This is a genomic window from Mesorhizobium sp. WSM4849 (assembly GCF_055811385.1).
Genome location: NZ_JBVVPW010000048.1, coordinates 1 through 40,385, shown reverse-complemented (window position 1 = coordinate 40,385; position 40,385 = coordinate 1). Strand labels below are relative to the sequence as shown.

Below are 40,385 nucleotides of genomic sequence, written 5' to 3'. Positions count from 1 at the left end.
CCCGTCGCTCGCGCCGTCGTGTCAAGATCAACACATTGCGACAGTCTCGAGATCAGAGCCTGCCAGTCGCTTTCAATGGAATCATTCCTTTGCATCTGGCCTAGGAATCACATCTCGATTCCACCAGTCTACCCCTAAGTTAGCGCCTATGGGACAGCGCCCCCTCTGTCCTGCCGGACATCTCCCCCACTTGGGGGGAGATTGGCAGCTTCGCCGCTGAGCGCAGCCTTTTCCTCCGTGCCATCCAGCAAGGGTTCAAGCCCTGGCTTCAATGCTGTATCCAGCCCCGAGTTCAAGGAGCCTTCGATGACCTCACACCTCGACGACGCCAGCATGGATGCAGCCGGCATGGCGGCAGATGACGAGCGCGCCAGCGACGCCGACGCCACGTGGCAGGACGATGTTCGCGCCGGCGTGCGGCATGTGCGCGACCTGGATTCCCTGCCGCTGTCGCCAGCCGAGCGCGCCGCGGCTCAAGCCGCCGCCACGCGCCACAAGGTTCGCATCCCAAAAGCCTATCTCGACCTGATCGACTGGAGCGACCCCGCCGACCCGATCCGGCTTCAGGTCATCCCTTCGCCCGAAGAACTGGCTGAGCAGGAAGGCGAGCTCGACGATCCGATCGCCGACCACGCCTTCAGCCCGGTGCCGCGATTGACGCATCGCCACGCCGACCGGGTGCTGCTGTTCCCGACCTATCAATGCGCGGTCTACTGCCGGTTCTGCTTTCGCAAGGAATCCCTCACCTCGATCGGCCGGGGTTTTTCGCGCGAGGCGCTGGAGCCGGCCTTTGCCTATATCGAGGCACACCCCGAAATCCGCGAGGTGATCCTGACCGGCGGCGACCCGCTGTCGCTGCCGGACAAGGCGCTGGCGGAAATCCGCGCCCGCATCGAGGCGGTTGCGCATGTGCGGCTCTTACGCATCCACACGCGTGTGCCGGTCGCTCTGCCGTCGCGCATCACATCAGGGCTGGTTCAGGCCCTGCAGGGCCGGCTGATGGTCACGGTCGTCACCCATTTCAACCACGCGCGGGAGATCACGCCGGCCACCGAAGAGGCCTGCCGCACGTTGCGGCAAGGCGGCTTTGTGCTGTTGAACCAGAGCGTTCTGCTGAAAGGCGTCAACGACACGGTCGAGGTGCTGGAGGAGCTGTGCCGGGAGTTGATGTACCGCCTCGGCGTCAAACCCTATTACCTGCACCATGGCGACCTCGCCCGCGGCATGGCGCACCGGCGCACCACTATTCACCAGGGACAGGCGCTGGCCAGCGCGCTCCGCGCGCGCCTGTCGGGCATTTGCAACCCCGTCTATGTGCTGGACCTGCCGGACGGCGGCGGCAAAGTTCCGCTCGGCCCGTGCTATGTCGAGGCGCAGGACGGCGAGACGTGGCGGATTCGCGGGCAGGATGGGACGGTGAAGACCTATACGGAGCTTGTCGGCGACCTGTGAAAGCTTGGTTCCTCGCCCCGCGAAGCGGGGTAGGGCATCGCATATGAGAACTGCCCCCTCATCCGGCCGCGGAGCCTGTCATCGGGCTTGCCGGAGGCAAGACCCGTGGGCGGCCACCTTCTCCCCGGCGGGGAGAAGAGAGAAGCGTCAGCACTGGTTCCTCTCCCCTTGGGGAGAGGTCGGATTGTCCCGAATTGCCCTTCGCAATTCGGTTGGCAATCCGGGTGAGGGGGCCATTTGCGATAGCCCTGCCGTGAAGCGGCGGAGAGGTGGCTCGGCGAAGCGGCAGGAGAGGGGGCTTCCCTCGAGCGCGAAGCTCCAACTGCCGCGCTAGTTGGAACCGGATCCAATGCCTCGCATTTTAAAGATGACGGGGCAGAGGAGTGTAGGGTGAAAGCTTTATCGGCGGTACTTGGCGGGTTCGTGCTGACGCTGGCGGTTTTCGCCAGCGGATTGGCGTTTGCCGTCTGGATTCTTTCCGCCGAGCCGGTGCGGCAGGCCGCTCCGACCTCCAGCGTCGCCGAACTGTGGCCCAGGGAGCCGCGGAAGGTGGACCCTGCTTCGCAGCGTCTTGAGCGCCTTCCCGCCCGCGAGGTCCCAGAGGTCCCGGTTGACCGCACCTCGAAACCTGCCGATGCCGCAGCTTCGGCGCCCACCGTTACCGGCTCCATCAAGCCGGCAACGGACGAGCAGCAGGCGGTGTCCGCCGCCCATGTGGAATGGTGCGCAAGCCGCTACCGCTCCTACAGGCCAAGCGACGACCACTACACATCCTACAGCGGAGAGCAGCGTCCCTGCATCTCGCCCTATCTCGATGCCGGCCCGGTCGAGCCCGCCGCACAACCTCCCGACGATGGCGCCAGCTATGTCGAGGCGACCGACATGTGGCCAATGGATGGCGACGTCCCGTCGGATGAGGGCGCATCGTATTGGGACGCCGCCCAGCTTCCGCCCGACCACGTGGACTATTGCTTCAGCCGCTACCGCTCCTACCGACCGGAAGACAACAGCTACCAGCCCTATTCCGGCGGCCCGCGACGCCAGTGCGAGTAGGCGGACGGGGGCGGGTGGCGGGCTGGCGGCCGCAGTGCATGGCGCCTTGTGCGACCCCGATCACGCAGATTTCTTGGATCGTTCGGGTTGGCACGGCGTTCATCCGATACCAAAGGAGGAATCAACATGGCCGACGATCGGGAAGACAAGATTCGTGAGCGCGCATACCAGATCTGGGAACGCGAAGGTGGGATCCATGGCGATCCCGAGCGGCACTGGCACCGGGCCGAGGCCGAGATCGACAGGGAGGCAGCCCTGCCGCTGACGGCAGGCGATGCCCTGCCGGAAACCCGCGAGGTCGCGAGCTCCGACGTCTTGACGGTGGAGGCCCTGGCGGCGCGCACCGGCATATCGGGCGAACAGGCGCAGGAACTGATCGACAGGCTGGGCAACGACCGCGCGGCGATCGAACAAGCCGCGCGCAATCTCAAGGGGAAGCAGCGGCTCGGGGAGTGACAGATGATCAGAAAACTCAAAGACGGCAAATACCGCCTCTATTCGCGCAAGAAGGACGAAAAGACCGGCAAGCGCCGCAATCTCGGGACGTTTGACACCCGCGAGGCTGCGGAGAAGCACGAACGCGAGGTGCAGTATTTCAAGAGGCATTGAGTAGGCGTGCCGTCGCTTGCCAGGCAGCCGCGCCGGATGACTGGCGGAACCTGAGCCTGCGAAGACGGCGGCCACGCATCTCTGCGCCGACACTTTACGAGAACATGGTGCGTCCACCAAGCCTTAGTCCGGAAGCAGGTAGCGACGCCTATGGCGCTCGCCCGCGGATCTTAGCACGGTACGCAATTTGTTCAGAACCGTACCTGATGCACCTCGCGCAAGCGGCATCAACCTTTCAGTGACGAAGCGTTCGCTTGCGACGTGGCCAAGCGGACTATTGTACTCTCTAAATGCATCACCGCGCCGCTCCCGACCATGGCGCCAGCTATGTCGGGGCGAGCGACACGTGGCCAATGGGTGGCGACGTCCCGTCGGATGAAACCGGCGCCGCTTAGCTTCCGCCCGACCACGTGCAATATTGCTTCAGCCGCTACCGCTCCTATCGGCCGGAAGACAACAGCTACCAACCCTATTCCGGCGGCCCGCGCAGGCAGTGCGAGTAGGCAGGCGCCTCGCGCGCCTGTCGGGCATAGGCAAACTACGTGCTGGACTTGCCGGAAGGCGGAGGGAAGGCGCCGCTCGGGCCGTGCTATGTCGAGGCGCGGGACGGTGAGGCGTGGCGGATTCGCGAGATCGAGAAGAAATGCCTCGGTTAAGGACTGTCTTTATTCAAGCCACGGCATGCAGAGAAATCGGATATCCGTGAACGGCCTGTTTTGACCCTGATCGGACCTTTCGGGACCTATTTTCCCTCCAGAAACCCGACATTCGGTCCAGCCAGCGCTCATGACCGAAAGACGACTGACGTCTACCGCGAGGTGGACGGCAGCTTTGCGCCGCATGTCGGCCGTAGAAGTCGATCTTGACGTTGCCCGGAAGCAGACATCTCCTTTGACCGCGCTTTACTTGGCGTCGCGACGAGCCTCCGAGCACATCTCAGCAACGCGGTCAAAGGTTGTGGGTTGTTAAATGTTTACAGCTTTGCGCATCACCTCGCTTTCGTGGCTCTAGATCTCGTGCAGGCAATCCTGAGTCAGCCGAGCGTTGACTGCCACCGGCCCTGCCACCGAGACTATGTTGCCATCCGCCTCGTTTCGTGGCGGCCTTCTCGCAGCCGGATTCAGGCCGCGTGCTTGGAACTAATGACGGGCGAGACTGTTCAGCTGTGACTTTGGCATGACGCTGACGTGCCCTCCTGGCTGGGTAAGCCTCGATCTTGAGGAGACTCGCATCATGAAGATTTCGTTCAGATTTCGTTCAGTCGCGGCTGCGGTTGTCGCTGCAGCAGGAATCAGCTTTGCCGGCTCCGCGCATGCCGACAGCGGTACGATCCGCTTCTCAGTCTACAAGGCTGCCTTCTTTGTGGGTGGCTCTGGAGGCGAGGGCACGCTGACCTTCCATGGTCGCCGCTATCCCATCTCTGTCGGCGGCATCTCGGGCGGCCTCGCCTTCGGGGCTTCTAAGACCTATTTCCATGGTACCGTGCGCCACATTCGCCGCGTCCAAGATGTGACGGGGGTCTACGGTGCGGCGGGCGGTGGCGGCGCGTTCGGCAAAGGGGCCCAGGTGATCGTCATGACCAATGACAAGGGCGCCCAACTCGAACTCTCAGGCAAGCAGGTAGGCCTGCAAGTCAACGCCGATCTCAGCGGTATTGCCATCACGGTGAAGTAGGGGCCGTCGCTCCGTTCGTCGTCCCTGCAGTCGGCCCACTACGCTGAATACAAAGGGTCGGCTTTCAGCGCTACCATCTAGGAAGCGGCCATTCCACTGTCGGCCCCAATCGAGACGCTCGGGTAATACGCGCCAAGCGTCCGCTCGTGGCGCGACCGAGCCGGCCGGCGCATCGGCTCGGATTGTACCGCAACGGAGCGTTCTACGTCGCGATCGGGTGGAATGTCGACGTTCAGGTTGGATTACCCGCGGGCTCTACGCCGATAACATTCTGCTCCGCGTCCGTCGTGAACGTTCCCTTCGATTGATCCAATATTACAAGCACGTTGCCGAAAGGGTCACATACACGGGCGCATCGTCCGATCGCGATGTCGAACGGCGGTTCCACTGCCGTTCCGCCCGCTGCCAAAAATTCTCGAAATGCCGCGTCCACATCATCAACCAGAATATCAGTCTCTGGACCAATACGAAGATGAACTACTAGTTCTGCATCTGCTTCAGGCAACGCGAAGCCGGCAGCTTCCACGTCCCGCCAGATGAGGGCATGGCCGAGCCGATCCCGATAAAAGGATATGGCTTCGTCAAGATCGCTCACATGCAGTAGATAGTTGTCGAGTTTTCGGAACAACGGTCTTTTGGCGGCCTCGTAAGCCATTGCGGGACCTCGCGCAGTATCACGGGCTCACATCAGTGCCCAAGATATGGTTCCGCGACGAGTTCCGCAACGGCTCGGCTCAGCGTCGGCTCCAGCTGATGCCAGCTTGCAACAGCTCTTTGTATCGCGGGAACGGCAGCTATGGGGTCGATTCCGGGCCTAGCGCGAACGTCCGGTTCGTAGATTCGTCATGAACGACCGGAAGTGGCGCTAAGCCGACCTTCGAACGGCACGATTGAACACGCGACCTGCTGCCCTCATCTCTGGGCGCTTAGCGCGTCGCTCGGCGTGGTGACGACAGGGCATCAAGCCGTTCCTGCAAATGTCCATTCAGCACGATCATCTCCTTGAGCGCCTTCACCACATCGCCCTTGTGCTGAGCAATGAACCTGTCGGCGATGGTCTGAAGGGCAGCCTCCTGGCGGCTGTCCAGCGTCACGATGTGGTCCATGGCGATGCCTCCAACAGTTTCTGTTCAAATTGAACAAAACGGGAACAAAATTGTCAAGGGTGAATTGACTCCGCGAGGAATGCCTTCCTATTTGTCGGTAGGTGGGGCGGTTGCTCACAAACTGGGGAGAGCCGCGATGGGCAGACGAAAAAGCCGATTTGACAGGCTGTCGACGAGGCATGCCGAGGCGATCATCAGGGATGCTCTCAGCCTGCGCAGGACGGTGCTTTCGTCGCAACTGCATCTGAAAGCGCATGGCGAGCTGTTTTGGCAGCTTTGCGGGCTTGTCGAAAAATTGCATGAGGTGATGGCCAGCGTAGCGGAGAAGGAGCCCGATTTCCGGATGCCGGATCTTGGCCTGCTCCCGCTTCCCGACGACTATTTGACTCGGAAATGAGCCATGGCCGGGCCGATGGACAGCGTTGGACGTGCCGCGAAGGCCAACATGCTGCTGATCGTGGAGTGCGGCCACTGCTACCATGTCGGACGTTTCAGGGCGAACGACGTGGCCAAGGTGGTGGGCTGGAACAAGCCGCTGGAGACCATCCGGTTCAAGTGCAAGCGGTGCAGCCGAACGAACACGACGGTGAAGACCCAGTTCATCGACCAGGACCATCCGCCGAAGGGCTACATCTGGGTGCTGCAGAAGTTCAAGCTTTAGAACAGCGAACCCTGTACCGGCGCCTGTGGCGCCTGCGGCGGAAACTTTATCTGCGTCGCCGGCTTGTCGACGATCACCAGCGCGTCGTCGGGTGCCGTGCGCTGCAGGTGCCTGGCCTCCGACCACGGCGCGGTCAGCCAGGTCTCGGTTTCCTCCTGTGTGGTCAGGATGACGGGCATGGCCTTCTCATGGATCGGCGCGATCAGGGCGTTTGGCCTGGTGGTCAGAAAACCGTAGAGCTCGAAGTCGCCGGGGCCGTCCTTGACCTTGCGCACGCCCTGCCAGCGCGTCCACAGGCCGGCGAAGAAGAACAGTGGCCGCTCCTCGCTCAGCGCGAACCAGTAGTTTTTCTGGATACCGGTATCCGGATCCTTGTCGCCGGGCGTCGGGCTCGGCTCGGCAAAACTGGTGAGCGGCACCACGCAGCGGTTCTCGAGGCCGAGATATTGCAGCCAGTGGCCGTATTGCGGGTTACGGATGTTGGTGGTGCCGTAGTCGGCCTTGCCCTTCACCCGCTCAATCGGCGTCGGCATGCCCCACAGCAGATTGGCCAGCTCGCGCTCACCGTCCGGCGCGTTGCGCACCACCGGGCCGGGCTGGTTGGGGTAGATGTCGATGGAGGGCTCTAGATTGCCGAGACTATCGCGCAGGGCGCGGGTCCACTGGCGGATGGCCTCCTGCGACGTCGTGATGTTGTAGAGGTTGCACATGTCGAACCCTCGGGGATGTTCAGGCATCTTGTGGGAAAGGGCAGGGAATTTCCAGCGCTGTCGGCTCGGCTGCTGACACGCTACCCCAGCCACCACCACAGCGCACCGCCGCCACCCCGGCGGAAGGACACCTACCGTGCGCAGCGGCGAACAACAGGCTCCGCTTACGCAACGGACGCCGATTGTGCGCGTTCTACCCATTAGGAGGAGCATGGCGATGTGACGGCTGGGTCTCATGCGCTCACAATTGGAGGCAAAAGCACGATGTCTAAGTTCAAAGAAGCCCTTGAGCGCGGGAAGGAAGCCCGTGAGCAAGAAGGGAAGGTCCGCAATGAGAAGGCCGAGGGGGTGGAGTTCGGCGCGCAAGCCAGGGCCTGGCTAAACGACGTCGTGGTTGCCTCGTTGGAAGCGGCCAAGGCTGACGTGGCGGGCGAGGTGACTGTCGACTTGGACACCGCGCCAAGCGACCAAGCCAAAGCGTCAACACCATCTATTCGGTTCAAAGTCTACGGGAAGCGAGGCATGGAGAAGGAGGCAGTCGGAAGGACGTTCACGGTCAACGTTCAGCTGAGTGGGCAAGTGTCAGTCTCTTCGCCCGGGATGGTGGCGAGAGACGTGGGAAACATAGGGGATAGGACTGACGAGCGGTTCTCTGCCTTGCTAGCGGAACTGATCGAGGACGCAGCGAAGGGCACTTAGCCAGCAAGGTGTCGAGGAAAGGGCAGGAATTCCAGCGCTGTCCGCTCGGCTGCTGACACGGTCAAGCCTGTCAGAAAATGGCTTCCTGATGTCGCGAACACCCCCTCCGTTAACCTTTCGTTAACCATGGCTGGCTAGCGTTTACCTATCAGTAAGGAATCGCTGTCCGTGACCTTCGCCGCCCCCGTCGAGACCAAATCCATTCGCTTTCGCGCCCGCTCGTTTGTCGCCTTCACGCTCACGCCGGAGGCGCCGCTTTCGGAGTGGCTGGAGAGCCTCGATCGCTGGATCGGCAATTCGCCGGGTTATTTTGCCGGCCGGCCGGTGGTGCTCAACCTCAACACATTAAAGCTTGAGGTCGGACAGATCGAAGCGCTGGTCGCCGAGCTTGGCCTGCGCGGCATCCGCATCTACGCCATCGAGCTCGACGGCAGCACGGCGCTCGAGGCCAATCTGCCGCCGGTGCTGATCGGCGCGAAGGAGGCCACCGCCGGCCTGCTGATGCAGGCCGACAGCAAGGGCAGGCCGGAAGAGACGGGCAGGGCGGAACAGGGCAAGCAGCCGGAAGACAGGCCGCCGGAAGCGCCGGCCACGCTGATGGTGAAAACGCCGATCCGCTCGGGACAGTCGGTCTTTCATGCGCATGGCGACGTCATCGTGCTCGGTTCCGTCGCCTCCGGGTCCGAGATCGTCGCCGCCGGCTCCATCCACGTCTACGGCACGCTGCGCGGGCGGGCGTCGGCCGGCGTGCTCGGCCATTCGGCGGCGCGCATCTTCTGCCGCAGGAACGAGGCCGAGCTGCTGTCGGTCGACGGCTGGTATTGCACCGCCGAGGAGATGGAGCCGTCCTTGCGTGGAAAAGCCGTCCAGGCATTTCTCGAAAAAGACACACTGCGCATCGCGCCGTTCAGCTAATGCAGTCGCCCGAAAGTACGCAGCGGTTTTTGAATAAAAACAAAGACTTAAGCGCATCTCATAATTCAGACGCTTAACAATACCAACAACAATAATGGAGGCATAGATGGGCAAGGTAGTGGTGGTCACCTCAGGCAAGGGGGGCGTCGGCAAGACGACCTCGACGGCCGCCCTTGGTGCTGCAGTCGCGAGAACCGGCAAGAAGGTGGCCCTTGTCGACTTCGACGTCGGCTTAAGGAATCTCGATCTGATCATGGGCGCCGAGCGGCGGGTGGTGTTCGATCTGGTCAACGTCATCCAGGGAACGGCCAAGCTCTCGCAGGCGCTGATCCGCGACAAGCGGGTCGAGACGCTGTTCCTGCTGCCGGCCTCGCAGACGCGCGACAAGGATGCGCTGACCGAGGAGGGCGTCGGCGAGGTGATCGACAAGCTGCGCTCGGTGTTCGACTACGTCTTCTGCGACAGCCCGGCCGGCATCGAGCGCGGCGCGCAGCTTGCCATGCGCTTTGCCGACGAGGCGGTCATCGTCACCAACCCGGAAGTCAGCTCGGTGCGCGATTCCGATCGCATCATCGGCCTGCTCGACGCCAGGACCGTCAAGGCCGAGCGGGGCGAGCAGATCTCAAAGCACGTGCTGGTGACGCGCTATGATGCCGCCCGCGCTGCGCGCGGCGAAATGCTCTCGATCGACGACGTTCTGGAGATCCTGTCGACGCCGCTCCTGGGGATCATTCCCGAGAGCCAGGACGTGCTCAAGGCCTCCAACCTCGGTTCGCCGGTGACGCTCAGCGATCCCACGAATTCCGCCGCCCGCGCCTATATCGAGGCGGCCAAACGGCTCGAGGGCGAGGACCTGCCGGTCGTCGTGCCGTTCGAGCGCAAGGGCTTTCTCGACCGGCTTTTTGGAAGGAGGGCAGCATGAACCTGTTAGACCTCTTCAAGCGGCGCGGCAGCGCGCCGGTGGCGCGCGAGCGGCTGCAGGTGCTGCTCGCCTATGAGCGCCGCAACCGCAGCCAGCCCGATCTCGTCTCGGTGCTGCGCGAGGAGATCATGGCCGTCATCGCCAGACATGTGCAGATCGACCAGGACTATCTGCAGGTCTCGATGGATCGCGGCGAGACGATGTCGACGCTGGAGATCGACATCCAGATCCCCAACAAGAGCGCAAGGCCGCTGGCCATGTCGGCCTGAGCGGCAGTGTTGCGGCCAGAGAAGCGCCGGAAACTGGCTCCATGAGTTGAGCGCGGCTGTCCAGCGCTGGTGGGTTTTACCCAGGGCAATCCCTTCCGCTTTGCGCTGCCCCTCATCTGCCTGCCGGCATCTTCTCCCCGTATAGTGACGGGGAGAAGGGGCTGGCCGCAACCTCGGCACGTTTTCTGCAACGCTGGAGACTGGCGAAATCCTCGCCGAAGGTGTCTTTCTCCCCCTCACTATACGGGGAGAAATGCCCGGCAGGGCAATGAGGGGCGGCGCCGACATCGACAGTGGTCATCCCAACACCCGGTTTGTCTGAAGCGATTGCCTGGCGTGATCTCCTGGCCACTACCCCAGCCACCACAAAACCCCGCCCAGCACCGCCACCCCCCCGCGATCGACAGCCCGAGCATGATGTAGGATCCCTTGATGACGTCGCGGATCACCTTCTTGACGCTTGAGCGGTCATTGAGGTTCGGGAACGGCTCCTGCGGTTCCGCCACGCCGAGAAAGCGGTACAACGGCCCCCAGCCTTCGGTCACCGTGAACACCAGCAGGTTTTCCGGCGGCACGGCTGCCTTCACCTCCTCGGTGTAGGCGTTGTAGCGTGCGATCGCCCGCTCGCGGTCGTCCATCACGCCGGCCAGCACGCGGCCCCAGATCAGCTTGCGCGACATGTCGCCGAATTTTCGGCCGAACGGCGTCAGCCACTCCAAAATCTTGAACTGCCAGAGATTCTCGGTGAAGTAGATCGTGTCGATCGTGCTGTCGTATCAGCCTTCGGCACCGCGCGGGTGGAGCGTCAGCAGCACCTTGGCGTCAGGGTATTCGGCCAGCAGCTCCCGCCACACGCAGCAGCCGGGATTGTCGACCGTCGCCGCGTAGTTGGCAAACACCCGGTCCCAGTCGTGCGGCGTGTGCCGGACTTGCTGTTCGCCACCTTGCGCCAGAAGTCGAGGTGGCCCTTGTTGGCCTTGTTGAGGATCATTTCCTGCATGAGCCTGTTCAGCGCGGCAAAGGTCGACCATGTGCCCGTGCGTCCGAAGCCCGCGCCGATTACCTTGAGAGCCATGCATTCTCCCTGGACTGATCTTCTTGTTTTATCGCAGTCCGCAGCGCCTACGTTGCGCCCCGAGCGCCCGGCACGCAACAAATTTCCGTCGTGCCTTCCCTCACCAGATCAGCTCTTTTGAATGGACAGCATCAGCCACGAAGCGTATCAACCATAGGATGCATTAATCATGCACACACTTCTGATCCATTTGCCACTTGCGCAACCATTGAAAGGGTGAAAACGTTGGTGTGGGGTAAATGGGCAAGGGTGGTCGTCGCGGCTGTTAGAAGCTCCGGGACGGCCGTGAAAAACGATGAATTTTCCACAGTTCCTGGTGGGGATGGCCACCGCGTCACTCGTCGTGGCGCTCTCGACTTTTTTGGCAACGGGTTCGATCTGGAAGGCGCTGGGCTGGACGGTTCTTACCTTGATCGTTTCGCAGGTTGGATATTTTGTGTTGGTCATCCGGCTGATCTATGGAACCGGGCGAAAGACACACAGGTAATCCGCGACCCGCGAGTGCTGGACCATTGAGACGGTCTGCGGTTTCGAGATCCAGGTCAGGCCAGCACCAATATCAACATGCCTAGACCATAATGTTTATAAGATAGACAGCATGGTCTAAGCCGTTTGAAAGCGGACTTGTTCGGTTCTGGGAATGTGCATTGGACGTTCCGTTACTTTAGCCAACCAGTATATATTTGCGGATACATATGCCTGGATTGGGCAGCGCGGAAGCCTGCCTGCGGCTTGTGCAATCCTGAACTCCCAAGTGCTTCCTGCCTCTATCGATGCTGCTCGGTTGAGGCTAAGGTTTGTTGAGATTCAGGCTGACCGTAGGGGCCAGCACTGGATCGCTGCACTTCTCGGTCACCGTAACGGCATGGATCCTAGGTCTGCGCTCCGCTTCGCGTTCGCTTCGCCCCAGGATGACGAACGGGGAGTGTCGTTTCAGCCAATCTCGAAGGTTTGCGCTTGGCATCAACCGCCACCGCTACGCGGCGACGCAATTGCCAATTTTCACCATCAGCGATTGGCCTCAAGCCACCATGCCTTCGTCATCCTAGGGCGGAGCAGGAGCGAAGCGACGTGGCGGAGACCCTAGGATCCATGCCGTTACAGTGGTCGAGTTGAACAGCAGCGCAGCAAGTGACCGTCCCTCCGGACGCCGGAACCCTCCGGCGCCACGCGTCATCTGCTCAGCTCACTCCGCCGCCAGCTTGTCCTGCGTCTTGGTGTCGAAATCGCTGGCGTCGTGGCGCTCGTGCAGCTGCATCGCCGGCTCGCCGAAGGTGCGGTTGACCATGCGCCCGCGCTGCACCGCCGGCCGCGCGTCGATCGCGTCGGCCCAGCGCTGCACGTGTCTGTCGTGACCGACAGGAACTCGCCGGCGTCGTTGTACATGCGGCCCTTGGCCAGCCCGCCATACCAGGGCCACACGGCGATATCGGCAATCGTGTAGGCGTCGCCGCCGAGATATTCGCTTTCAGCGAGGCGCCGGTCGAGCACGTCCATCTGGCGCTTGGTCTCCATGGCGAAGCGGTCGATGGCATATTCGATCTTTTCCGGCGCATAGGTATAGAAATGGCCGAAGCCGCCGCCGAGATAGGGGGCCGAGCCCATCTGCCAGAACAGCCACGACAGGGTTTCTGCGCGCGCCGGCTGCTCGGTCGGCAGGAATTCGCCGAATTTTTCGGCCAGATGCACCAGGATCGAGCCGGATTCGAAGACGCGGATCGGCTTTGGCCCGCTGCGGTCCATCAGCGCCGGGATCTTGGAGTTGGGGTTGACCTCGACGAAGCCGCTGCCGAACTGGTCGCCGTCGTTGATCCTGATCAGCCAGGCGTCATATTCGGCGCCTTTGTGGCCGAGCGCCAAGAGCTCCTCCAGCATGATCGTCACCTTGACGCCGTTCGGTGTCGCCTGCGAGTAAAGCTGCAGCGGATGCTTGCCGGCCGGCAACTCCCTGTCATGCGTCGGGCCCGCGATCGGCCGGTTGATGCTGGCGAAGGCGCCGCCATTTTCCTTGTTCCAGGTCCATACTTTCGGCGGTGTGTATTGGTTCATCTCGGGAGGCCTTGTGATGTGAGCGGGGAGGGTCAGCTTGCGCATGGAAGCGGGAGATTCGTCGGGCAGGTTCATCTACACATAGATATAGGTAGTTCGGGCAGCAGGAAGTTCAACTTATATTGAACTATTGTCGAGGCCGCATGCCGATTCTCCCAGGGGAGAAGGGCTCACCGATGCCCTTGCGCCTCGTCACGTGCGCCATACCTATAGGCATATCGGGCCTTTGCCGGCCCACGCATCGCTTACCGGGATTGAGAGCATGACCATCGATACGATTTTGCGGTCCATCGTGGCGGTGCGCGCCTCGATCCCGGACGATGCCTTCACCGCCAATGCGCTGGGCACGAGCCGGGAAGGCAGCGGCGTGGTCATTCGCGATAACGGGCTGGTGCTCACCATCGGCTACCTCATCACCGAGGCGGAAGAAGTCTGGCTGACCGACCACAACGGGCGCGTGGTTCCCGCGCACGCGCTCGCCTACGACCAGGAATCGGGCTTCGGCCTGGTGCAGGCGCTGGCGCCGCTCGGCCTGCCTGCGGTGGCCTTTGGCGACGCGGCCAGGGCGATGGCCGGCGACCCCGTGGTGCTCGCCGACGGCATCGGCCAGGCGGTCAGCGCGCATATCGTCACCAAGCAGGAATTCGCCGGCTATTGGGAGTATCTCCTGGACGAAGCGATCTTCACCGCGCCCGCCCATCCGTCATGGGGAGGTGCGGCACTTATCGGGCAGGATGGCAGGCTGCTCGGCATCGGTTCGCTGCGCCTGCAGATGAGCCGCGCCGGCGAGATCGCCGATATCAACATGGTGGTGCCGATCGACCTTCTGCCGCCCATTCTCGACGATCTCCTGACACGCGGCCAGGTTGCCAAGCCACCGCGCCCATGGCTCGGAGCCTTCTCCGCCGAAAGCAATGGCGAGGTTGTGGTGATGAGCGTCGCCGAAGGCAGCCCGGCCGCAGAAGCCGGCCTGCGCCAGGGCGACATCATCTCGGATGTCCGCGACGGCGAAGTCGACGGGCTCGCCGATTTCTACCGCAAGTTGTGGCAGAACCCGGCGGGCGCCGAGATCCCGTTGCGGGTTGTGCGCGACGGCCGCGAAACCTGGCTGCGCGTCAAGTCGGCCGACCGCAACAGCTTTCTCAAGAAACCGCAGCTGCAGTGAAGCAGTCGATTCGGGTCACCTGATGCATCCAAGACTGCTCAAGACATTCCTCGCGGTTGCGCGGTGTCGAAACATCACCCGTGCGGCCGAGGAGATCCACCTCGCGCAATCGAGCGTGAGCGATCAGATCCAGACGCTTGAAACCGAGCTTGGCACGGCCCTGTTCACGCGGTCGAGGCAAGGCCTGCAACTGACGCTGGCAGGCGACACGCTGAAGCGCTACGCCGAAGAGATTCTGATGCTGGCCGAAGAGGCACGGGCTGCCGTGGACGCCAGTGCCGGACACGCTGCCGGATCAATGACGATCGGCGCGCTGGAGACGATCGCCTCGGCGAAGCTTGCGCAATGGCTTCCGGATTTCCAGGCCTCACATCCCGACATCAATCTTCGGCTGAAGGTCGCGGGCAGCGGCGATCTGCTGCGGAAGCTGGAAGACGACGAGATCGATGTCGCCTTCTGCTTCGACAGGGATGGTTTCGAGAAGGGCGCCCTCGACGAACGCCTCGCCAGGCGGACTATTTCGGTGGAACCATTGATCCTTGTCGTCCCACCGGGGGAGGCAGCGATGAGAGGCGACCTTGCGGCACTCGGCAGCATGCGCTTCGTGGTCACCGAAGCTGGATGCGTCTATCGCCACCTGTTCGACAAGGCTTTTGCCGAGGCAGGCCTTGCATCGCCAAAGCTTGCCGCCGAAGTCGGCAGCATCGACACGATCGCGCGCCTGGTGTCGGCTGGTGCTGGCCTTGGTCTGGTTCCTCGTCTGGCGGTGGTCGACGCGCTCGATCGTGGCGAGATCATCGAAATGCCCTGGCCGGGTGCGGTCCGGACGGCATGCCTCGTCATGATCTGGCGCCGCAGGCGGGTCCAGCCACCAGCGTTGAAACTGCTGCTGGCGGCCGCGGGCGACAAATTCGCGCCGATCAGGCCAGCCGGTGCCCACCCTCGACATGTAGTGTCGTCCCTGTCGTGAAAGCGTTGCCTATCAAAAAGCAGATAGCGTCGGCGATATCGTCCGGTTGTCCGACCCGCCCAACCGGCAGCCGGTCTGCCATCGCACTCAGCGTGTCATCCTTCTTGTCGCCGGCAACGAAATTCCAGATCGGCGTGTCGACCCAGCCAGGCGACACCGCGTTGACCCGGATGGGCGCCAGTTCGATGGCGAGCGCCCGCACGAGCCCCTCCAGCGCCGCGTTGACGGCGGCGACGACCGAGCCTCGCGCCGCCGGCCGGTAGGCCGCAATGCCGGACGTGAAGGTGAGGGAGCCCGTGGCTGAGAGCATCGGCGCGCCATGTTTGGCCAAGAGCAACGGCCCGTAGAACTTGCTTTCAACGACCCTCTGGGCCGCCTTCAGCTCGAGCGCGGGCAACAGCTCATAGGCGCCTTCGATATCGGCTGCGGTGCTGACGATATGGTCGAGCCGGCCGATCCGTCTGAACAAAGCGGCGACCTGGTCCTCCCTGGCGATATCGACCGCGACGGTGTTCAGCGCGGCAGGGTTGCCCAACTCCTCGCGGGCGCACTTCAGCCGGTCCTCATTGCGCCCGGCGATGACGACCTTGGCGCCAGCCGCGAGACACCGCCTTGCCAGCGCCAGACCCATTCCCGAGCTGCCGCCGACGACCAGAACTTTGCTGTTTGTCATATCCGCCATCCTTCGTTTCCACAGACGACCACTTCGGCGGGTAAGTCGCAGGCCTGGGCTCGAAGTGGAAACGGAAGAAATCGATAGTGCCATCGGAAAATCCGATGCACGACGGGACGCTGCCTCACTCGCCGCAGGCGCTGAAGCCGGTTCCGGGGTTCCACTCCGCGAAGGGGATGATTTTCCCTTCGACAGACACCGTCGCGTGCTCGGTGGTGCCGTCCGGCCGCATCTTGCTGCTTTTGCCCTTGCCGGTCAAAACATTGTAGTCGCAGTCACTTGCGACATTGTCCTCAAGGTAGTCGTGATAGTCATAGGCAAAGCCGGCGACGATGAAGGCGCCGTCGCGGTAAGTGAGCGTCAGCGTCTGGTTGGTCCGCTTGCTGCCGACCGGCATTGCCGGCAGATACAGTTTGATCGAGCCGTTGGGCAGTGCGGTCAGCTCCGGCTCGGTGTCGGAAGCCTCGTAGCCCGGCCTGTCGTAACCGTTCCACTCCCCGTAGATCTGCTCACGCACGATGCCGGCAGGTTTGAGAAAATTGGCCTCGCGGTCCCTGAGGAAGAAGTACATGTCCATCGGGTCGCTGGGCTTGGTCTCGACGATCATCACCAGATCGACGGCGCCGTCGCCATTCCAGTCGCCGGTCAGCGCGGTGATGACCTTCTGGGTTTCGATCGGTTCCGCCAGGGCCATGGTTGGCGCCAGCAGCATCAGGCCGAACATCATTGCTCGCATGGCAATATCCCCCAGTTGACGCCCGCCGTGTCTAGAGCGGGACCGTCGCCGGGTTATTACATCACGATGCGAAGGTCCGCCATGGGCGCCGCGGGACAGCGACGCTGCCAATCTCCCCCCTCGTGGGGGAGATGCCCGGCAGGGCAGAGGGGGGCGCTGTCCCGCCGGCCTTCAACCCTTTGCAACTGCACCTCATGTCAATTCTCGGTTGGTCATGAGGTAACGAGACGATGGCGATCCTTCGCGCCCCCCTCTGTCCTGCCGGACATCTCCCCCACAAGGGGGGAGATTGGCAGCTTCGCTGTCCCGCCAGCCTTGCAACAAGGCCACTGTTGCTCCATTCGATCGGAGCTGAGCGCGACAAGGAGGAAACCGATGACGACCGCAAAAAGGCAGGCCCGCTGATGGCGCCGGTTAAGGTCGATCCCGCCAAGGTGCGCGAATTCGGGGATGCCGAAAGCTTCTACACCTGGCTCGGCCAGCACCACGACACCGAGACAGAAGTCTGGATCAAGATCCACAAGGTCGGTTCGGGGCTGCCTTCGATCACGCCCAAGGAGGCTATCGACGTCGTGCTGTGCTGGGGCTGGATCGATGCCGTGCGCAAGGGGCTCGACGACAAGAGCTATTTGCAGCGCTACACGCCGCGCGGCAGGAAGAGCACATGGAGCCAGATCAACGTCGACAACGTCGCCCGGCTGATCGAGGAGGGCCGGATGACCGAGCATGGGCTCAAACAAGTCGAGGCGGCGAAGGCCGACGGCCGCTGGGCGCGCGCCTATGGAAGCGGCAAGGACATGAAAATCCCCGACGATCTCCAGGCGGCAATAGACGGCGAGCCCAAGGCCAAGGCGATGCTGGCAACGCTCAGCGCGCAAAACCGTTTCGCGCTCGCCTTCCGCATCCATAACATGAAGACCGAAGCCGGCCGCAAGAAGAAGATCGCAGCGTTCGTCGAGATGCTGAAGCGCGGCGAGACGATCTACCCGCAAGGGAAGAACTAGCTTATTGGCGATTAGGCGCCGCCTGCCCGATGGACCGCCTGATAGCGCACGGTCACCGGGGAGCAATCGCCGCCGTCAGGCCGCTCGCTTCGGTTCGATCGCAAACGGGCTGAGCCCCAGCCAGGCCTGCATCTTCCTTGCGATGTCCTGGTTGCCTGTCAAGGCGAGCTTCGCTCCGGCCCGCTCGACCGTGATCAGCCCCATCCAGATTTCGGTCATCTTGTGCAGGTCGGTCGAGACGTACAGGTCGACATCGAACCCCGGATCGTACCAGCACAGATCGACCTCGCCGTGCTTTTCGATGATCAGCCACCACGAGCGCTTGGACGCCGGTAGCTCCTGATACAGAAATTGTATCACTGTTCGCCCGTCTGGCAGCGGGGAGGGGTTCAGATTGCGCCGCATATCCCACATCAGCAGCGACGGATCGAGGTTTTTCAGGGATAGCCGGGACTCGACCCATTTCTGCCCCCAGAAACCCATCGCATCGACGACGGAACGCAAATCTCTGCCCGCCTCCGTCATCTGGTATTCGAAGATGCCCTTCTCGCTGCGCACCTCCTTGCGCTCGACGATCCCCGCCAGCTCGAGTTCCTTGAGCCGTTGCGACAGAAGGGTCGGCGACATTTTGGGGACGCCGCGGCGCAAGTCGTTGAAGCGGGTCGATCCCGCCACCAGTTCGCGAAGCAGCACCATGGTCCAGCGGGTGCACAGCACCTCGGCGGCCATCGACAGCGGGCAGAACTGTTTGTATCCGGACTGGGCCATGATTGCGGTCTCTCCCTCCAACTAGGCCCGGACCATAGGCCTTCCCTGACAGCGCGGCGAGTACAGAAACTGTATCAGCCCAGTTCAGTTCGCGGACTGGCTGGCGCGGGCCTTGTCATGCGAGCCCTTTGGCCGGTGCACGGGATAGCCCTGTGCGCCCAACCAGGAGACATGACCCATGACCGCTTACATCATTGCAGACATCAAGGTGAAGGACCCGCAGTGGATGCCGGCCTACGCCGCTTCAGTCCACGACCTCGTTCACAATCATGGCGGCAGATACCTGTCGCGCAGCGGCAATGTGAAGACGCTCGAAGGCAAGCCGCTCGACACGACCCTGATTGCCTTAATGGCGTTTCCATCCGAGGCGGCGGCTCGCGCCTTCACCAACGATCCTGCCTACGCGTCCTTCGTGTCGGCCCGTCAGCGCGGCAGTGACAGCCGTTTCCAGTTGATCGACGACACCGATCTGGCTGGCACGATTTCCTATCTGCCGAAGGGATGACGAGCTTTGCGGGACGACGAGCTTTGCCGGCATTCGATGCGTCGAATTCCGAACCAACCAGCAAGAAGAAGTCGCAGGTTTTTCCGGCCAAATTCAGGCCAGGCTCTGTGCTTTGATCTCAAGAACGGAATGAATATGATAAACTATCTTTGCAATAAGCTTCTCATGGCCGGCGCCGTCCTGTCGGTCTGCACCGCATTCGCGCAGGCTCATCAGGAGGCCGGTGCGTTGCCTGGCGCCAATCCGCTTGCCGACAAGGTGCGTGCCGCCGATAGCCGTTTTCTCGATGTTTCGGTCGCCGTCGCCGAGGGCTATTCGCCCATTCCCTGCGCCAGCGGCATCACCGGCGGCGCCATGGGCATCCACTATGTCAACGCCGAATACTTGAAGGACGACAAGATCGATCTCGCCCGCCCTGAAGCCGTCATGTACGAACCGATGGCCGATGGAACGCTGAAGCTGGTGGCGGTCGAGTATATCACCTCGAAAGGCCCGGCCTCGCTGGACGGGCATCTGTTCAACTTCAACGGCGCGCCCAATCGCTACGGCCTGGGTGCTTTCTACGAACTGCATGTCTGGGCCTGGAAGGGCAACCCGACCGGCACTTTCGCCGACATGAACCCGAACGTGTCGTGCGACCCGACGGTCGCCCCAAGCCAGTAGGCGGTCAGGCCGGGCGGCGCTACTGCCGCCTGGCCGTTCGGTCTCCTCCCGCTGGCCTTGAAGCCACGTCCGGCTCCTCCATTTAGTTCGCAATAGCGCAACTTTCCGAGGAAGCGCCAGGAGTTGCTGGCCTCCGACAAACCAGAGTGGCCGCCCGTCCGGTTTTGGCGGGCAGCCTTAACAATCGAGCGTCTTCCTCGTTGTCAGACGAAGGGAGAACCAAAAATGGCAAAGGTCGTTTGCGTCCTCTATGACGATCCGGTTGACGGTTACCCGTCAAATTACGCACGGGATGGGCTGCCAAAGCTCGACCGCTATCCCGGCGGCCAGACGCTTCCCACGCCGAAGGCCATCGACTTCGAACCGGGCGTTCTGCTCGGCAGCGTGTCGGGCGAACTCGGCCTGCGGCCATATCTGGAAAGCGCCGGGCACAGCCTGGTCGTGACCTCGGACAAGGACGGTCCCGACAGCGTTTTCGAACGCGAGCTCGGTGACGCCGAAATCGTCATCTCGCAGCCGTTCTGGCCGGCCTATCTGACCAAGGAACGGATCGCCAAGGCAAACCAACTGAAGCTTGCGATCACCGCCGGCATCGGGTCCGATCATGTCGATCTGCAGGCCGCGATGGATCGCGGCATCACCGTCGCCGAGGTGACCTACTGCAACTCGATCAGCGTGTCCGAGCATGTGGTGATGATGATCCTGGCGCTGGTGCGAAACTACATCCCGTCCTACCAGTGGGTGATCAAGGGCGGCTGGAATATCGCCGACTGTGTCGCGCGCTCCTATGATGTCGAAGGCATGCAGATCGGAACCGTCGGCGCCGGCCGTATCGGCAGCGCGGTGCTGCGCCGGCTGCGGCCGTTCGACGTCACACTGCACTACACCGACCGCCACCGCCTTCCCGAGGCAGTCGAGAAGGACCTCGGCGTGACCTTCCACCCAGACGCCGCGTCCATGGTCGGCATCTGCGACGTGGTGACGATCAATGCCCCGCTGCATCCGGAGACGGAGAACCTGTTCGACGAGGCGATGATCGCCAGGATGAAACGCGGCGCCTATCTGGTGAACACGGCGCGCGGCAAGATCTGCAATCGCGACGCCGTCGCCCGTGCGCTGGAGAGCGGTCAGCTCGCCGGCTATGCCGGCGACGTCTGGTTCCCGCAGCCGGCCCCCAAGGACCATCCGTGGCGATCGATGCCGCATCACGGCATGACGCCGCATATTTCGGGATCATCGCTCTCCGCCCAGGCACGCTATGCCGCCGGCACGCGCGAAATCCTGGAGTGCTGGTTCGAAGGCCGGCCGATCCGCGAGGACTACCTGATCGTCGACGGCGGCAAGCTGGCCGGTGCCGGCGCGCATTCCTATAGTGCGGGCGACGCCACAAGCGGTTCGGAAGAGGCGGCGCGCTTCAAGGCCAAGGCGTGATCCGACAGAAGTTTGAGGCATTTGCCCGGCGCGTACCCCCCACCCTAACCCTCCCCACAAGGGGGAGGGAACGCTGCCGCGCGCCTTTACTTTCCTTTTGGCGCGCCGGAAGGCAGGCAATTTGCCGAGGTCAGCGCCAACGGAAGTCTCCTCCCCCTTGTGGGGAGGGGTTAGGGTGGGGTCCTCTTCGCAAGAAGCCATATGCGATTGCCCTGCCAAGTGGGGAGATTGGCCGTCCACCCCAGCCGCTACGCAGTAACGGTTTCTTCTTTGCTTTTGCCGCACAATGGCCGCGACGGGGCAGGCGAAGTCCAGGGCATGGCTGACAAGAAGAATCGCAACGGAGAGTTCTGGGAGCTGGCGCTCGAACGCGCGCATCTTGGCGTCTGGGATTGGGATCTCAGGAGCGGCGACTGTTTTTACTCGGCGATGTGGTCGCAAATGCTCGGCTATGGCGAGGGTGAGCTCGTCGAGGCGAGCGATCTCTGGCTGCAGCTGACGCATCCCGACGATCGCGAGCGGGCGGTGGCCAGCGGCGAACGCCACATTACCGGCCTGACCGATTCGATCGAGACCGAGCTCAGGCTGAAACACAAATCCGGTCACTGGGTATGGGTTCTCGATCGCGGCGGGGTGGTCGAACGCGATGTCGAAGGCCGGCCGGTCCGGCTGATGGGCGTCCAGACCGACATCAGCAAGCAGAAGCAAGCGGAAGCAGAGCTCGAACAGGTCAATGTCCGGTTTCGCCTGGCATTGGCCGCCAGCGGCACCGGCATCTGGCATCACGATCTTGCCGCACGCAAAAGCTACTGGGACGAGCGCACGCGGGAAATCTTCGGGCTTGTCGCCGAAACCGACGAGGTGTCGCAAGACCTCTGGCACAGCTATCTGCATCCGGACGACAGGGCCGACGCCGAGCAGGCCCACCTGGCGCCGCTGCAAACCCAAAAGGTCGTCGCCGTGCAATACCGCATCATCAAGCGGGACGGCGACATCAGACATGTCGAATCGCTGATACGGTTCATCGCCGACGCCCAGTCGTCGGGCCAGATCCTGGGCACGGTGCGCGACATCACCGAGGCCAAGCAACGCGACCAGGAACTTGCCCATGCGGCCCGCCATGACGCCCTGACCGGCCTTTTGAACCGCGCCGCATTCGACCGGCTGCTGGCCCAGCATATCGCAACAGCGCGCCCGCTCGCGGTGTTCTACGTCGACCTCGACTATTTCAAGGCCTTGAACGACTTCGCCGGTCACGCCGCCGGCGACCTTGCACTTAAGCGCGTCGCCGAGCGCATTCTGGGCTGTCTGCCGCCGTCGGTGCATGCCGCGCGCCTCGGCGGCGACGAGTTCGCGCTGCTGGTGCCTGACTGCGGCGCAGCGCAAGCCGAGCGTCTCGCCGGCGCCGTTCTCGCGGCGGTTCGCGATGCCGACCTCGGCTCGACGGCGGCGTCGCGCAAGCTCGCGGCCAGCATCGGCATCGCCTTTGTCGCCGATGAGAATACCGCAGTGGCCGACGCGCTCGCCTGCGCCGACGACGCCTGCTATGCGGCCAAGGCCGCCGGGCGCAATCGCTTCGCGGTGTTCTCCCCTGAGACAACATCCGGGGGCCTCAATGCGGCGCGGCTGGCGGCCGACACCGTCGATGCCATGGAAGACGGAAGGCTGAAACTGTTCGGCCAGGAAATCCATCGCCTCGGACAACCCTGGCAAGAGAACCGCCATGTCGAGGTCCTGGCGCGGCTCGCCGGGCGCAACGGGCGGCTGATCCCGCCGGGCGAGTTCATCCCGGCGGCGGAGCGGTTCGGCATTGCCTCGCGGCTCGATCGCTGGATCATCAGGACGGCGCTCTCGCTGCATGGTCCGGCGCTGAAGTCAGGGGCGCTCACGCTCGGCTTCAACCTGTCGGCACAGACGCTGAGCGATCCGCAGCTTTGGGATTTCGTCGACGCCGTCATCGATGAGACCGGGGTGCCGCATTCCGGCATCGGCTTCGAGATCACGGAAACCGCCGCGGTCACCAATTTCACTGCTGCCGAAGAGTTCGTCCGCAAGGCGCGCGAGCGGCGCTGCCGCGTCAGCCTCGATGATTTCGGGGCGGGCATGAGCTCGTTCGAATATCTCCGCCGCTTTCCCGTCGACACGATCAAGATCGACGGTTCCTTCATCGAGCATATTGCGGAGAGCCGTTTCGACCGCGAGATCGTCTCAGCCATATCGGGCATAGCCAGAAGCCTCGACTGCTCCGTGGTGGCGGAGAAGATCGAAGAGCAGGATGCGCTCGACATCCTCAGGGATATGGGCGTTGCCTTCGGCCAGGGATTTCTGCTGCACCAGCCGGAGCCGCTGCAAGCGATCGTTACGCGGGCGAGCGCGCGAGCGGCTTTGCCAGCTGGACGGCGAGCGTAGCATTCGCTGGCCGGATGCGAGGCTGCAGGACCCCTCGGATCAAGCCTGAGGGCATGCTTTTGGGCGACATGATTAACGGCCGCGAGAAAGTCTGGAAACAGTTCCGGCGCTCACACCGCGCGAGTTGGTCAGGGCTTTCCCGGCGGGCGATAGCGGACCGACTTCGCCTTGCCGAGGGCTTGCATCGTTTCTTCGACGCTTAGGAGAACGGTGGTCTCGTACGAGCTGAGCGCTCCTCCCGCACCAATGGCAAGCGCGACGGATGCCATCGAAACGTTGTCTGGCGCCTCCCACAGATTCCAACCGTCGTGCTCTCCGAAGGCGTACCAGAACCCGTGCAGCTTTCCGCCCACCGACTCGATGTAGGTCCGGGCTGCCTCGCGTCTATCCTCGGGGTTTTCGATCAGGCGCGCCCAGGTCTCGGGCGTATAGCTGAATCGTGAGAGATACATGGGCATGGTTCGCCTCCAGGCCGATCCCGGCGGCTCGGCGTCGAGGGATCGAGGGGGGGACTGGCGCCGAGCCTAACCGGCTTGGGTAGTTCACCGGCTGACAAAATATGCGCTCAAGCTAACATAAGCGCAACATCATGAATCGGCCCTCCGAGGTCGATCAGGCCGATCTTGAGGGCAGGGTTTTCCAACCTGTCAGGACTTTAGGCATTGCAAGCAGGTCTTCGCCAGTTGGCAATGGACGAAATGTCTTGCCATCGCTTCAAATGCTGCGCGCCGGCCGGCGCCGTTCGGTCTTCTGATCACCTGAAAGGTGGTAAGGCTGGATAAGCACTTCCGCCGGGATGTGCCAATTCTTGTGGATCTGGTGCACCATATCCATCGTCAGCAAGCGCTTTCTGTTCAAGATTTCCGAGGCTCGTGAAGCCGAGCCGATGACTTCGGCAAGGGCCACCTGCTTCAGGCCGGCCATTTCCATATGTGCGCGAATGGCCGTGACAGGGTCCGGCGCCTCGATCGGATAATGCCTGGTCTCATAGGCTTCGATGAGGTCGGCGAGCACATCGAAACGGTCGCCGTCGGGGGAACCGATCTCGGGCTCGTTGTCGAAATATCGGGTGATCTCAGCGATGGCCCAGTCATAGTCAGCTTCGGTTTTGAGGGGGCGAATGTTCTTCATCACACGGTTTCCGCATCTATCTTGTCATATTCGGCATGGGTGCCGACGAATTTGATCAGCACCCGCTTGTAGGCGTAGCTGACATGAACGACGACCCGGTACTTGTTGCCGGCGATGTCGAAAATCACACGGTTGTCCCTGACGAAGTCTACGTTCGCGCCGAACTGATTCTTGATGTCAGCGGAGGTCTTCCATTCGACCTTGTCGACCGCCAGATACCAGGCGGTCAGCGGCCCCTTCGCCTGAGGGTGCCCAAAACAGGAACCGAGGGCATGGTCAAGCCGTAGTGACGATCCGGCCGCGGTGTTGATCCGGCCGCGGTGATGGTCCCGGTCGACGCCGCCGCCGGATGCGGATCAGGCGTTGCGGCTCGCCATATGCGCATCGAGCTTCCTTCTCGAAGGCCCGTACCGCTTGATGATGGTCGCGGCCTCGCTTGGCGGTATGCCGTATTTTTTCGCAAAAGCCGCAACGTCGTAAGGCTCCTCACCGGAGGCCGGTTTGCGGTCCTGCTTGGTCTTGGATTTGTCGTCGGCCATGTCGTCCTCCGTCACGTCAGGTGGTTATAGGGTTCCTCGGTCGGCCCGACCACCTTGCCGGTGAGGCACACCGGTTCGATCGGTTGCCTGGCGCGGGCGATGCTGGTTCCCGCTCATGGACTCGAACCACGATTCACGCCTTCAAAGGGCGCTGTCCTACCATTAGACGAAGCGGGAATAGAGGAAGTGGACGCTGTCTAACACTTTCTCATCCGCGCATGAAGCCGCTTCATGCCGTCATCTGCGTGAGCGCGAGAATACCGCCTTTGCAGCAGGACCTTGTAGAGATAGGAGCAATCGCCGTGATTAAAACCGACCTCCGCGACGTCTACCGAGACTACATTGCCTGCCTGAATAAGCAGGACTGGCCGAAGCTGGGACAGTTCGTTGATGATGAGGTGATCCACAATAGCCGGCGGCTCGGCTTGTCAGGTTATCGCGAAATGCTGGAGACAGACTTTGCTGAAATCCCGGACCTTTCTTTCAACGTCCGGATGTTGATTTGCGATCCGCCTTATATAGCGAGCCGGCTTGACTTCGATTGTACCCCGAAAGGAACATTCCTCGGCCTCCCTGTAAGCGGGAGGAGAGTTTCCTTTGCCGAGAATGTTATCTATGAATTTCGCGACAAAAAGATTGTACAAGTATGGTCTGTTATAGACAAGGCGACTATCGAAGCTCAGCTTTAGTGTGTCGTTCCACGTTCCGATATGAGCCACGATATGAACAATGGCAGCTGCCTGTCTACCGCCTGTCAAGGACCCGGCCTTGACGCCTGAACACGCTGCCCCAGATTACGCGGCGGAGTTTCAGATATGCGATACGACTGGCAGGGGCGCAAATTCCTGGAACGGCATTTCGGCATTGTTATTGCAATTGGCCTGGTTGCAGGGCTGTCGGCCCTGGCCGCGCTGGGCTACACGCCTTAGAGACTGTTTGGAAACTCTACTCCGGCGGCCATCTGATGGCGTTTTCTGCGCTTCCGGTGCTCACGGACCAGCGCATGACCCCGGAAACCGATTTCGGTTTCCGGTAAGGATCATGCGCAAATGCAATGTGTTAGAGCGTCCTTTGCGCGTCCAATTGGACGCGCAGCGCTCTAATGTCCGCTGCGCGCCGGTTCTCGAAACCACCACCATATGACTCGCCAGAGCGAATTTCGAAACAGTCTCTTAAGCCTCGGATTTAGCACCCAAATCCCTAATGTAAGCGAAAAGTAACGGTGCCTCGCAACCAGACCGGCGCCACGTGCATTTCAGTGCATGACGATGTTTCGCCCCGATATCCCTGCAAAATGCTGCGCTTATTGCGGCGGGCGCGACCATGACTACGAGAACTGCCCGAAGTGGAAAGCTGACGCCGAACAGCAGAGAGCGAGGCGCCTCGCCGCACTCAGCGGACAGAGCGCTTCAGCTTCGCCGGCTTGCGCAAATCATCGTCTACCGTCTGCTAGCCCGGACCTTGCGCGCCTAGGCCGGCTGCGGCCTTAGGAAGCGAGCGTCCGCTGGATCGCTCACCTTAGCGAAGCAGGCCTTGGCCGCCTCCCGTCTGTTCCATGAAGGCCCGCAGCAGTTCCATTCCTGTTGTCCATTCGCCGAGGCCGCTGTCGCCATTGATGTGGCCGAACGGTCCGGCGACATGCAGTTCGCTGCCCCATTGGCCGGCTTTGGCCGTGACAGAGTCCAGCGAGCCATAGGGATCGTTGGTGCTGGCAACGGCCAGCGAGCGAAAACGAAGCCGCTGTTGCGGGGTGCCGGCGAAGCGGTGCGCGACAGAGGGAAAGGCTGACGCCGCCGGATCAGGAACCGCGACCAGGAATGCACCGCTGACGTCGCGGCCCGAGATGCGCTGCCAGTGCGCGACCAGCAGGCAGCCGAGGCTATGAGCGACGAGCACGGGCGGTGTCTTGGCCTCGGACACCGCGGTCTCCAAGGCAGCGACCCAGTCGTCGAAATCCGGCAGGTCCCAGCTTGCCGGCGTGAATCGCCGCATGGCCGGGTTCACCCGCTGCCAGCGGGTCTGCCAATGGGCCTCGCCCGACCCGCCAATGCCCGGCACGATGATGAAGTCAGTCATGGGAAGCCTTGTTTCTCGTGGAATCCTCACCTGGATTCTAAGACTTTCCCTGGCCAGTGGAATGAGAGATCATCGGAAAAGAGTGGCGAATTCCGATGGATTGAAGGTTTCGATGCAGAACGGCATTTATCGTCCAAAACTTGATCCCACCGATGTGGCGATCGTCGAAGCCCTGCAGGAGGACGGCCGGATCGGCATTTCGGAGCTCGGCCGGCGCGTCGGCCTGTCCCAACCCGCCACCTCGGAGCGGGTCAAGCGGCTGGAGGAACGCGGCATCGTCGCCGGCTACAAAGCGGTGATCGATCCGGCAGCACTCGGGCTCGGCACCATGGCCGTCATCCGCCTGCGCACCACGCATGAGCACATCCAGGCCTGCCTGAAAAAATTCGCGCAATTGCCTGAGGTGATCGAAGTGCTGCGAGTGACGGGCGAGGATTGTTTTCTGGTCAAAGTCGTGGTCCCGTCGCCGCCCGACCTTGAAAGCATCGTCGACACAATCGGCCGATACGGCGCGGTGACGACAAATGTGGTATTGCGGGCCGAGCCACCGAAACGGCTGGGGCGGGAGCTGATGGCGAGCGGTGACCGAAGCGCCGCCACCTGACAGAGCTCTGAAAAAAGAGCGCTGGACGGATTTCATTAGGGCGGGCGCCTCCGCGCTGCCGACCCGTTATCGCTTCTGCGTATGCCCAACGGCATTGGCGAAAGAAATGTCGCCCTTGATCTCGCGCATGGCCATCGAGGTGATCGTCCGACGCACGCCGGGCAGGCGGCTGAGCTCGACGCGCAGCATCCTGTCCAGCGCCATCATGTCGACCGTCACGATCTGCAGGAGATAGTCGGCCTCGCCTGTCGTGGCGTGGCAGCGCCGGATCAGCGGGTGCGCCTGGACTGCGGCCTCGAAGGCTTCGGAAAGCTCGAAATCGATCGACACCTGGATGAAGGCTTCGATGCCGAAGCCGAGCTTTGCCGGGTCGATCCGTGTCGAGTAGCCGCGGATGATGCCGGCGTCCTCCAGCGCCTTGACCCGCTTCCAGCACGGCGTCTTGCTTAAGCCGACCTCGTCGGCGAGCACCGCGAAGGAGGTACGCGCGTCGCGTTCCAGCGCTGCGACGATCTTCCGGTCGAGGGCATCCAGCATCAAACGTTCTCCAGGACGGCGCCATGAATGGAATTTCGTCCTTCAATTCTCGCTATTTGAATAACAGAAGGGAACAATATTCAAGCCAAGAGCGCTTATTCTCCAGCCTCGGACCGAACAGATGCCCTGAACCGACGGGCCGGGCAAAGGAGCAGCTGCCATGCACAAGCCGGATTATTACGCCCGCATCGAAGCGCCCGAGATGCGCGACTACGGCGTCTACCTCCAATGCGACAAGCTTCTCGCCTGCCAGAAGCCGCTGGCCGAGATGGTGAATGCCGACGAGCTGCAGTTCCAGATCGTGCATCAGGTCGAGGAGCTGTGGATGAAGCTCATCACCTACACGCTGGTCGATGTCTTAGACTTCCTCGAACAGCAGAACACGCATCGCATCGTCACGCTGATGGGGCGCGTGCATCGGCTGTTGCGCATGATGACGGCGCAGCTCGATCTGCTCGAAACCATGTCGCCCAAGGAATACCAGGAGATTCGCCTGCAGCTCGGCAATGGCAGCGGCCAGGAATCGCCAGGATTCAAGCTCTTGCTGCGCATGCCGCCGGACCTGTGGCGCGCCTTCCAGGCGTCCTATCTCGATGGTCGCGGGCTCTCGGTCGAGGATGTCTACGATAGCAGCTATGATCACGGCGACAGCTATGTCGTCGCCGAGGCGCTGATCGAATTCGACGAGCTGTTCCAGAAATTCCGCGCCAATCATCTCTACCTCATCCACCGTTCGATCGGGCTGGGCTCGAAATCGCTGAAGGGCCGGCCGGTCGAACTGCTGCAGGCCGGCGCCCTTCATCGCTTCTTCCCGGAGCTGTGGGACATACGCTGCGACATGACCGACCGCTGGGGCAGCCAGTATGGGACGGTGCGGGATTCGATCAGCCACCCGGAGACGAAGGTAGGATAGTCCTAGGCTTGGATTCCTCGCCCCGTGCGAAGCGGGGGGAGAGGTGGCCGCCCACGGGTCTTGCCTTTGGCAAGCCCGAGGACAGGCTCCGCGGACGGAGAGAGGGGTCTTTCATTGCGGGCGCAGTCCCCCTCTCCGTCGCGGCTTCGCCGCGCCACCTCTCCCCCACTTTCGTGGGGGCGAGGAACCCAAGTCCTGCAAAGGCATGCCCACGGGTCGCTGATCCCAGCCAGGGTTCTCGGGGATGATTGTCGGGTTTGCGGCTGGTGTATCGTCCTTGGGGCGAAACCCGTCGCAACCCCGGAGGACATCATGTCGTTGGAACCCGCTCAATCATCCGTTCAATCGCCGTGGCAGATCGCTGCCATACTCATCGCCCGCCTGATCTTCGCGGCCGTCTTCCTGATGGCGGTGACCTTCAAGTTCACCGACATGGGCGCCACCGCGGGCTACATCGCCGCCGCCGGATTTCCGTTCCCGCTATTTCTGGCCTGGTGCGCGGCCCTGCTCGAAGTGGTGCTGGTGCTGTGCTTCCTGACCGGCGCTTTTTTCACACCGGCCGCGCTCGTTGCCGCCGTTTACGTCATCTTCCTCGGCTTTGCCTTCCACGGGCCTTCGCGCTGGGCCGGCAACCAGGCCGAGTTCGGCTTCTTCGTCGATCATTTTACTTTCCTGGCCGGGCTGCTGTTTGCCGCCGTGCATGGGCCGGGCCGCGTGCTGACGCTGAAGCTTGGGTCTGCAAGCTGATCGAACCTCGGCTGGCAAGCGGCGTTCCCGACACGGGGACGGGGAGGCGATCGCGGCATCACATCTGGTCGTTGTAAGGTTCCTTCATCTGGCCGACCATGCGCGCCAGTTTCGAGAACGACGGCATGTCCGCCTCCGGCTGACACTGATTGGCCAGTTCCAGCAGCCGGATCGGGAAGTTGACGGCATCGCGGCTCGACGCCGACATGCCTTCGGACCGCTCCTCGCTGGTCTCGCTGGCTTCGGCCTTGCGCAAGGCGATGTCTATCTCTTCGACCGTCAGCACGCCCTTGCGGACAAGGACCTGGTTGATCGCTGCGACGGCCATCAGCAGGCCCTCGAGTTGCAGATTGGCGACATTCATGGCTTTGCTCCCATTGGCAAAATTGCAAACGCGCGAACGCCGGTTCCGATCCGGACAGCTGCAGCATATCGCGACGGGCGGCCGAATTTTAGGCCGGCCCACGAGATTTCGCTTGCTTTGTGACGGCAGCTATGCTAGGAATATATTCATGGTGCTGATTTGCGCCAACGACCCGCCCGCCGAGGCGGGTTTTTTGTTTCAAGCCCTTTCGAACGTTCGCTGCCTGTGTTGCCGATATCAAATGTCGGCGGGACAGCGCCCCCCTTTGTCCTGCCGGACATCTCCCCCACTTGGGGGGAGATCGGATGTCACCTCGGCTTTCGCCAATCACCAGCATCGCAGGAATAGGGACCGCGCTCGAACCGCCAATCTCCCCCCAAGTGGGGGAGATGTCCGGCAGGACAGAGGGGGGCGCGAAGGATCGCGACGCTTCCCGTAACGAATACTGCACCACCAGAGCCCCCCATGTCCAAGCGTTACGCCACCATCATCACCGACGATGACGGCCGCGAGGTCGTCAGTGCCATCGGCGAATTCGAAGGCGCGCCCGATGTGCGCAACCGCAGGGTCGAGCAAGTCGCGGCCGGTGTGCGGATCGGCATGGTCCGAGGCGGCCGGCGGCTTTGGGTTTCCGCAAGCGGGCGTCAGCGCCGGTGCGGTGAGCATCGCCAGGGCGGCGCTTAAAGCCGCGTCAGGCGCCGGCAAGTCCGGCAGCGCGGCTGGGGCAAAGGGCGATGCGGCAAGCCGGCCGCGGAAGCCAACGTCTGCAAAGCCCGGCAAGCGGGCGCGCAAGAAACCTACGCGCCCGGCCAAGAAAACAGCGAAGCCGGCGGCGGGATGATGGGGTAGGGCATGGCCGAGGATTCTTTCGACGACGAACCGCCTGATGTGACGGAACGGCCCTCCGGCCGGCCGAGGCGGGCGAAGAAAACGCTGGCCGATGGTTTTCTGGAAGCCATCCGCGCCGATTTCCGGGCGCATGGCGCCGGCGTCATCGCCGAGGTCCGTACCGAAAAGCCCGACCAGTATCTGAAGATCGTGCTGTCGGTGCTGCCCAAGGATTTGCACGTCAATATCAACAGTCTGGAAGCACTGAGCGATGACGAAATCAGGCAGCGCATCCGCGGCCTCGAAGCCGTCCTCCGGCCATTTCTCGGCAAACCGGGCCTCGGGAAACCGGGCCTCGCAAAACGGGGCCTCGACGGCGAAGACCGAGTATCTGGGCCTGCTCAGGGAATTGGACCGGAGGCGGCGCACTAACCAGCTTGCCGCCTATCGGCCCTATCTCAGGCAGGCCGAGTTCCATGCGGCGGGCGCGACCAACCGCGAGCGGCTGTTCATGGCCGGCAACCAGCTCGGCAAGACAAGGGCCGGCGGTGCGGAATGGGCGATGCACCTCACCGGCCGCTATCCTGAGTGGTGGCAAGGCAAGGTTTTCGACACCGCCGTGCGGCTATGGGCGGCCGGCATCACCGCCGAGGGCACGCGCGACAACCCGCAGCGCATCCTGATCGGCCCGCCGCAGCAGCCGGCGGCGTGGGGCACCGGCATGATCCCGGCCGACGCCATTCTCAGCACCATCATGGGGCGCGGCGCGCCGCATGGGCTGGACAGCGTCGTGGTGCGCCATGGCGGCGGCGGCGATGTCCAGGCCGATGAATCGGTGCTGTCGTTCAAGAGCTATGAGAAGGGCCGCGAGAAATGGCAGGGCGAAACGCTGCACGGCGTCTGGTTCGACGAGGAACCGCCGCTCGACATCTATTCCGAAGGCCTGACCCGCACCAACGCGACAGGCGGCATCACCATCGTCACTTTCACGCCGCTGCTCGGCATGTCGGAGGTGGTGCTGTTGTTTTTGTCGGCGGGGGAGGTGGAGGGAATGGGGAGGTGACTGGTTTTTGGGAAGGAAGCTCTCGCTTCCGCTCACCCGTTGCGTTCCTTCGCGCCCCCCTCTGTCCTGCCGGACATCTCCCCCACTTGGGGGGAGATTGGCAGCTTCCGCGTCCCGATTGCCTACAACCGTTGGAGATTGGCGAAAGCCAATGCGACATCCAATCTCCCCCCTCGTGGGGGAGATGCCAAATTTTGGCAAAGAGAGGGCAGGACAGAGGGGGGTGCTGTCCCGCCATCCAAAAAGTCCTTGGCCAAACAACACCATACGTCCGGCGCCTCCCAACATGATTCAAGTGCGAGGGCGAAGAAATGACCCGCCACGTCACATTCATGACCATCGACGACGCAGAACATTATACGCCGCAGCAGCGCGCCGCGATCATATCAGCCTATCCCGCGCATGAGCGCGAGGCGCGGGCCAAGGGCATTCCGGTGCTCGGCTCCGGCCGCATCTTTCCGGTGCCGGAAGAGCTGATCGCCTGCGAGCCGTTCCGGCTGCCGCGCTACTGGCCGCGGCTCGGCGCGCTGGATTTTGGCTGGGACCATCCGTCGGCAGCGGTCGAGCTCGCCTGGGACACCGAGGCCGATGTCGTCTACGTCGCCAAAGCCTGCCGCGCGTCACAGCAAACGCCGGCCATGCAGGCGCTGACCTTAAAACCGTGGGGCGAATGGTTGCCCTGGGCATGGCCGCGCGACGGCCGCCGCGAGACGCTGGAAGGTGCGGGCGTGGCACTTGCCCGGCAATACGCGGCACATGGGCTCAACATCCTGACCAGCCATGCGCAGTTCGCCGACGGTTCGGTGTCGGTCGAGGCCGGGCTGATGGAGATGCTCGACCGCATGCAGAGCGGCCGCTTCAAGGTGTTTTCGACGCTTTTGCCTTGGTTCGAGGAGTTCCGTCTCTATCACCGCAAAGACGGCCAGGTGGTGAAGCTGCGCGACGATCTGATGGCCGCGACACGCTACGGCGTGATGATGCTAAGGGAAGCCGTGGTCGACCCGGCGGAGTTCAAGACGGTGCGGCGAAAGGCGGGGCAGAGTGATCCGCTGGGGGCGTTTCGGTGACTCGAAGGCAACCACATACCATGATCGCCTCATGACCGTCCGCATCATCCCCGCCACGTTGCGCGACCTCTCCTACATCGCCGCCAACCTTCGCCCCGAAGACCGGGCTGAGATCGACTGCCAGTTTGACGACTGGTCGCCGGCGCTGCTGGCGCTGACGGCGCTGCAGGGGTTTGCCTATGTCGCCGCGCTAAACGGCAATCCGGAAGCCGGCTTTGGCGCCGCCGAACAGCGCGGCGGGTTGTGGATTGCCTGGAGCTGGGGCACGCGCCGCATGAAGCGCTGCGTGCCTGGTATTACCGAGTTCTTTCACGCCGTGCTCGGGCCTGACGTGGCCGCGCGCGGTGCTTTCCGCGTCGAGGCGCGGGCGCTGGCCGCCAATGAATTGGCGCTGCGCTGGCTCGCCCGGCTTGGCGCCACGCAACGCTGCCGCCTGCCGGGTTACGGCCGCAACGGCGAAGATTTTTTGCTCTACGACTGGACAAGAGAAAGCTGGAACCATGTGCCTTTTTCAAAAGCCGCCGGCACTGAAGCCGCTGCCACCGACACCGACCATTGCCGACAAGGACGTGCAGGCGCGCGAAGCCGCACTCAGGGCTGAACTCGAGCAGCGCCAGGGCACCGCCGGCACGGTCAAGACCGACCTGTCGCCGAGCGAACTCACCGGCCAGCGACGCGTGCTGCTGGGGGTGTGAGGTGGGTGCGATGGAACGCACGTTCAGGAACCGGGGCGGTTTGCCCTGGTGGACTTGGCGGCGGCTGGCGAGATTGGTGAAGCGGCGAGGATAATCTCCCCCCCTTGAGGGGGAGATGGCCGGCAGGCCAGAGGGGGTCGGCGCGACCGGACGCGGCCTCCTGCGGCAGACCAAGGTTGGCGCTTTACGCGCGGCGTCTGTCGCCTTCGGCGACATCTCCCCCTCAAGGGGGGAGATCGCTCTCACCGCGGTTTGCGCGCAAACGCCCACACCATCAGCGGGTATTCCTCGTCGTTGCTGAGGTCGCGCCATAGGCCGTAGGCGCGCACTGGGCCGCCGATATGGGCTTTTGCGCAGGCCTTGTTGCCCCAGCTGAACACCTGGATTTCCGCCTGGGGGAAGCCGCCTTCGACCAGCACCTGCTTGAGGCCGGCGGCGGTCCAGCGGTTGTAGTCGTGCGGCCTGGCATGCACCCTGAACAGGAACGGTGTCGCCACCATCGCCCAGCCGCCCGGCCGGGTCATGGCATGGATATTCTGTACCGCGGCGAGCGGGCGCTGCACATGTTCCAGCACCTGGTCGGCGATGACGACGGAATATTGCCGGTCGGTGCGGTCCTTGCAGATGTCGAAGTCGGGGAAATCGACCGACGTATGGTTGGAGCACATCGTCTTCCAGTGGCGGTTCCAGCCGGGCGAGATCTCGATCACGTCAGAGGATTTGCGGCCGCCCGCCTCAAGAAACGCGGTGAACGCCTCGATCTGCCTGATGCGCAGCCAATTGCGGGAATCGTAGCCGAGCAGCCGCTTTGCGACCTGCTTGCTTCGCCTCTTCAGGGCGCCGGGTAGGCTTTCCGTCATTGTCAAATCGATCTCCTTAAATCCCCGCCGCGCCCCGTTGAACATCGCAAAAGCGAACAAAATTCGACCTGGCCTTGGCAATATCTGGGCTTCGAACAGGCTGATACCACCAAAGAAAGAATGCCATGACGAGCGATTCCCGCGCCCACGATATCCTGTCGCGACAGGCGGAACTCGAGACAGAGCGCAGCCAGTATGAGGCTGTCTGGGAGGCGGTGTCGGAATTCTGCGACCCCGACGCGCCCGATGTCTGGAGCGGCCGCCGGCAATCCGGCGCGGCGACGCAGGCCGAGCGGCAGGAGCGGCGCGGCGCCCGCGTCTACGCCAACACCATCAACTCGGCTGCAAACCGGCTGGCCGCCGGGCTGGAAAGCCTGATCATCCCGCAGTCGGAAAAATGGCACGGGCTGTCGACCGCCGCCATGAATGACGAGGAGACCGACGAAGAGAAGGAATGGGCGGAGGCGCTTCGCGATTTCCTGTTTGCGCTGCGCTATTCCGCCAATTCGAATTTCGTGCCGGCGACGCAGGCCTGCCTGCGCAACGTCGTGCGCTACGGCCCGGCCTATCTCTACGCCGAGGAGGGCTTTGGCGGCACGCTGATCCGCTATGCCTCGATCCCGGTGGTCGAGGGCTATCTCTGCCGCAACCGCTGGGGTCAGGTCGACATTTTCCACCGCCGCTACGAGCGCACGGCGCGCCAGTCGGCGCAGCTGCTCGGCTATGAGAAGCTGCCGGCGCGGATCAAAATGCTGGTCGACGACCCGGCCAAATGCGAGACCAGAATTTCGCTGATCCAGTGCATCCAGCCGCGCGACGAGCGCAAGATGTACCGGTTGGGCGGATCCTACCAGTATCTCGACACGGCCTTCGCTTCCTATCACGTCATCGAGGACGAGGAGGTCATCGTCAGGGAGAGCGGTTTCCGCTCCTTCCCGGTGTCGTGCTTCAACTGGCGCCGCTATGAGGGCGACCCCTATGGCATCTCGCCGACCATCGAGGCGTTGACCACCGTGCGCGAGGAAAACGCCGTGCGCCGCTCGGGCCTCAGGGCGCTGCAGCAGATCACCGATCCGGCGACCGCGTCGAAGGCACGGCTCGACTATGTGCCGGTGCTCAATCCCGGCGAGAACTATCCCGGCCTGATCGACGACAATGGCCGGCCGCTGATTGCGCCGATCGCTGTGGGCCAGAACCCGACCTATGCATTCGACTACGCGGAAAGCCGGGCCGAGGAGATCCGCGACATGATGTTCGTAAACCTGTTCCAGACGCTGGTGCAGAACCCGCAAATGACGGCCACGGAAGCGCTGATCCGGCAGGAGGAGAAGGGCGCGCTGCTCGGGCCCTCCGGCTCGATCATCCAGGCCGGCTTTGCCGCGAATCTCGACCGCGAGCTCGGTATCCTCGAAGACAAAGGATTGTATGAGGAAGACAGCCGGTTCCTGCCGCCGGCGAGCCTTGCCGGCAAGGCGGTGCGGCCGACCTTCACCGGGCCGCTCGACGTGCTGCGCCGCTCGGCCGAGGCGCGCGACACCATCCAGGTCGTCACCACCGCCATGCAGATGGCGCAGTTCGACCCCGGCGTCATGGACAATATCGACGGCGACGAGGCGCTCAAGATCGTGCAGAGCGCTGGCCGCAGCCCGCAGCGCATTTTTCGCCGCCAGGATGAGGTGGCTGATATCCGCGATGCCAGAGCCAAAGCTCAAGCCGCGCAGGCCGGCATGGCGGCGATCGCCGCCGTCGGCAAGGTGGCCAGGGATGCCGTGCCCGCCGCCGTGCAGGCGCGTGACAGCGGCCTGCTCGACAGTCTCAGCGGGCTGATGCCGCAGGTCGGCGAGGGCGGCGCATGAGCGGCAAACGCTTCGCCCATTCGAGCCAGGCCGGCGGCCCGGCCAAGGCGCAGGACGCGCTGACCAAGGCCTATCTCAGGGTGTTCTCAGGCCAGGACGGCGAGATGGTGCTGGCCGACCTGACGGCGGCGACCGGCTATTACCGCCGCCCGTCCTATGGCGAGTGGCTGGCCAAGACGAAGACGCCGAACGGCTTCGAACTGCACAGCGCACTGAGCAATGCGCGCGCCGAAGTGGTGCAGCACATCATGGGGTTCCTGACGCTGGACGATGAGCGGCTGGCGGCGCTGGAGAAGGCGGCAAGATTGGAGGGGAGATAGGGGTGATGAAACTGCCTTATGGCTAAGTCTTGCTCAAATCTACGGTGATCCGCATCGGGCTGGTTTTGACGCCTGGCGGCCAACACTTCTGGACCGATTTCGAAAGTTGCTGGGCGGCTTCCGCCGCCGCCTCCGAATGTGGATCAAAGGATACAACGGTAACCGACTTGACTTTGCCGACCTTGTCCAAAGTCACCTCGAAAGTGGCTTTGACGTGATTGTCGACAGCGGCCACCGGCAAGACCAGGCAATCGCCGATCCGCTCAACACTGACAGCCTGTCTGGCGTGTGCGGAAACCGAACAAACGACCAGCAGCGAAGTCATCAAAAATCGCATTGTCGCCCCCTTGGATAGCAGACGATAGCGTCTAACCGCGCTGAGGGTAAGGATCAAAACCATCGGGTAGACCGCGCGACGCTGAAACTGCGTCCCTCGCCCCGTTTACGGGGAGAGGATGCCGGCAGGCAGGTGAGGGGCGGCGCCGGCATTTCAGAACTTTGCGCTGCCCCTCATCCCCCTGCCGGGACCTTCTCCCCGTATAGTGACGGGGAGAAGGGGCTACGCTCAATAATTGCCGCGGTAGTAGCGGTCGTCGCAAGGTGCGGTGTAGATGCGGCCGTAGCGATCCTGATAGCGGCAAAGCTGTTCGCCGCGCCGCTGCGGCGTCGTCGCGCTGCCCACGACGGCCCCCAGCAGGGCGCCGCTGGCTGCACCGATAACCGTGCTCTTGGTGTCGCGGCCCAGGGCCTGACCGACCAGAGCGCCGCCAGCGCCGCCGACCAGGGCCCCCGTGGTGGCTCTTTGCTGGCCTTCGGTCTGTGCACATCCTGCCAGCGCGGCAGTCACAAGCAGGGCGGCAATGGCTTTGTACATGGTCATCGTCTGATACTCCGTTGAAGCCTATGAACTAATACACTGGCTGGTTTTGCCAAGTGTTTGCCAAGTGCGGTCGCATTGCGGCGGAACAGCGGCAACCACTTGTCACGAAATGAGACATGGTTTCTTTCGTCTTGACGGTGAGTGCTTCCGACTCGGAAAGATCATAGTCAAACAAGTCGATGGAGTCAGGCTCTGTCGAAATGAATCAGGCTGCGGCCGCAACGATTCGACCCGCCCAGCCGATCCCTCAGATCCAAAAGCAAAAAAGCCGGGCTGAACCCGCCAGTGTCTTTCCATTTCCAAACAACAAAAGGAATATTTCTCATGACAGATCTGGCAGACGCCGGGTCCGTGGTGGCTTCACCACCGGCGGGCAACCTTGCACGGCCACCGGCCGCCGGGGACAACGGGTCCGCCCCGCCGGCTGCAGAAAGTTGGTTTGACGGTCTTTCCGAAGGCAACCGCAAGCTCGCTGAAACCAAGGGCTGGACCAAGCCTGAAAGCCTCGATCGGGTTTTCACATCCTATGCGGAGCTGGAACAGCAGCAGGGCGAAAGCCTCCGCGTTCCCTCGGCGGACGCGCCTGGGGAAGACTGGGACAGGTTCCATGCCCGGTTGCCTGAGGCGATGCGTCCGCTGACATCGCCCGACAAGGTCGAGTACAGGCGCCCCGACGGGCTTCCCGAAGACTTCGCCTATTCGGACGAGCTCGCCAATGCGTCCAAGACCTGGGCGGTCGAGGCCGGCGCCACGCCGAAGGTGGCGCAGGCCTATCACGACCGTTTCGTCGGCTACATGGCCGAGCAGGCCAAGGTGCAGCAGATCGCCCTTGCCCGTTCGGTCGAGGCCACTCACGACGACCTGGTCAGGGAGTGGGGACCGACCGACAGCGACGGCTTTCGTAGGAGATTGGAGGTCGCCAACCGGGCGATGAAAAAGCTCGGCCTGGTCGACGCCTACAAGGCGAAGGGCATCCTCCTGCCTGACGGCGCCTTGACCGATCCGCAGATCGCCAAGGCGTTCCACGCCGTCGGCGAGGCGATGTTCAGGGAAGACACGATCGACGGCGGTGCGGCTTTGAGCGGAGGCAATCCGTTCAAGCGCAACGCCGCCGGCGAACGCAACCTGACCGATATCTCAGCCCTCGTCAAAAGCGATCCCGCCCGCGCCCGGCGGCTGGCCCGCGAGGCCGGCGAAAACCCCGACCTGTGGATACCGAATAACCCCCTCTAAAGCTGTGTCGATATTCAGGTGATGCCGGCCTGCAAACGACGGCTCTCTGCGCTTCCGGTGCTCACGTACCCAAAAGTACGCTCCGCTCCGGTTCTCGAAAGCCATCGTTTTCGGCTCGGCCTGACCTGAATCTCAACACACCTTCTCCGCCCATCAACCCCTGAAGGAAAGAAAAATGGCAGACGCCTATACCCGTATCGCGGACGCGATCGTTCCGTCCGTCTATGCACAATACTCGTTCGAGGAGCACGTCCAGTCGCTCGAGATCTACCAGGCCGGAATCCTGTTTTCCGACCCGGCCATCGCCTCGAAGCTCTCCATGGGCGGGCGTTCCGTCGACATGCCCGGCTGGAAGGATCTCGGCAATGATCCGTCCGAGCCGGTCAATGACGATCCGGCCGACTCGATCGAGTTGAAGAAGATCGGCGCCCGCCGCGAGGTCGCCGCCCGCAATGTCCGCGCCCAGGCCTGGGGCATCCCGGACCTGACCTCGATCCTGGCCGGCGACGACCCGCAGAAACTCATTGTCCGCCGCCAGACCGACTACTGGCAGCGCGCCAACAAGCTGACGCTGCTCGGCATCCTGAAGGGCGTGGTGGCCGACAACCTCGCCAATGATGCCGGCGATCTGGTGCGCGTCACCGGCGCGTCCATCGTCGACACCGACATCATCGAGGCTGCCTATCTGATGGGCGACCGCGCCGACAAGTTCAAGACGATCTGGATGCACTCCAAGCAGATGAAGGCGCTGAAGCTCGCCGACCTCATCGACTATGTGCCGCCGTCGGAGCAGGGCGGGCCGCTGATCCCCTATTACATGGGGCTGCGGGCCGTCGTCGACGACGACATTCCGGTCGCAGCTGGCGTCTATACGGCCTTCATGTTCAAGGACAAGGCGATCCTGTGGAACGAGCTGCCGGTCAATACCGAAGGCGGGCCGCTGGAGTTCGACCGCAAGCCGCGCCAGGGCCATGGCGGCGGCGTCACCGAAATGGTCGGCCGCCGGCATTTTGTCCCGCATGTGCCCGGCACCCGCTTCCTCGACGCCTCCTCGGCCGGCGAATTCGCCACCGATGCCGAGCTGGCGCGCGTTCGTGGCAGGGCTCAAGCAGCGCGGGCTCGCCGGCGTCGAGTTTGTCGTCTCCGACGACCAT

General features: G+C 62.8%; 48 protein-coding genes, 1 tRNA gene and 4 pseudogenes. 34 read left to right on the top strand and 19 right to left on the bottom strand.

Annotation, left to right across the window (positions count from 1 at the left end):
• Positions 1-348 precede the first annotated feature (348 nt).
• The 6 genes and pseudogenes from AC0L3L_RS33505 (at position 349) to AC0L3L_RS33480 (ending at position 4,788) form a co-directional block, all read left to right on the top strand.
• Positions 349-1,452 carry a KamA family radical SAM protein gene (locus AC0L3L_RS33505; RefSeq protein ID WP_473641505.1) on the top strand — a complete coding sequence of 368 codons (1,104 nt, stop codon included), beginning with the start codon at positions 349-351 and terminating at the stop codon, positions 1,450-1,452.
• 390 nt (positions 1,453-1,842) lie between these two features.
• Positions 1,843-2,505: a BA14K family protein gene (locus AC0L3L_RS33500; RefSeq protein WP_473641499.1), complete on the top strand. Its 663-nt coding sequence runs from the start codon at positions 1,843-1,845 to the stop codon at positions 2,503-2,505.
• A gap of 126 nt (positions 2,506-2,631) precedes the next feature.
• Positions 2,632-2,961, top strand: coding sequence for a DUF2934 domain-containing protein (locus tag AC0L3L_RS33495; protein ID WP_473641497.1), 330 nt, complete (start codon positions 2,632-2,634; stop codon positions 2,959-2,961).
• Between the two features lie 3 nt (positions 2,962-2,964).
• The gene (locus AC0L3L_RS33490) at positions 2,965-3,114 is read left to right on the top strand and encodes a hypothetical protein (RefSeq protein ID WP_023677295.1); all 150 of its coding nucleotides are present in this window, start codon (positions 2,965-2,967) and stop codon (positions 3,112-3,114) included.
• Positions 3,115-3,509: 395 nt separating this feature from the next.
• Positions 3,510-3,617 (top strand): annotated as a pseudogene (locus tag AC0L3L_RS33485) (BA14K family protein); the annotation flags it as partial.
• A 730-nt stretch (positions 3,618-4,347) separates the two neighbouring features.
• A complete protein-coding gene (locus AC0L3L_RS33480) occupies positions 4,348-4,788 on the top strand; it encodes a hypothetical protein (RefSeq protein ID WP_473527837.1) in 441 nt (146 codons plus the stop codon).
• A gap of 232 nt (positions 4,789-5,020) precedes the next feature.
• Here AC0L3L_RS33480 and AC0L3L_RS33475 read toward each other — a convergent pair whose 3' ends face one another.
• Together AC0L3L_RS33475 and AC0L3L_RS33470 are read right to left on the bottom strand one after the other, a co-directional pair.
• The gene (locus AC0L3L_RS33475) at positions 5,021-5,443 is read right to left on the bottom strand and encodes a VOC family protein (RefSeq protein WP_473641495.1); all 423 of its coding nucleotides are present in this window, start codon (positions 5,441-5,443) and stop codon (positions 5,021-5,023) included.
• A gap of 271 nt (positions 5,444-5,714) precedes the next feature.
• The gene (locus AC0L3L_RS33470; RefSeq protein WP_473641493.1) at positions 5,715-5,894 is read right to left on the bottom strand and encodes a hypothetical protein; all 180 of its coding nucleotides are present in this window, start codon (positions 5,892-5,894) and stop codon (positions 5,715-5,717) included.
• On the opposite strand from AC0L3L_RS33470, the gene AC0L3L_RS33465 reads away from it, so the two are divergent.
• Positions 5,893-6,291: a hypothetical protein gene (locus AC0L3L_RS33465; RefSeq protein WP_473641491.1), complete on the top strand. Its 399-nt coding sequence runs from the start codon at positions 5,893-5,895 to the stop codon at positions 6,289-6,291. The two genes, AC0L3L_RS33470 and AC0L3L_RS33465, sit on opposite strands and share 2 nt — an antisense overlap.
• Before the next feature lie 3 nt (positions 6,292-6,294).
• Positions 6,295-6,555 carry a hypothetical protein gene (locus AC0L3L_RS33460; protein ID WP_292210749.1) on the top strand — a complete coding sequence of 87 codons (261 nt, stop codon included), beginning with the start codon at positions 6,295-6,297 and terminating at the stop codon, positions 6,553-6,555.
• On the opposite strand, the gene AC0L3L_RS33455 is transcribed toward AC0L3L_RS33460, so the two are convergent.
• Positions 6,552-7,265: an SOS response-associated peptidase gene (locus AC0L3L_RS33455; protein ID WP_473641489.1), complete on the bottom strand. Its 714-nt coding sequence runs from the start codon at positions 7,263-7,265 to the stop codon at positions 6,552-6,554. The two genes, AC0L3L_RS33460 and AC0L3L_RS33455, sit on opposite strands and share 4 nt — an antisense overlap.
• A gap of 264 nt (positions 7,266-7,529) precedes the next feature.
• Between AC0L3L_RS33455 and AC0L3L_RS33450 the strand changes: the two genes are divergently transcribed.
• The 4 genes from AC0L3L_RS33450 to minE all read left to right on the top strand — a co-directional run bounded on the left by AC0L3L_RS33450 (position 7,530) and on the right by minE (position 10,070).
• Positions 7,530-7,964, top strand: coding sequence for a hypothetical protein (locus tag AC0L3L_RS33450; protein WP_473641487.1), 435 nt, complete (start codon positions 7,530-7,532; stop codon positions 7,962-7,964).
• Positions 7,965-8,132: 168 nt separating this feature from the next.
• On the top strand, positions 8,133-8,879 hold the full coding sequence (gene minC / locus AC0L3L_RS33445) for a septum site-determining protein MinC (protein WP_473641485.1): 747 nt from the start codon (positions 8,133-8,135) through the stop codon (positions 8,877-8,879).
• A gap of 106 nt (positions 8,880-8,985) precedes the next feature.
• On the top strand, positions 8,986-9,801 hold the full coding sequence (minD, locus tag AC0L3L_RS33440; RefSeq protein ID WP_473641483.1) for a septum site-determining protein MinD: 816 nt from the start codon (positions 8,986-8,988) through the stop codon (positions 9,799-9,801).
• Positions 9,798-10,070, top strand: a complete 273-nt coding sequence (gene minE, locus AC0L3L_RS33435; RefSeq protein ID WP_029351320.1) for a cell division topological specificity factor MinE — start codon at positions 9,798-9,800, stop codon at positions 10,068-10,070. Before minD ends, minE begins: the two co-directional genes overlap by 4 nt.
• A gap of 239 nt (positions 10,071-10,309) precedes the next feature.
• Here minE and AC0L3L_RS33430 read toward each other — a convergent pair.
• Positions 10,310-11,145 (bottom strand): annotated as a pseudogene (locus AC0L3L_RS33430) (sulfotransferase family protein).
• Positions 11,146-11,440: 295 nt separating this feature from the next.
• Here AC0L3L_RS33430 and AC0L3L_RS33425 point away from each other — a divergent pair.
• A complete protein-coding gene (locus AC0L3L_RS33425; protein ID WP_473527827.1) occupies positions 11,441-11,632 on the top strand; it encodes a hypothetical protein in 192 nt (63 codons plus the stop codon).
• 699 nt (positions 11,633-12,331) lie between these two features.
• Here the strand turns inward: AC0L3L_RS33425 and yghU are convergent.
• Positions 12,332-13,194 (bottom strand): annotated as a pseudogene (yghU, locus tag AC0L3L_RS33420) (glutathione-dependent disulfide-bond oxidoreductase).
• A 262-nt stretch (positions 13,195-13,456) separates the two neighbouring features.
• Between yghU and AC0L3L_RS33415 the strand changes: the two are divergent.
• Together AC0L3L_RS33415 and AC0L3L_RS33410 are read left to right on the top strand one after the other, a co-directional pair.
• Complete coding sequence (locus AC0L3L_RS33415; RefSeq protein ID WP_095492299.1) at positions 13,457-14,359, top strand: S1C family serine protease; 903 nt, start codon at positions 13,457-13,459, stop codon at positions 14,357-14,359.
• Positions 14,360-14,381: 22 nt separating this feature from the next.
• Complete coding sequence (locus AC0L3L_RS33410; protein ID WP_473641481.1) at positions 14,382-15,329, top strand: LysR family transcriptional regulator; 948 nt, start codon at positions 14,382-14,384, stop codon at positions 15,327-15,329.
• On the opposite strand, the gene AC0L3L_RS33405 is transcribed toward AC0L3L_RS33410, so the two are convergent.
• Positions 15,280-16,011 carry an SDR family oxidoreductase gene (locus tag AC0L3L_RS33405; RefSeq protein ID WP_473641479.1) on the bottom strand — a complete coding sequence of 244 codons (732 nt, stop codon included), beginning with the start codon at positions 16,009-16,011 and terminating at the stop codon, positions 15,280-15,282. The genes AC0L3L_RS33410 and AC0L3L_RS33405 overlap by 50 nt on opposite strands.
• 115 nt (positions 16,012-16,126) lie before the next feature.
• The gene (locus AC0L3L_RS33400) at positions 16,127-16,738 is read right to left on the bottom strand and encodes a hypothetical protein (RefSeq protein ID WP_473488211.1); all 612 of its coding nucleotides are present in this window, start codon (positions 16,736-16,738) and stop codon (positions 16,127-16,129) included.
• Between the two features lie 404 nt (positions 16,739-17,142).
• Between AC0L3L_RS33400 and AC0L3L_RS33395 the strand changes: the two genes are divergently transcribed.
• On the top strand, positions 17,143-17,742 hold the full coding sequence (locus AC0L3L_RS33395; protein WP_473488231.1) for a YdeI/OmpD-associated family protein: 600 nt from the start codon (positions 17,143-17,145) through the stop codon (positions 17,740-17,742).
• 75 nt (positions 17,743-17,817) lie between these two features.
• Here AC0L3L_RS33395 and AC0L3L_RS33390 read toward each other — a convergent pair whose 3' ends face one another.
• A complete protein-coding gene (locus AC0L3L_RS33390; RefSeq protein ID WP_473641477.1) occupies positions 17,818-18,510 on the bottom strand; it encodes a winged helix-turn-helix transcriptional regulator in 693 nt (230 codons plus the stop codon).
• Positions 18,511-18,688: 178 nt separating this feature from the next.
• Here AC0L3L_RS33390 and AC0L3L_RS33385 point away from each other — a divergent pair, with 178 nt between their 5' ends.
• The 4 genes from AC0L3L_RS33385 (at position 18,689) to AC0L3L_RS33370 (ending at position 23,518) form a co-directional block, all read left to right on the top strand.
• Positions 18,689-19,015 (top strand): DUF1330 domain-containing protein, encoded by a 327-nt coding sequence (locus AC0L3L_RS33385; RefSeq protein WP_473488209.1) that lies wholly within the window; start codon positions 18,689-18,691, stop codon positions 19,013-19,015.
• A 165-nt stretch (positions 19,016-19,180) separates the two neighbouring features.
• Complete coding sequence (locus AC0L3L_RS33380; protein WP_473641503.1) at positions 19,181-19,678, top strand: hypothetical protein; 498 nt, start codon at positions 19,181-19,183, stop codon at positions 19,676-19,678.
• A 225-nt stretch (positions 19,679-19,903) separates the two neighbouring features.
• Complete coding sequence (locus AC0L3L_RS33375; RefSeq protein WP_473488207.1) at positions 19,904-21,109, top strand: NAD-dependent formate dehydrogenase; 1,206 nt, start codon at positions 19,904-19,906, stop codon at positions 21,107-21,109.
• Positions 21,110-21,427: 318 nt separating this feature from the next.
• Positions 21,428-23,518, top strand: coding sequence for an EAL domain-containing protein (locus AC0L3L_RS33370; RefSeq protein WP_473488206.1), 2,091 nt, complete (start codon positions 21,428-21,430; stop codon positions 23,516-23,518).
• A 128-nt stretch (positions 23,519-23,646) separates the two neighbouring features.
• Here AC0L3L_RS33370 and AC0L3L_RS33365 read toward each other — a convergent pair whose 3' ends face one another.
• The 5 genes from AC0L3L_RS33365 to AC0L3L_RS33345 all read right to left on the bottom strand — a co-directional run bounded on the left by AC0L3L_RS33365 (position 23,647) and on the right by AC0L3L_RS33345 (position 25,365).
• Entirely contained in the window at positions 23,647-23,976 is a 330-nt protein-coding gene (locus tag AC0L3L_RS33365) for a GYD domain-containing protein (protein ID WP_165848547.1), read from the bottom strand.
• Between the two features lie 256 nt (positions 23,977-24,232).
• Entirely contained in the window at positions 24,233-24,649 is a 417-nt protein-coding gene (locus AC0L3L_RS33360) for a helix-turn-helix domain-containing protein (RefSeq protein WP_473641475.1), read from the bottom strand.
• Complete coding sequence (locus AC0L3L_RS33355) at positions 24,649-24,960, bottom strand: type II toxin-antitoxin system HigB family toxin (RefSeq protein WP_473641501.1); 312 nt, start codon at positions 24,958-24,960, stop codon at positions 24,649-24,651. The genes AC0L3L_RS33360 and AC0L3L_RS33355 overlap by 1 nt, the downstream gene beginning before the upstream one ends.
• 45 nt (positions 24,961-25,005) lie before the next feature.
• The gene (locus tag AC0L3L_RS33350) at positions 25,006-25,188 is read right to left on the bottom strand and encodes a DUF3606 domain-containing protein (protein ID WP_292192306.1); all 183 of its coding nucleotides are present in this window, start codon (positions 25,186-25,188) and stop codon (positions 25,006-25,008) included.
• Between the two features lie 103 nt (positions 25,189-25,291).
• A tRNA-Gln gene (locus AC0L3L_RS33345) sits at positions 25,292-25,365 on the bottom strand.
• A 125-nt stretch (positions 25,366-25,490) separates the two neighbouring features.
• Here AC0L3L_RS33345 and AC0L3L_RS33340 point away from each other — a divergent pair.
• Complete coding sequence (locus tag AC0L3L_RS33340) at positions 25,491-25,877, top strand: ester cyclase (RefSeq protein WP_473641474.1); 387 nt, start codon at positions 25,491-25,493, stop codon at positions 25,875-25,877.
• 829 nt (positions 25,878-26,706) lie between these two features.
• On the opposite strand, the gene AC0L3L_RS33335 is transcribed toward AC0L3L_RS33340, so the two are convergent.
• Complete coding sequence (locus tag AC0L3L_RS33335) at positions 26,707-27,264, bottom strand: RBBP9/YdeN family alpha/beta hydrolase (RefSeq protein ID WP_473641472.1); 558 nt, start codon at positions 27,262-27,264, stop codon at positions 26,707-26,709.
• Positions 27,265-27,376: 112 nt separating this feature from the next.
• On the opposite strand from AC0L3L_RS33335, the gene AC0L3L_RS33330 reads away from it, so the two are divergent.
• Positions 27,377-27,868, top strand: a complete 492-nt coding sequence (locus AC0L3L_RS33330; protein ID WP_473641470.1) for an Lrp/AsnC family transcriptional regulator — start codon at positions 27,377-27,379, stop codon at positions 27,866-27,868.
• Positions 27,869-27,934: 66 nt separating this feature from the next.
• Here AC0L3L_RS33330 and AC0L3L_RS33325 read toward each other — a convergent pair whose 3' ends face one another.
• Positions 27,935-28,405 (bottom strand): Lrp/AsnC family transcriptional regulator, encoded by a 471-nt coding sequence (locus AC0L3L_RS33325; protein ID WP_095490689.1) that lies wholly within the window; start codon positions 28,403-28,405, stop codon positions 27,935-27,937.
• A gap of 160 nt (positions 28,406-28,565) precedes the next feature.
• On the opposite strand from AC0L3L_RS33325, the gene AC0L3L_RS33320 reads away from it, so the two are divergent.
• Positions 28,566-29,318, top strand: a complete 753-nt coding sequence (locus AC0L3L_RS33320; protein ID WP_473641468.1) for a tryptophan 2,3-dioxygenase family protein — start codon at positions 28,566-28,568, stop codon at positions 29,316-29,318.
• A 312-nt stretch (positions 29,319-29,630) separates the two neighbouring features.
• Positions 29,631-30,065: a DoxX family protein gene (locus AC0L3L_RS33315; RefSeq protein WP_473641466.1), complete on the top strand. Its 435-nt coding sequence runs from the start codon at positions 29,631-29,633 to the stop codon at positions 30,063-30,065.
• A gap of 58 nt (positions 30,066-30,123) precedes the next feature.
• Here the strand turns inward: AC0L3L_RS33315 and AC0L3L_RS33310 are convergent, their stop codons facing one another.
• Positions 30,124-30,429 carry a hypothetical protein gene (locus AC0L3L_RS33310; protein WP_473550816.1) on the bottom strand — a complete coding sequence of 102 codons (306 nt, stop codon included), beginning with the start codon at positions 30,427-30,429 and terminating at the stop codon, positions 30,124-30,126.
• A 465-nt stretch (positions 30,430-30,894) separates the two neighbouring features.
• On the opposite strand from AC0L3L_RS33310, the gene AC0L3L_RS33305 reads away from it, so the two are divergent.
• The 6 genes and pseudogenes from AC0L3L_RS33305 to AC0L3L_RS33280 all read left to right on the top strand — a co-directional run bounded on the left by AC0L3L_RS33305 (position 30,895) and on the right by AC0L3L_RS33280 (position 34,082).
• Entirely contained in the window at positions 30,895-31,113 is a 219-nt protein-coding gene (locus tag AC0L3L_RS33305) for a hypothetical protein (protein WP_473641465.1), read from the top strand.
• Positions 31,114-31,281: 168 nt separating this feature from the next.
• Positions 31,282-31,689, top strand: coding sequence for a hypothetical protein (locus tag AC0L3L_RS33300; RefSeq protein WP_473641463.1), 408 nt, complete (start codon positions 31,282-31,284; stop codon positions 31,687-31,689).
• Positions 31,667-32,320 (top strand): terminase large subunit domain-containing protein, encoded by a 654-nt coding sequence (locus tag AC0L3L_RS33295; protein ID WP_473641461.1) that lies wholly within the window; start codon positions 31,667-31,669, stop codon positions 32,318-32,320. The genes AC0L3L_RS33300 and AC0L3L_RS33295 overlap by 23 nt, the downstream gene beginning before the upstream one ends.
• A gap of 317 nt (positions 32,321-32,637) precedes the next feature.
• A pseudogene (locus AC0L3L_RS33290) lies at positions 32,638-33,387 on the top strand (phage terminase large subunit family protein); the annotation flags it as partial.
• A gap of 31 nt (positions 33,388-33,418) precedes the next feature.
• Entirely contained in the window at positions 33,419-33,988 is a 570-nt protein-coding gene (locus AC0L3L_RS33285; protein ID WP_473641459.1) for a hypothetical protein, read from the top strand.
• Positions 33,957-34,082 carry a hypothetical protein gene (locus AC0L3L_RS33280; RefSeq protein WP_268929659.1) on the top strand — a complete coding sequence of 42 codons (126 nt, stop codon included), beginning with the start codon at positions 33,957-33,959 and terminating at the stop codon, positions 34,080-34,082. Before AC0L3L_RS33285 ends, AC0L3L_RS33280 begins: the two co-directional genes overlap by 32 nt.
• Positions 34,083-34,324: 242 nt before the next feature.
• Here AC0L3L_RS33280 and AC0L3L_RS33275 read toward each other — a convergent pair whose 3' ends face one another.
• Positions 34,325-34,942, bottom strand: coding sequence for a methyltransferase domain-containing protein (locus AC0L3L_RS33275; RefSeq protein ID WP_473641456.1), 618 nt, complete (start codon positions 34,940-34,942; stop codon positions 34,325-34,327).
• Positions 34,943-35,067: 125 nt separating this feature from the next.
• Between AC0L3L_RS33275 and AC0L3L_RS33270 the strand changes: the two genes are divergently transcribed.
• Together AC0L3L_RS33270 and AC0L3L_RS33265 are read left to right on the top strand one after the other, a co-directional pair.
• Entirely contained in the window at positions 35,068-36,798 is a 1,731-nt protein-coding gene (locus AC0L3L_RS33270) for a portal protein (RefSeq protein ID WP_473641455.1), read from the top strand.
• Positions 36,795-37,118: a Bbp19 family protein gene (locus tag AC0L3L_RS33265; RefSeq protein ID WP_473641453.1), complete on the top strand. Its 324-nt coding sequence runs from the start codon at positions 36,795-36,797 to the stop codon at positions 37,116-37,118. Before AC0L3L_RS33270 ends, AC0L3L_RS33265 begins: the two co-directional genes overlap by 4 nt.
• Before the next feature lie 22 nt (positions 37,119-37,140).
• Here the strand turns inward: AC0L3L_RS33265 and AC0L3L_RS33260 are convergent, their stop codons facing one another.
• Positions 37,141-37,443 carry a hypothetical protein gene (locus AC0L3L_RS33260; RefSeq protein ID WP_473641452.1) on the bottom strand — a complete coding sequence of 101 codons (303 nt, stop codon included), beginning with the start codon at positions 37,441-37,443 and terminating at the stop codon, positions 37,141-37,143.
• Between the two features lie 240 nt (positions 37,444-37,683).
• Positions 37,684-37,998, bottom strand: coding sequence for a YMGG-like glycine zipper-containing protein (locus AC0L3L_RS33255; protein ID WP_077382798.1), 315 nt, complete (start codon positions 37,996-37,998; stop codon positions 37,684-37,686).
• A gap of 324 nt (positions 37,999-38,322) precedes the next feature.
• Here AC0L3L_RS33255 and AC0L3L_RS33250 point away from each other — a divergent pair, with 324 nt between their 5' ends.
• Both AC0L3L_RS33250 and AC0L3L_RS33245 read left to right on the top strand, forming a co-directional pair.
• On the top strand, positions 38,323-39,231 hold the full coding sequence (locus AC0L3L_RS33250; protein ID WP_473641450.1) for a hypothetical protein: 909 nt from the start codon (positions 38,323-38,325) through the stop codon (positions 39,229-39,231).
• A gap of 175 nt (positions 39,232-39,406) precedes the next feature.
• Positions 39,407-40,385: Coat protein (locus AC0L3L_RS33245; RefSeq protein ID WP_473641448.1), on the top strand; the 979-nt coding region annotated here is incomplete at its 3' end.

Bases quoted from the DNA above. Each gene is read 5' to 3' on its own strand.
- AC0L3L_RS33495 (WP_473641497.1), top strand. From the start codon at position 2,632: ATGGCCGACGATCGGGAAGACAAGATTCGTGAGCGCGCATACCAGATC.
- AC0L3L_RS33460 (WP_292210749.1), top strand. From the start codon at position 6,295: ATGGCCGGGCCGATGGACAGCGTTGGACGTGCCGCGAAGGCCAACATG.
- AC0L3L_RS33265 (WP_473641453.1), top strand. From the start codon at position 36,795: ATGAGCGGCAAACGCTTCGCCCATTCGAGCCAGGCCGGCGGCCCGGCC.
- AC0L3L_RS33250 (WP_473641450.1), top strand. From the start codon at position 38,323: ATGACAGATCTGGCAGACGCCGGGTCCGTGGTGGCTTCACCACCGGCG.
- AC0L3L_RS33305 (WP_473641465.1), top strand. From the start codon at position 30,895: ATGTCCAAGCGTTACGCCACCATCATCACCGACGATGACGGCCGCGAG.
- AC0L3L_RS33370 (WP_473488206.1), top strand. From the start codon at position 21,428: ATGGCTGACAAGAAGAATCGCAACGGAGAGTTCTGGGAGCTGGCGCTC.
- AC0L3L_RS33310 (WP_473550816.1), bottom strand. From the start codon at position 30,429: ATGAATGTCGCCAATCTGCAACTCGAGGGCCTGCTGATGGCCGTCGCA.
- AC0L3L_RS33470 (WP_473641493.1), bottom strand. From the start codon at position 5,894: ATGGACCACATCGTGACGCTGGACAGCCGCCAGGAGGCTGCCCTTCAG.
- minD (WP_473641483.1), top strand. From the start codon at position 8,986: ATGGGCAAGGTAGTGGTGGTCACCTCAGGCAAGGGGGGCGTCGGCAAG.
- AC0L3L_RS33275 (WP_473641456.1), bottom strand. From the start codon at position 34,942: ATGACGGAAAGCCTACCCGGCGCCCTGAAGAGGCGAAGCAAGCAGGTC.
- AC0L3L_RS33330 (WP_473641470.1), top strand. From the start codon at position 27,377: ATGCAGAACGGCATTTATCGTCCAAAACTTGATCCCACCGATGTGGCG.
- AC0L3L_RS33490 (WP_023677295.1), top strand. From the start codon at position 2,965: ATGATCAGAAAACTCAAAGACGGCAAATACCGCCTCTATTCGCGCAAG.
- AC0L3L_RS33285 (WP_473641459.1), top strand. From the start codon at position 33,419: ATGACCGTCCGCATCATCCCCGCCACGTTGCGCGACCTCTCCTACATC.
- AC0L3L_RS33415 (WP_095492299.1), top strand. From the start codon at position 13,457: ATGACCATCGATACGATTTTGCGGTCCATCGTGGCGGTGCGCGCCTCG.
- AC0L3L_RS33375 (WP_473488207.1), top strand. From the start codon at position 19,904: ATGGCAAAGGTCGTTTGCGTCCTCTATGACGATCCGGTTGACGGTTAC.
- AC0L3L_RS33465 (WP_473641491.1), top strand. From the start codon at position 5,893: ATGGCGATGCCTCCAACAGTTTCTGTTCAAATTGAACAAAACGGGAAC.
- AC0L3L_RS33270 (WP_473641455.1), top strand. From the start codon at position 35,068: ATGACGAGCGATTCCCGCGCCCACGATATCCTGTCGCGACAGGCGGAA.
- AC0L3L_RS33405 (WP_473641479.1), bottom strand. From the start codon at position 16,011: ATGGCGGATATGACAAACAGCAAAGTTCTGGTCGTCGGCGGCAGCTCG.
- AC0L3L_RS33410 (WP_473641481.1), top strand. From the start codon at position 14,382: ATGCATCCAAGACTGCTCAAGACATTCCTCGCGGTTGCGCGGTGTCGA.
- AC0L3L_RS33260 (WP_473641452.1), bottom strand. From the start codon at position 37,443: ATGACTTCGCTGCTGGTCGTTTGTTCGGTTTCCGCACACGCCAGACAG.
- AC0L3L_RS33320 (WP_473641468.1), top strand. From the start codon at position 28,566: ATGCACAAGCCGGATTATTACGCCCGCATCGAAGCGCCCGAGATGCGC.
- AC0L3L_RS33480 (WP_473527837.1), top strand. From the start codon at position 4,348: ATGAAGATTTCGTTCAGATTTCGTTCAGTCGCGGCTGCGGTTGTCGCT.
- AC0L3L_RS33390 (WP_473641477.1), bottom strand. From the start codon at position 18,510: ATGGCCCAGTCCGGATACAAACAGTTCTGCCCGCTGTCGATGGCCGCC.
- AC0L3L_RS33350 (WP_292192306.1), bottom strand. From the start codon at position 25,188: ATGGCCGACGACAAATCCAAGACCAAGCAGGACCGCAAACCGGCCTCC.
- AC0L3L_RS33360 (WP_473641475.1), bottom strand. From the start codon at position 24,649: ATGAAGAACATTCGCCCCCTCAAAACCGAAGCTGACTATGACTGGGCC.
- AC0L3L_RS33255 (WP_077382798.1), bottom strand. From the start codon at position 37,998: ATGACCATGTACAAAGCCATTGCCGCCCTGCTTGTGACTGCCGCGCTG.
- AC0L3L_RS33380 (WP_473641503.1), top strand. From the start codon at position 19,181: ATGGCCGGCGCCGTCCTGTCGGTCTGCACCGCATTCGCGCAGGCTCAT.
- AC0L3L_RS33325 (WP_095490689.1), bottom strand. From the start codon at position 28,405: ATGCTGGATGCCCTCGACCGGAAGATCGTCGCAGCGCTGGAACGCGAC.
- AC0L3L_RS33455 (WP_473641489.1), bottom strand. From the start codon at position 7,265: ATGTGCAACCTCTACAACATCACGACGTCGCAGGAGGCCATCCGCCAG.
- AC0L3L_RS33300 (WP_473641463.1), top strand. From the start codon at position 31,282: ATGGCCGAGGATTCTTTCGACGACGAACCGCCTGATGTGACGGAACGG.
- AC0L3L_RS33395 (WP_473488231.1), top strand. From the start codon at position 17,143: ATGGCGCCGGTTAAGGTCGATCCCGCCAAGGTGCGCGAATTCGGGGAT.
- AC0L3L_RS33505 (WP_473641505.1), top strand. From the start codon at position 349: ATGGCGGCAGATGACGAGCGCGCCAGCGACGCCGACGCCACGTGGCAG.
- AC0L3L_RS33425 (WP_473527827.1), top strand. From the start codon at position 11,441: ATGAATTTTCCACAGTTCCTGGTGGGGATGGCCACCGCGTCACTCGTC.
- AC0L3L_RS33315 (WP_473641466.1), top strand. From the start codon at position 29,631: ATGTCGTTGGAACCCGCTCAATCATCCGTTCAATCGCCGTGGCAGATC.
- AC0L3L_RS33365 (WP_165848547.1), bottom strand. From the start codon at position 23,976: ATGCCCATGTATCTCTCACGATTCAGCTATACGCCCGAGACCTGGGCG.
- AC0L3L_RS33400 (WP_473488211.1), bottom strand. From the start codon at position 16,738: ATGCGAGCAATGATGTTCGGCCTGATGCTGCTGGCGCCAACCATGGCC.
- minE (WP_029351320.1), top strand. From the start codon at position 9,798: ATGAACCTGTTAGACCTCTTCAAGCGGCGCGGCAGCGCGCCGGTGGCG.
- AC0L3L_RS33335 (WP_473641472.1), bottom strand. From the start codon at position 27,264: ATGACTGACTTCATCATCGTGCCGGGCATTGGCGGGTCGGGCGAGGCC.
- AC0L3L_RS33385 (WP_473488209.1), top strand. From the start codon at position 18,689: ATGACCGCTTACATCATTGCAGACATCAAGGTGAAGGACCCGCAGTGG.
- AC0L3L_RS33475 (WP_473641495.1), bottom strand. From the start codon at position 5,443: ATGGCTTACGAGGCCGCCAAAAGACCGTTGTTCCGAAAACTCGACAAC.
- AC0L3L_RS33450 (WP_473641487.1), top strand. From the start codon at position 7,530: ATGTCTAAGTTCAAAGAAGCCCTTGAGCGCGGGAAGGAAGCCCGTGAG.